The sequence below is a fragment of the Streptomyces sp. MJM8645 genome (genome assembly GCF_001625365.1).
Classification (GTDB): Bacteria; Actinomycetota; Actinomycetes; order Streptomycetales; family Streptomycetaceae; genus Kitasatospora.
On record NZ_LJJF01000001.1, the window covers coordinates 5,010,001 to 5,067,671 of the forward strand.

Sequence of the window (57,671 nt, forward strand, 5' to 3'; positions counted from 1 at the left end):
GAGTGCGTAATAGCTCACTGGTCAAGTGATTCCGCGCCGACAATGTAGCGGGGCTCAAGCACATCACCGAAGTCGTGTCATTGCAGCATATAGGGCCAACGCCTGCTGTGATGGGTAGGGGAGCGTCGTGTGCCGGGTGAAGCGGCGGTGGAAACCAGTCGTGGACGGTATACGAGTGAGAATGCAGGCATGAGTAGCGATACAAGAGTGGGAAACTCTTGCGCCGATTGACCAAGGGTTCCTGGGTCAAGCTGATCTGCCCAGGGTAAGTCGGGACCTAAGGCGAGGCCGACAGGCGTAGTCGATGGACAACGGGTTGATATTCCCGTACCCGCTTTGAAGCGCCAACGCTGAACCAGGTGATGCTAAGGCCGTGAAGCCGGCCCGGAGTCTTCGGACAAAGGGACGTGGTGGAGCCGCTGAACCAAGTCTGTAGTAGGTGAGCGATGGGGTGACGCAGGAAGGTAGTCCAGCCCGGGCGGTGGTTGTCCCGGGGTAAGGGTGTAGGCCGAGTGATAGGCAAATCCGTCACTCATTAAGGCTGAGACCTGATGCCGAGCCGATTGTGGTGAAGTGGATGATCCTATGCTGTCGAGAAAAGCCTCTAGCGAGTTTCATGGCGGCCCGTACCCCAAACCGACTCAGGTGGTCAGGTAGAGAATACCGAGGCGTTCGGGTGAACTATGGTTAAGGAACTCGGCAAAATGCCCCCGTAACTTCGGGAGAAGGGGGGCCATTCCTGGTGACGGCACTTGCTGTCAGAGCTGGGGGTGGCCGCAGAGACCAGCGAGAAGCGACTGTTTACTAAAAACACAGGTCCGTGCGAAGCCGTAAGGCGATGTATACGGACTGACGCCTGCCCGGTGCTGGAACGTTAAGGGGACCGGTTAGCTTGGATTCGTCCAGGCGAAGCTGAGAACTTAAGCGCCAGTAAACGGCGGTGGTAACTATAACCATCCTAAGGTAGCGAAATTCCTTGTCGGGTAAGTTCCGACCTGCACGAATGGCGTAACGACTTCTCGACTGTCTCAACCATAGGCCCGGTGAAATTGCATTACGAGTAAAGATGCTCGTTTCGCGCAGCAGGACGGAAAGACCCCGGGACCTTTACTATAGCTTGATATTGGTGTTCGGTTCGGCTTGTGTAGGATAGGTGGGAGACTTTGAAGCAGCAACGCCAGTTGTTGTGGAGTCGTCGTTGAAATACCACTCTGGTCGTGCTGGATGTCTAACCTGGGTCCGTGATCCGGATCAGGGACAGTGTCTGGTGGGTAGTTTAACTGGGGCGGTTGCCTCCTAAAGAGTAACGGAGGCGCCCAAAGGTTCCCTCAGCCTGGTTGGCAATCAGGTGTTGAGTGTAAGTGCACAAGGGAGCTTGACTGTGAGACTGACGGGTCGAGCAGGTACGAAAGTAGGGACTAGTGATCCGGCGGTGGCTTGTGGAAGCGCCGTCGCTCAACGGATAAAAGGTACCCCGGGGATAACAGGCTGATCTTCCCCAAGAGTCCATATCGACGGGATGGTTTGGCACCTCGATGTCGGCTCGTCGCATCCTGGGGCTGGAGTAGGTCCCAAGGGTTGGGCTGTTCGCCCATTAAAGCGGTACGCGAGCTGGGTTTAGAACGTCGTGAGACAGTTCGGTCCCTATCCGCTGTGCGCGTAGGAGTGTTGAGAAGGGCTGTCCCTAGTACGAGAGGACCGGGACGGACGAACCTCTGGTGTGCCAGTTGTCCTGCCAAGGGCATGGCTGGTTGGCTACGTTCGGGAGGGATAACCGCTGAAAGCATCTAAGCGGGAAGCCTGCTTCGAGATGAGCACTCCCACCTCCTTGAGAGGGTAAGGCTCCCAGTAGACGACTGGGTTGATAGGCCGGATATGGAAGCCCTGTGAGGGGTGGAGTTGACCGGTACTAATAGGCCGAGGGCTTGTCCTCAGTTGCTCGCGTCCACTGTGTTGTTCTGAAACAACGACCCCAACCCGTTTGGCTACGGGGTTGGTGCGGTTGACAGTTTCATAGTGTTTCGGTGGTCATAGCGTGAGGGAAACGCCCGGTTACATTCCGAACCCGGAAGCTAAGCCTTACAGCGCCGATGGTACTGCAGGGGGGACCCTGTGGGAGAGTAGGACGCCGCCGAACAATCATTCCAAAAAGACCCCCTCCCGTCCGGGAGGGGGTCTTTTTGCGTTAACCTCTGCCGACACACGAACCAGAGTTTGTCGGAGAGGCGCGATCCGTTGCAGAACCTGACCCTTACCTGGCAGTCCGCCGGGGGCGCCGCGGTCGCTCTCTACGGCGGGGCGTACGCCGCCGCCAGGGTCCGGAAGCCGTCCTTGTCGGCGCTGCTGCGGGAGGCTGGCACGCTGCTGGCGCTGTTCGCGCTCTGGCAGCTGGTGGGCCACCTCTCGGTGATGAGCGGAGACCACGCGCTGGACCGGGCGGATTGGATCCACCGCACCGAGTCGGCGATCGGTCTACCGGACGAGGCGTCCTGGCAGGCGGCCGTCACGCCGTACCCGGTGCTGGTGAGGCTCGCGAACTACTACTACGCGGCGATGCACTTCGCGGTGATGCTGGCGGTGCTGCTCTGGGTGTTCGTGCGGCACCGGGAGCGGTACGCGTGGGTGCGGAACACGGTGGTGATCACCACGGCGGTCTGTCTGCTGGTGCAGTTCATCCCGGTGGCGCCGCCCCGGATGCTGCCGCAGCACGGGTTCGTCGACGTGGCCGCCGAGTACGGGCAGTCGGTGTACGGGGGCGCGATGGGCGGTGTGGTGGTGGCCGACCAGCTGTCGGCGATGCCGTCGGTGCACGTCGCGTGGTGCGTGCTGGCGGCGGTCGCGGTGGTGCGGGTCTCGCGGAGTCCGCTGCGGTGGGTGATGGTGCTGCACCCGGTGCTGACCGTCGCGGTGGTCGTGGTGACCGCGAACCACTTCTGGGCGGACGGCATCGTCGCCGTCGTGATCCTGCTGCTCGCGTACGCCGCCCAGGCCCTGGTGGCACGTCGCCGGGGTCGGGCCTCTGTCGACACGGAGGTCCGACCCCGGTACGCCGCGGCGGATCAGCCGCAGCGGGTCATTTGACCGGCAGGGCGATCCTGCCCCAGGAGCCGTTGCTGAGCGCGGAGGTGGCCCAGTACCAGGCGGTGAGCCCGGAGACGGCCGCGACCCAGCCGGCGAACTTGGCGAGGCCGCTGTAGCCGCCGAAGACGGCGATGGCGTTCAGCAGCAGGGACAGCGTGAGCAGGCCGTAGACGGCGCGGCTGAACAGGCCCGCGCCCCAGCTGGCGGCGGTCAGGGTGAGGGCGAGCAGGGCCCAGAGCAGGAGGAACAGGCCGGCGGCGTTCTTGCCCGCCCCGCCGGCCGTCGACCAGGTCGCCCAGAAGGCGCCGAGGCTGGTGAAGGCCGTTCCGGTGAAGCCCTCGCCGCCGCGGAGCTGCCACAGGCCCGCGATGAAGAGGGTGACTCCGCCGACCAGATGGGCGAGGTGTGCCGCGTCCCCGACCCCGGTGCCGCTGAAGACGCCGGTGGAGAGCAGGCCGTAGGCGAGCAGTGTGAGGCCGAGTGCGAGGTAGCCGAGGTTACCCGCGTCGGCTCCGGTGGAGCGGGCGTTCGTTGCCCCGGTAGCTTCGTTGCTCACCGGAGGCTCCTTTCACTTTGGGCGCGCGCAGGGCGCAGTCAACGCAGTGGTGTGGTCCGATGAGGTGGATGCGCGCGACCGCGCCGAGGGCGCACGGCTGGAGCGTGCGCGGGCTGCGGTCAGAAGTGATGGGTCGGCGGGAGAGCCGCCGGTCCTGTCCCCGCCGGGGGATTCCCCGGTGAGATCGGTGTACCCGGACGTACTCGCTTGTACCCTTGTGAATATAACAATTTGTGACGATGTCAGCTGTGGAACGCTCAGGGCCGACCGGGGAGCCAGGGGCTGACCGAGAGGCGGTGTCGGCTCACGAGGCGCGCTGGGTCGGCACCCGCAGGGTCAGGATGGCCATGTCGTCGGACGGCGGTTCCGGGGCGAAGCGCTCGACGGCGCGCTGCACCCGCATCGCGACCGCCCCGGCGGTCAGGCCGGTACAGCCCGTGAGCACCTCGGCGAGGCCGTCGTCGCCCAGCATCCGGCTGCCCTCGCGGCGTTCGGTGACGCCGTCGGTGACGCACAGCAGGACCTCGCCGGGGGAGAGCACCAGGCGCTCGGCGGTGAGGTCGAGGTCCTCCATGACGCCGAGCAGCGGCTGCGGGGTGGCGGCCCGGTCGACCTGGCCGTCGGTGCTCAGCCGGAGCGGCAGCGGGTGGCCGGCGCAGACCAGGGACAGTTCGATGCTGCCGTCCGGGCGGGGCGTCAGTTCGCCGTAGAGCAGGGTGAGGAAGCGGCTGCGCGAACCCTCGTCCAGGATGGCCGCGTTGAGGCGGCGGAGCACCTGCGGTGCGTCCAGGCCCTCGCGGGCGAGCAGGCGCAGCGAGTGCCGGGCGAGGCCGGTGACCGAGGCGGCCTCGGGGCCGGTGCCGCAGACGTCGCCGATGGCGAAGCCGTAGGTGCCCTCGCGGATGGTGAACAGGTCGTAGAAGTCGCCGCCGACCTCGTTGCCCTCGCCGGCGGCCTGGTAGTAGACGTCGACCTCGACGCCCGGGATCTCGGGCAGGTCCGGCGGCAGCAGGCTGCGTTGCAGGGCCTGGCTGGTGGCGGTGCGCTCGGAGTAGAGGCGGGAGTTGTCGAGCGCGAGGGCGGCCCGGCGGGAGAGGTCCTCGGCGAGTTCGAGGATCTCCTGGCGGAACCGGACGCCGGCCGGGACGCCGAGCGCGAGCAGGCCGATGACCCGGTTGCGGGCGGTCAGCGGCAGGACGACGGTCTCGCCGAGCAGTCCGGCGAGTTCGGGGCTGTCGGTGAGGCCGCCGGCGGCGGCGGTCTCGGCGGGCGCCGACCAGAAGCGGACGCCGTGGGTCGGGCCGGCGTCGGGGGCCGGGGTCTTGTCGAGCAGGTCGCGCAGCGGGTCGATCCGGTCCTCGTCCTCGTGCAGGACGAAGGCGAGGCCGGCCGCGGCGCCGTGGTCGCCCTTGGTGTAGACGGCGCACCAGGAGGCGAGGGTGGGGACGGCCATCTGGGCCATCAGGGCGAGGGTCTGCTCGTGTTCGAGGGTGCCGGCGAGCAGGTCGGAGGCCTCGACGAGGAAGGACAGCGAGCCCCGGCGGAGTCGTTCGAGCTCGGTCAGCCGGGTGCTCTCGACGGCGAGGGCGACCCGGTCGGCGGCGAACTGCAGCCGCAGGGCGTCCTCGTTGTCGTAGCGGCCGGGCGCGGCGGTGGCGATGCCGAGCGAGCCGATCAGCCGGCCCTCGACCTTGAGCGGGACGGTGACCAGGGAGCGCATGCCGCTGCCGGTGAGCAGGGGCAGGCCGGTCGGGCGGGAGGTGAGGTCCTCGTGGACGGAGGGCAGCCGGGCGGAGTCGTAGCGGCTGCCGGTGTCGACCGGGAAGCGGGTGTGCCGGCGGTGCCCGGAGGTGAAGCCGGTGGCGGCGCGGACCTCGAACTCGGTCTCGTCGTCGGTGGTCAGCAGCAGGTACGCGGCGTCGGCGTCGAGCAGGTCGCGGGCGCGTTCGACGGTGCGCTGGAGCAGGGTGTCGAGGTCGTCGGTGGCGACCGGGCCGGCCAGCAGGTCGAGCCGGGGGCCGGTCGGGTCGGAACGCTCGCCGGGCAGGGCGCGGGCGGGGGAGCGGAGCACCGCGCGGTCGGGTTCGAGGACGAGCAGGCAGAGGGTGGAGGGGACGCCCTCGGTGTCGCGTACGCGGACCTGGACGCCGTACACCTCGACCTCGTGGCCGTCCGCGCGGCGGACGCCGTAGCCGCCCTCCCAGCGGGCCAGCCGCAGGGTGTCGGCGAGGCCGAGGCCGCGGCCGGCGGACTGCGGCCAGACGGCGAGGTCGGCCCAGGGGCGGCCGAGGACGGTCGTGGCGGGGTACTGGAAGAGCGCCTCGGCGTCCGGGTTCCAGGCGAGGACGCGGCCGTCCTCGTCGAGCTGGACGACGGCGACGTGCACCGGGCCGGGGCCGCTGGGCAGGTCGCTGCCGGGGGTCGCGGGGACGGCGTAGCGGGTGCCGGCCACGGGGGCGGGCAGGGCGAGCCGGAACCAGACGGTCTTGCGCCCGGCCGCGTACTCGACGCCCCAGCGTTCGGCGAGGGCGGAGCACATCAGCAGGCCGCGGCCGCCCTCGCCGTCGGGGTCGGCGTAGCGGTCGGAGGCGGTGACGGGGCCGTCGCCGAGGGAGGGCAGGCCGCGTTCGGGGTGGTGGTCGGTGACTTCGATCCGGACGGTGCCCTCCTCCCGCAGGCAGCACACCTCGGCGGCGGTGCCGGCGTGGACGACGGCGTTGGTGACCAGTTCGCTGACCAGGACGACGGCGTCGTCGACGACCTCGGGCAGACCCCAGCCGAGCAGCGCGTCCCGTACGAAGCCCCGGGCGGCGGCTGCGGACCGGCCGTCGGGGTCGAAGGTGGCGGCTGCGCGCGCGGTGACCACGTTGCCACTTCTCCTCTGCTGCTCTGGCCTTGACTGTCCGGGGCGTGGCGCCGACTCCCGGTGCGTGCCGCCGGGGTGGCGGCGCTGGGTCGGGTCATGGCCCGGTGCAGCGCTCCACCCTACTTTCCGCTTGGTTCCCCGTGGGGACGGGGCGTTGAAACAGGCACCTGAGAGTGATTCTGCCCACCTGTTTCGGACGGTCGGCTACCAACCGGGCGCAACCGGCCGTATACCCGGCGCCGGTGCTGCCAGACTGGGGGGTCCGCGACGGCCGGTCGGAGCAGTACGGTCGATGCGGGTGCCGGTGTGCCGTGTGGGGCGCCGGTACGCAGCCCGACCGGGCCGGTGCCCCGGTGCGTGCCGTACCGGCACGGACGGTCACCGGGAAAGTTCACGATGTGGGAGGGGCCCGTTGAGTTCGGCCACCAAGGACGCAACCGGTACGACGCCGCCCGTTCCGCGCGGTGGGCGGTCCGGGACCGCGCCGCGGAACGCGGCCGGCCGGCGAGTGAGCCACAACCGGGGGGCGGAGCCGGCCGAACTGCGGAAGCTGTTGGCCGCGCTGACCGCGATGCGGGACGGCAACTTCCGCCGCCGGCTGACGGTTCCGGGGGACGGTCCGCTGGCGGAGATCGCCGCGGTGTTCAACGAGGTCGCCGAGCGCAATCAGCACCTGACCGGCGAACTGGCCCGGGTGCGGCGGGCGGTGGGCCGCGAGGGCCGGCTGAACGAGCGGCTGGAGACCGGCGCGGGCGAGGGCGCCTGGATGGCGGCCGTCGACAACTGCAACGCGCTGATCGACGATCTGGCCCGTCCGATGGCCGAGGTGGGCCGGGTGCTCTCCTCGATCGCCGAGGGCGACCTGGACCAGAAGATGGAGCTGCGCTCGCTGCACAGCAACGGGGTGAGCCACCCGCTGCGCGGCGAGTACCTGAAGATCGGCCGGACCGTCAACGGGCTGGTGGACCAGCTCTCGGAGTTCACCGACGAGGTGACCCGGGTGGCCCGCGAGGTGGGCACCGAGGGCAAGCTGGGCGGCCAGGCCAAGGTCCGCAGTGTGTCCGGCAGTTGGAAGGACCTGGCGGATTCGGTCAACACCATGGCCGGCCGGCTGACCGCGCAGGTGCGCAACATCGCCCAGGTGACCACCGCGGTGGCCAAGGGCGACCTGTCCCGCAAGGTCACCGTCGAGGTGGCCGGCGAGATGCTGGAGCTGAAGAACACCGTCAACACGATGGTGGACCAGCTGAACGGGTTCGCCGCCCAGGTCACCGGGGTGGCCAGGGACGTGGGCACCGAGGGCCGGCTCGGCGGTCAGGCGCAGGTGCCGGGCGTGGCCGGGGTCTGGCGGGACCTGACGGACTCGGTGAACTTCATGGCCGACAACCTGACCGGCCAGGTGCGCAACATCGCCCAGGTGACCACGGCGGTGGCGCGCGGGGACCTCTCGCAGAAGATCGAGGTGGACGCGCGCGGCGAGATGCTGGAGCTGAAGAACACCATCAACACGATGGTCGACCAGCTCTCCGGCTTCGCCGAACAGGTGACCAGGGTGGCCCGCCAGGTGGGCACCGAGGGGCGGCTCGGCGGTCAGGCGCAGGTGCCCGGGGCGGCCGGGGTGTGGCGCGACCTGACCGACAACGTCAACTTCATGGCGAACAACCTCACCGATCAGGTGCGCAATATCGCGCAGGTGACGACCGCGGTCGCCAAGGGCGACCTGTCGCAGAAGATCCAGGTGGACGCGCGCGGGGAGATCCTGGAGCTGAAGAACACCATCAACACGATGGTGGACCAGCTGGGCGCCTTCGCCGACGAGGTCACCAGGGTGGCCCGGGACGTCGGCACCGAGGGCATCCTCGGCGGTCAGGCGAGCGTGCCCGGGGTGTCCGGGACGTGGAAGGACCTGACCAACAGCGTCAACCTGATGGCCAACAACCTGACCAGCCAGGTCCGCAACATCGCCGAGGTGACCACGGCGGTGGCGCGCGGCGACGTGTCGAAGAAGATCACCGTCGACGCCCGGGGCGAGATCCTGGAGCTGGTGACGACCGTCAACACCATGGTCGACCAGCTGTCGGCGTTCGCCGACGAGGTGACCCGGGTCGCCCGCGAGGTGGGCACCGAGGGGATCCTGGGCGGCCAGGCGCGGGTGCGCGGGGTGTCGGGGATCTGGAAGGACCTGACCGACAACGTCAACTTCATGGCGTCCAACCTGACCGGGCAGGTCCGCAACATCGCCGAGGTCGCCACCGCGGTGGCCCGCGGCGACCTGTCCAAGAAGATCACCATCGAGGCGCAGGGCGAGGTCGCCGCCCTCGCCGGGACCTTGAACACCATGGTCGACCAGCTCTCCTCCTTCGCGGTGGAGGTGACCAGGGTGGCCCGCGAGGTCGGCACCGACGGCACCCTGGGCGGTCAGGCGAGCGTGCCGGGCGTGGCCGGCATCTGGAAGGACCTGACCGACAACGTCAACCTGATGGCCAACAACCTCACCGGCCAGGTCCGCAACATCGCGCTGGTGATCACGGCGGTGGCCCGCGGCGACCTCTCGCAGAAGATCGACGTCGACGCGCGCGGCGAGATCCTCCAGCTCAAGACCAGCATCAACACCATGGTCGACCAGCTGTCGGCGTTCGCCGACGAGGTCACCCGGGTCGCCCGCGAGGTGGGCACCGACGGGCGGCTCGGCGGCCAGGCCCGGGTGCCCGGCGTGGACGGCACCTGGCAGGACCTCACCGAATCGGTGAACGAACTGGCCAACAACCTGACCCGGCAGGTGCGCGCGATCGCCCAGGTCGCCACCGCCGTGACCAGGGGTGACCTGAGCCTGCGGATCGACGTGGACGCCGCGGGGGAGCTCGACGAGCTCAAGGACAACATCAACCAGATGATCGCCAACCTGCGCGAGACCACCCGCACCAACCAGGAGCAGGACTGGCTCAAGACCAACCTGGCCCGGATCTCCGGCCTGCTCCAGGGCCGCCGGGACCTGGAGGCCGTCGCCTCGCTGATCATGACCGAGCTGACCCCGGTGGTCTCCGCCCAGCACGGCGCCTTCTTCCTCGCCCAGCCGGCCGGCCGCACCGCCGAGCTGATCACCGAGGACGACGACGAGAACGACACCGTCCTGCGGCTGATCGGTAGTTACGGCTACCAGCGGCGCGCGATGCCGACCACCTTCCGGCCCGGCGAGTCGCTGATCGGGCAGGCCGCGGTGGAGAAGCGGGCGATCATCCTCAAGGAGGCGCCGCCCGGATACCTCAAGATCGCCTCCGGCCTCGGCGAGGCCTCGCCGGCCCACATCGTGGTGCTGCCGGTGCTGTTCGAGGGCCGGCTGCTGGGCGTGATCGAGCTGGCCACCTTCAGCTCCTTCACCACCGTCGCGCTGGACTTCCTCAACCAGATCGCCGACCTGATCGGCGTCACCGTCAACACCATCAGCGTCAACACCAAGACCGAGGGCCTGCTGCTGGAGTCCCAGCGGCTCACCGCCGAACTCTCGATGCGATCCGCCGAGTTGGAGGCGCGCCAGGAGGAACTGGAGCGCACCAACGAGGAGTTGCAGGAGAAGGCCGAGCAACTCGCCCAGCAGAACCGCGACATCGAGATCAAGAACAGCGAGATCGAGGAGGCCCGGCAGGTCCTGGAGGAGCGCGCCGAGCAGCTCGCCCTGGCCTCCCGGTACAAGAGCGAATTCCTCGCCAACATGTCGCACGAGCTGCGCACCCCGCTCAACTCGCTGCTGATCCTGGCCAAGCTGCTCTCCGACAACAACGAGGGCAACCTCTCGCCCAAGCAGGTCGAGTTCGCCGACACCATCCACGGCGCCGGCTCCGACCTGCTCCAGCTGATCAACGACATCCTCGACCTCTCCAAGGTCGAGGCCGGCAAGATGGACGTCCGCCCGGCCCGGATCGCCCTGGTCCAGCTGGTCGACTACGTCGAGGCCACCTTCCAGCCGGTCGCGCTGGACAAGAACCTGGACTTCGCCGTCCGGGTCTCGCCCGCCCTGCCGGTCACCCTGCACACCGACGAGCAGCGGCTCCAGCAGGTGCTGCGCAACCTGATCTCCAACGCCGTCAAGTTCACCGACGCCGGCGCGGTCGACTTCTCGATCTCCCCGGCCGGCGCGGAGGTCCCGCAGCACGTGCGCGAGCGGCTGCTGGAGTCCGGCTCGATCAAGGACCCGGACGACGAGCTGATCGCCTTCGCGGTCTCCGACACCGGCATCGGCATCCCCGGCAACAAGCTGCGGGAGATCTTCGAGGCGTTCAAGCAGGCCGACGGCACCACCAGCCGCAAGTACGGCGGCACCGGGCTCGGCCTGTCGATCAGCCGCGAGATCGCGCGGCTGCTGGGCGGCGAGATCCACGCCGAGAGCGAGCTGGGCAAGGGCTCCACGTTCACGCTCTACCTGCCGCTGCGCACCGAGGCCCCGGGCGCGACCCAGGTCGAGCGCCCGGTCGTGTCGAGCGTCCCGACGCTGCGCGCCTCCGTCGGCGTGACCCCGATCGGGGTGCCCGTGCCGGTCGGTGAGAACCCGGCCGACCACTGGGCCCAGGAGGTCCGCGAGCTGGCCGAGGAGCGCCGCCGCGGAGCGGTGGAGCGACGGCGCAGCGCCGCCCTGGACGCCGCCGCCGGGGCCCGCCCGGTGGAGCCCGCCCCGCCCCGCCCCAGCCGCAGCGACGTGCGCTTCGACGGCCAGCAGGTGCTGATCGTGGACGACGACGTCCGCAACGTGTTCGCCCTCACCAGCGTGCTGGAGCAGCACGGCCTGACCGTCCTGTACGCCGAGAACGGGCGCGAGGGCATCGAGATGCTGGAGCAGCACGAGAACGTGGCGCTGGTCCTGATGGACATCATGATGCCGGAGATGGACGGCTACGCGACCACCGAGGCGATCCGCCGGATGCCCCAGTTCGCGGGCCTGCCGATCATCGCGCTGACCGCGAAGGCGATGAAGGGCGACCGGGAGAAGTCGCTGGAGGCGGGCGCCACCGACCACATCACCAAGCCGGTGGAGACCGACCACCTGCTGGCGGTGATGCGCGAGTGGCTGCGGGCGGACCGCGCGTAGCGCCGGGGGAGGGCGCGAACTCCGGGGCGGGCTCCGGGGTTCGCGCCGTCCGGTGGGCCGGTTTGCTGGCGGTCGGGCCCGGGAACCCGGTAGGGTCACCGATCGTTGCGAACAGTGACCGGACGGCGACACGCTGCTGAGCGTGCGCCGGAGCACTGGCCGCGCGCCGCTCCGGATCGGGTCACGACGGAGCGATGTGCCGGGCGAGGGGGTGCGGCTAGCATGACCGGGGTAGCGGTGGGCAGGACGCGAGTGCCATCACCGGGCGGCAGGCAGGCGACAGGAGGGCGAGCCCTGATGCAGAAGGCGAAGATCCTCCTGGTCGACGACCGACCGGAGAACCTGCTGGCGCTGGAGGCGATCCTCTCCGCGCTGGACCAGACGCTGGTGCGCGCCGTCTCCGGCGAGGAGGCGCTCAAGGCGCTGCTCACCGACGACTTCGCGGTGATCCTGCTGGACGTCCAGATGCCCGGGATGGACGGCTTCGAGACGGCCGCCCACATCAAGCGCCGCGAGCGCACCCGGGACATCCCGATCATCTTCCTGACCGCGATCAACCACGGCCCGCACCACACCTTCCGCGGCTACGCGGCCGGGGCCGTGGACTACATCTCCAAGCCCTTCGACCCGTGGGTGCTGCGCGCCAAGGTCTCGGTCTTCGTCGACCTGTACGTGAAGAACTGCCAGCTGAAGGAGCAGGCCGCGCTGCTGCGGCTGCAACTGGAGGCGGGCGGCGGCGAGCCGCCCCTGGGCGGGGCGCTGCTGGGCGAGCTGTCCGCGCGGCTGGCGGCGGTCGAGGAGCAGGCGGAGGCGCTGGGCAAGCAGCTGGACGGCGTCGAGGACGCCGGGGTGGCGGCCACCGCGGCGCACCTGGAGCGCAAGCTGGCAGGGCTGCGCCGGGCCCTGGACGCGCTCCGGCCGGGAACCGCGTAACCGGTCGGCGGGGTTCACTCCTGCGGGTGAATTTCTGGCGCGGCCGGGTGAAACCGGGTCAGCGTGACGGTGTGTCTGCGACACGTCCCTGAGCCCCGGCTCGGGCACATGTGCACTGGTGGCCCACCCCGGTAGGCTGCTGACCCATGGCCACTCGTACGCCCGGAAGCGCGGCACGCAACCCGAGTCCGGGACCGTCCAAGAAGGCCGCGGCGAAGGCCCCGGGCAAGCCGCCCGCGAAGAAGGCGGCGGCCAAGAAGGCGGCCCCGGCGAAGAAGGCGGCGGCCAAACCGGCCCCGCCGTCCCCGCCGCCGCCCAAGCCGATACTCTTCCGGGCCGTCCGGGCCGTCTGGCTCGGCGTGGCGAACAGCATCGCCGCGATCTTCCGGGGCTTCGGCGACGGGGCCAAGAACCTCCACCCGGCCCACCGCAAGGACGGGCTGGGCCTGCTGCTGTTCGCACTCGCGCTGGTGACCGCCGCCGGCACCTGGTTCAGCCCGCAGGGCTGGCTGGGCGAGGCGGCCACCGCCGTGGTGTCCGGGCTGTTCGGGCGGCTCGACGTGCTGGTGCCGTTCCTGCTGGCCGGGATCGCGGTCCGGCTCTGGCGCCACCCGGAGCTGCCGGAGGCCAACGGCCGGATCATGATCGGCCTGAGCGCGCTGCTGGTCGGCGTCCTCGGCCTGGTGCACATCGGCTGTGGCGCGCCCATGATGGGCAGCGGCGCCTCGCGGATAAGGGCGGCCGGCGGGATCATCGGCTGGGCCGTGTCCACCCCGATGATGGCCGCCGCCGGGCCGGCGCTGGCCGTGCCGCTGCTCCTGCTGCTGTCCTTCTTCGGCCTGCTGGTGGTCACCGCCACCCCGGTCAACCGCATTCCCGAGCGGCTGCGGTCGGCCGGCGTGCGGCTCGGCGTGGTGGAGCCCGGGCCGGAGGACGAGCTGCGCGAGGGGCGTACGCCGGAGCGCGACCTGTCCACCGAGCCGCCCGAGGACGCGGACCCCGCCGCGCTGCCGTTCACCGTGGGCAGCGAGGACCCGGGCGACGAGGTGGCCGCTCGCCGTCGGCGCCGCCGCCGCAAGCCGGCGGACGACGAGGACCAGCCCGACGCCGTCCGGGTGTCCCTGGACAAGGAGCCGCTGGACCCGTACGCCACCCGCGACCTCGCCGCCGGCGCCGCCGCCGACCTGGACGGGGCACTGGTCTACGGCGTGCCCGCCTCCTCGGCGGTGGCGAACATGATGCACCAGGTGCAGGACCGCACCGCCCCGCCGGAGGAGGCCGCCGTCCCGGCTGCCCGCAGCGCGGGCCCGGGCGCGCCCGAGGAGCACGGCCCGGCCCCGGTGCGGATGGAGCAGCTCCAGCTGGCCGGCGACGTCACCTACGCGCTGCCCCCGCTCGACCTGCTGGAGCGCGGCGGCCCGGCCAAGGCCCGCAGCGCCCTCAACGACGAGGTGGTGGCCCAGCTCAGCAGTACCTTCGCCGAGTTCAAGGTGGACGCCAGGGTCACCGGCTTCACCCGGGGCCCGACGGTGACCCGCTACGAGGTCGAGCTCGGCCCGGCCGTCAAGGTGGAGCGGATCACCGCGCTCGCCAAGAACATCGCGTACGCGGTGGCCAGCGCCGACGTGCGGATCATCAGCCCGATCCCGGGCAAGTCCGCGGTCGGCATCGAGATCCCCAACCGGGACCGCGAGATGGTCAACCTCGGCGACCTGCTGCGCTCGCGCACGGCCGCCGAGGACACCCACCCGATGGTCGTCGGCATGGGCAAGGACGTCGAGGGCCAGACCGTGATGGCCAACCTCGCCAAGATGCCGCACATCCTGGTGGCCGGCGCGACCGGCGCGGGCAAGTCGTCCTGCATCAACTGCCTGATCACCTCGATCCTGGCCCGGGCCACCCCGGACGAGGTCCGGATGGTGCTGGTCGACCCCAAGCGGGTCGAACTGACCGCGTACGAGGGCATCCCGCACCTGATCACGCCGATCATCACCAACCCGAAGAAGGCCGCCGAGGCCCTCCAGTGGGTGGTCCGCGAGATGGACCTGCGCTACGACGACCTCGCGGCGTTCGGCTTCCGGCACGTGGACGACTTCAACGCGGCGGTGAAGGCCGGCACGGTCACCCCGCCGCTCGGCAGCGAGCGCGAGCTGACCCCGTACCCGTACCTGCTGGTGATCGTCGACGAGCTGGCCGACCTGATGATGGTGGCGCCGCGCGACGTCGAGGACTCGGTGGTCCGGATCACCCAGCTGGCCCGCGCGGCCGGCATCCACCTGGTGCTGGCCACCCAGCGGCCCTCGGTGGACGTGGTCACCGGCCTGATCAAGGCCAACGTGCCGTCCCGGCTGGCCTTCGCGACCTCCGCGATGGCCGACTCCCGGGTCATCCTGGACCAGCCCGGCGCGGAGAAGCTGATCGGCAAGGGCGACGCGCTGTTCCTGCCGATGGGCGCCGGCAAGCCGATCCGCCTCCAGGGCGCGTTCGTCACCGAGGCGGAGATCGCCGCGGTGGTGCAGCACTGCAAGGACCAGCTGACCGCCGTCTACCGGGACGACGTGACGGTCGGCGGCGGGGCCAAGAAGGAGATCGACGAGGAGATCGGCGACGACCTGGACCTGCTGATCCAGGCGGCCGAGCTGGTGGTCTCCACCCAGTTCGGCTCGACCTCGATGCTCCAGCGCAAGCTCCGGGTCGGCTTCGCCAAGGCGGGGCGGCTGATGGACCTGATGGAGTCGCGCGGGATCGTCGGGCCGAGCGAGGGCTCCAAGGCCCGCGACGTCCTGGTGAAGCCGGACGAGCTGGACGGGGTGCTGGTCGCCCTGCGCGGCTGACGACCCGCGCCTGCGACGAGTGTTCACCCGTTCGGAGGAGGGTAGGCGCGTGAAGGGGAACCGAACGCCCGTACGCCGCGTCACAGGCCGGAAAGCGAACCCCCCGGGTTCCCCGCGCGGGCCCGCTGACGGCCGTTCAGCGGGGTGCCGGGCACCCGTCGGGGCGGGCGCGCGCATTCGGGCCTGTTCCGCTTGAGAAACGATCCGCCCGCGCCCCTAGACTGTTCCCCAGCAGGTGGCCATCCGCTCGAAAGGCGTGCCCCGTGACCATCGGCAAGTCCCCCGACCGCGAGAACGCCCCGTCGTCCGTCGAGCCGACCGACGACGCGGTGCAGGCGGCCGATGCCCCGAGCATCGGCCGGGTGCTGTCCACCGCCCGGATCGAGGCCGGGCTCACGGTGGACCAGGTGAGTACGGCGACCCGGGTCCGGGTGCCGATCGTCCACGCCATCGAGGAGGACGACTTCGGCCGCTGCGGCGGCGACTTCTACGCCCGCGGGCACATCCGCGCGATCGCCCGCGAGGTCGGCGTCGACGGCGAGGCCCTGATCGCCCGGTACGACGCCGCGCACGGCGGCTCGCCCGCCTCCAAGCGGCCGACCCAGCTGATCGACAGCGGCCCGATCAAGGTGCCCGGCCGCAGCCGGCCGAACTGGGCGGCGGCCATGGTCTCCGCGATCGTCGTGGTGGTCGTCCTGATCGGCTTCAACCTGGTCAGTGGCAAGGACGGCCACATCGGCACCGGCTCCGCCAGCGCGCCGCTGCCCAGCGGCTCCGGCACCGGCTCGGTCGCCTCCGTGCCCTCGCCCACCGTGCAGCCGCCGGCGCCCGTGCCGAGTGCGGCCGCGATCGCCGCCGTCCCGGCCGACAAGGTCACCGTGAAACTGGTCGCCGAGGGCAGCACCAGCTGGGTGTCCGCGGTGGACGGCAGCGGGAAGTCGCTGTTCCAGAACAACATCAGCGACGGCCAGGACCAGACCTTCACCGACCCCAAGCAGATCAAGCTGGTGCTCGGAAACGGCGGGGCCGTGCACGCGTACGTCAACGGCAAGGATCTCGGCCTCCTCGGCAAGGACGGCCAGGTGGTGCACGTCACGTACACCCCCGGCGATCCGCAGGCGGGCTGACCACAGGCCTGCGGAGGCCCTGGAGAGCGGCCCTGCGGCCTGGCGAAGATCTGGTAATCCGAGGCGCGCGGCCTCCGGGGCGAACGGCACCGGAGGCCGCGCGTTAATCTTGGCCCTATGCCTGAACGCCGTACTGTCGCCCTTGTCACGCTCGGATGCGCCCGCAACGAGGTGGACTCCGAGGAACTCGCCGGGCGACTGGAAGCCGACGGCTGGTTGCTCGTCGACGACGCCGCCGAAGCGGACGTCGCCGTCGTCAACACCTGCGGCTTCGTCGAGGCCGCCAAGAAGGACTCCGTGGACGCCCTGCTGGAGGCCAACGACCTCAAGGGGCACGGCCGCACCCAGGCCGTCGTCGCCGTCGGCTGCATGGCCGAGCGCTACGGCAAGGAGCTCGCCGACGCCCTGCCCGAGGCCGACGGCGTGCTCGGCTTCGACGACTACTCCGACATCTCCGACCGCCTCCAGACCATCCTCTCCGGCGGCCACCACGCCCCGCACCTCCCGCGCGACCGCCGCAAGCTGCTGCCGATCAGCCCGGCCGAGCGGCAGTCCGCCGCCGAGGCCGTCGCGCTGCCCGGCCACGGCGCCGCCGAGACCCCGGCCGAGCCGATCACCGACCTGCCCGAGGGCCTCGCCCCGGCCTCCGGCCCGCGCACCCTGCGCAAGCGGCTCGACGACAACCCGGTCGCCTCGGTCAAGCTCGCCTCCGGCTGCGACCGGCGGTGCTCCTTCTGCGCCATCCCGGCGTTCCGCGGCTCCTTCATCTCCCGCCGCCCCTCCGACGTGCTGCACGAGGCCCAGTGGCTGGCCGAGCAGGGCGTGCGCGAGGTCGTCCTGGTGAGCGAGAACAACACCTCGTACGGCAAGGACCTCGGCGACATCCGGCTGCTGGAGACGCTGCTCGGCGAGATCTCCGCGATCGAGGGCGTCGAGCGGGTCCGGGTCTCCTACCTGCAGCCCGCCGAGATGCGCCCCGGCCTGATCGACGCGATGACCGGGACCACGGACGTGGTGCCCTACTTCGACCTGTCCTTCCAGCACTCGGCGCCCGCCGTGCTGCGCCGGATGCGCCGCTTCGGCTCCACCGACCAGTTCCTGGACCTGCTGAAGACCATCCGCGACCGGGCCCCGCAGGCCGGCGCCCGGTCCAACTTCATCGTCGGCTTCCCCGGCGAGACCGAGGCGGACTTCGCCGAGCTGGAGCGCTTCGTCACGCACGCCGGGCTGGACGCGATCGGCGTCTTCGGCTACTCCGACGAGGACGGCACCGAGGCCGCGACCTACGACGGCAAGCTGTCCGAGGACGTGATCGCCGACCGCCTGAACCGGCTCAGCCGGCTGGCCGAGGAGATGACCGCCCAGCGGGCCGAGCAGCGCGTCGGCACCGAGGTCGAGGTCCTGATCGAGTCCATCGAGGACGGCGTGGTCGAGGGCCGGGCCGCCCACCAGGCCCCCGAGACCGACGGCCTGACCACCCTCACCGGCGTCGAGGACCCGCAGATCGGCCAGTTCCACCGGGCCAAGGTGGTCGCCAGCGAAGGCGTCGACCTGATCGCCGAGGCGCTGGAGCCGGTCCGGGTCCGTCAGGCCCCGGGAGCCGGGGAATGACCAAGGGGCCCGGCGCCCCGGCCGCGGCCCATCCGGGCAGACCGCCGGCCGCGGTGCCGCCGGTGCCGGCTGTCTGGAACATCGCCAACATGCTCACGATGCTCCGGCTGCTGCTGGTGCCGGTCTTCGTGTCGCTGCTGTTCGCCGACGGCGGGCACGACCCCAAGTGGCGCTCGGTCGCCTGGGCGTCGTTCGCCATCGCGATGATCACCGACCTGTTCGACGGCGAGCTGGCCCGGCGCAAGGGCCTGGTCACCGACTTCGGGAAGATCGCCGACCCGATCGCCGACAAGGCGATCATGGGCTCGGCGCTGATCGGCCTCTCGCTGCTCGGAGACCTGCCCTGGTGGGTCACCGCGGTGATCCTGGCCCGCGAACTCGGCATCACCCTGATGCGCTTCTGGGTGATCCGCTACGGCGTCATCCCGGCCAGCCGCGGCGGCAAGATCAAGACGCTGACCCAGGGCATCGCGGTCGGCATGTACGTCCTGGAGCTGACCGGCTGGCTGGCCACCGCCCGGGCCGTGCTGATGGCCCTGGCGGTACTGCTGACCATCGGCACCGCGCTGGACTACGTCGGACAGGCGCTGCGCATGCGCCGCGAGGGACTGGCCGCGGAGCGCGCGGGCCGGTGAGCGACGGGGGAGACCGGGTGACGGAGCACGAGCTGGCGGTACGGGCGCACGAGGCGCTGCGCGCCAGGGGCGGCACGCTGGCCGTCGCCGAGTCGCTGACCGGAGGGCTGCTCGCGGCCGCCCTGGTCGACGTCCCCGGGGCGTCCGCGACCTTCCGGGGCTCGGTCACCGCGTACGCCACCGAGCTGAAGGCCTCGGTGCTCGGCGTGGACGAGGGGCTCCTGGCGGTGTACGGGCCGGTCCACCCGGTGGTGGCGGGGCAGATGGCCGAGGGCGTGCGCCGGCTGCTGGGGGCCACGTACGGGATCGCGACGACCGGGGTGGCCGGGCCGGACCCGCAGGACGGGCAGTCGGTGGGCACCGTACACCTGGCGGTCGCCGGTCCGGAGGGAACTCTGGTCAGTTCGCCCCGGCTGTCGGGCGGGCGTGCCAGAATCCGTCACGGGGCGGTGACCGCCGCTCTGGAGCTGTTCGTCGGGCGGCTCCGGGCCGGTACGCCCACGACCTGAACCCCGCGGGGCCCGCACCCGGGCGTCCCGCAGCCCGTTGGAGGCGCCGCGGAGGCGTGGTGGAGCCCCGATCGCGGTGATCTCCACCGAACCGAGATCCGCCGATCCGGTCCGCGGGCATGGCACAGCTGGAGGATCGTGTTACATCCAAGGGCCTGGTTGGGCAGAAACCAGGTGGCGAACGAGTTGCGTGACGGTGGCCGGGCGGTCCGCGAGGGGTACCACGAGGGGCCCGCGGACCCGGAAACGACACCGGAACGAGGAGGGGGACAGCCTTGCAGCCCAGAGTGAACACGACCAGGGTCCCCGCACGCGAAGCGGGCAAGGCGGTACGGTGGGGTCGTGACATCTCGATCCGCAGTCCGAGGAGGGAGGCACCGATGATCCTGCTTCGTCGCCTACTGGGCGATGTACTGCGTCGGCAGCGCCAGCGCCAGGGCCGCACACTCCGCGAGGTGTCGGCGGCAGCCAGGGTTTCGCTCGGTTACCTCTCCGAGGTCGAGCGGGGACAGAAGGAGGCCTCCTCGGAGCTGCTCTCCGCCATCTGCGACGCGCTCGACGTCCGGATGTCCGAGGTCATGCGCGAGGTCAGCGACGAACTGTCGCTCGCTGAACTTGCGGCGATGGCCACCCTCTCCGAAGGTGATCTGCTGAGGCCGGTACTCGAACCGGTTCCGCTGCCCGCCCCCGGCACCGACCGGGCGAACATGTCGCCCAAGGCCGCCGCGATGGACGTGGTCGCCGCCTGAACCCGGCCTCGACTCCCGGGCTCCTGGTGCCCGGGGCGAGCGAAGGAGGGCGGTCGTGCGGAGATCCGCGACGGCGTGCACGGAGGCTCGAATACGGCTGCGGCGACTGATACCGTGGCCGGCCCGCCGGGTCCTGGTGATCCTGACGGCAGGGCTGGTCTGGTGGCTGCCGGCGGTCCGGGGACAGTTGGCCGACGGCGCCGTGCTGGGACTGCTCGCGGCCGGCGGCTGGGGACTCGGCCTGATCCCGGTCCACGCCGACCGGAACGCGACCGGGCCGCAGCGGCGCCCGTCAAAGGAGGCCGTGGCCCGGGTGGCGGCGCAACCGCCGACAGTCGGCTGAGCCACTCGAACGGGTGATACGAGCGAACGAAGGCCGCGGGGCACCGGATGCCCCGCGGCCTTCGGCGTCGGCGGACCTCAGGAGGACCGCAGGCGCAGGCCGCGCGGGGTGGCGTGGAAGCCGGCCTCCTCCAACGCGGCGCCCAGCGCCGAGCCGAGGGCCGGCTCGCCGTTCGCCCGCTCGACCGTGACGCTGCCGAGTGCACCCTCGCGGACCGCGGCCGCCAGCGCGCCCACCGCCAGCGCCCGGATGGCGCCGTCCTCCGGCCAGGCCAGCAGCGACTTGCCGCCCCGTTCGACGTACAGCGCCAACTCGCCGTCCACCAGCACCACCAGGGCGCCCGCCTTGCGGCCCGGGCGGTGCGCCCGGGCCTCCTTGGCTCCGGGGGCCGTCGGCGGCTCCGGCCAAGGCAGTGCGGAGCCGTAGGCATTCGCCGGATCGGCGGCGGCCAGCACCAGCACCTGCGGCGGCTCGGTGGCCGGGGCGGCCGGCCACTCGGCGGCCCGGGCCCGCTCCAGCCGGCCGTTGACCGAGCGCAGCCGGTCGGCCGCGCCCTCCATGGCGAACTGGGCGCCGCCCAGCCCCTCGACGAAGTAGCCCCGGCGGGCCCGGCCGCGCTCCTCCATCGCGGCGAGCACCCGGTACACCCCGGCGAAGCCGCCCGGCACCCGCTCGGCCGCCACCGCGCCCCGGGTGACCAGGCCGTGCCGGTCCAGCAGGCTCTGTGCCTGGGTGGTGGCCCGGACCGTCGGGTCGGTGGTGAAGGCGGGCAGCAGCGACCAGCGCCCGGCCACCGTCGGCGGGCCGCCGCGCAGCGCGCCGCCGACCCGGCCGAAGGCGCGGCCGGCGCCGCCGTAGCGGCCGCGCGGGGTCGCCCGGGGCGCGCGGTGGGCGGTGGCACCGGCCGTCCGGCCGGAGCCGAGCAGGGCGCGCAGCGGGGCGAGGGTGTCGTTGGTGACGTACCCGGCCCAGACGAGGTCCCAGAGTGCCTCGACGATCTCCGGCTCCGGGGTCTCCTCCGGCAACTGCTGGACCAACTGGCGGAAGAACAGGCCGTAGCCGCCGGCCAGCGCCGCCATCAGCGCGCTGTGCACGGGGGTGAGCGCGGGCGGGACGGGCTCGGGGCGCAGCAGGTGGGCGTGCTCGGCCAGGTGCAGGCTGAGCCAGCCGTCCTTGCCGGGCAGCGCGCCGGCCCCGCACCAGCCGATCTCGCCGGCCGCCGTCAACTCGTCCAGCAGGCCGGGGGAGTAGCCGGTGAGCCGGGCCGGGAGGATCAGCTTCTCCAGGGCGGAGGCGGGCAGGGCGGTGCCCTGGAGCTGTTCGACCACCCGGAGCAGGCCGTCCGGGCCGCTCAGTCGGTGGCCGGCCAGGTGCTGCCACTGCGGGAGGAACGCGGCCAGGGCGCGCGGCGGGACGGGTTCGACCTCCTGGCGCAGGGCGGCCAGCGAGCGGCGGCGCAGTCGGCGCAGGACCTCGGCGTCGCACCACTCGGTGGTGGTGTGGTCGGGAGGGGTGGCGCCTAGCGCCTCCGGCGAAGGGGGCCGGCGGGCGACGGGTGGGCGGAACTGGCCCTGGACCAGGCGGCCGGCGGCGGTGAGCCGGTGCAGGGTGCCGGTGACGACGGCAGTGCCGAGGCCGAAGCGGGCGGCCGCCTCGGCGGCGGCGAACGGGCCGTGGGTGCGGGCGTAGCGGGCGAGCAGGTCGCCCAGCGGATCCTTGACCGGCTCGGTGAAGGCCTCCGGGACGCCGACCGGCAGCGGGGTGCCGAGCGCGTCGCGCAGCCGCCCGGCGTCCTCGACGGCGGACCAGCGCCGCTCGCCGGCGATCCGGACCTGGATCACCCGGCGGGCGGCCTCCAACTCCAGGGCCCAGAGCGGCTCGGCGCCGCGGGCCGCCAGCTCGGCCTCGGTGAGCGGGCCGAGCAGGCGCAGCGCGTCGGCGACGCCCTCGGCGTCCTTGATCCGGCGCTCGGGGGTGAGGCGCTGGAGCTCGGCCTCCAATTCGGCGAGCACCTGCGGGTCGAGCAGTTCGCTCAGCTCGGCCTGGCCGAGGAGTTCGGACAGCAGCCGGGAGTCGAGCGAGAGGGCGGCGGCGCGGCGCTCGGCGAGCGGGGAGTCCCCCTCGTAGAGGAACTGGGCGACGTAGCCGAACAGGAGGGAGCGGGCGAAGGGCGAGGGCTCGGGGGTGGTGACCTCGACCAGGCGGACGGCGCGGGATTCGAGGTCGCCCATCAGCTCGACCAGGCCCGGCACGTCGAAGACGTCCTGGAGGCACTCGCGGACGGCCTCCAGGACGATCGGGAACGAGCCGTACTCGGAGGCGACTTCGAGCAGTTGGGCGGCGCGTTGGCGCTGCTGCCAGAGCGGGGTGCGGCGGCCGGGGCTGCGGCGCGGGAGCAGCAGGGCACGGCCGGCGCACTCGCGGAAGCGGGAGGCGAACAGGGCGGAGCCGCCGACCTGGTCGGTGACCAGCTGCTCGATCTCGGCGGCGTCGAACAGGGCGGCGTCGGCGCCGACCGGGGCCTCGTCCGAACCGGACCGCTCCGGGGGGCTGGTGAAGTCGAAGTCGGTGGCGAGGAGGTCGGCGTCCGGCAGGCGCAGCACGATGCCGTCGTCGGCGTGCATGACCTGGGGGTCGAGGCCGTGCTTCTCGCGCAGCCGGGCGCCGAGCGCGAGCGCCCAGGGGGCGTGCACCTGGGCGCCGAAGGGGGAGTGGATGACGATCCGCCAGTCGCCGAGCTCGTCCCGGAAGCGCTCGACGACGATGGTGCGGTCGTCCGGGAGGTGGCCGGTGGCGGCGCGCTGTTGGGCGAGGTAGTCGAGCAGGTTGGCGGCGGCCCAGTCGTCCAGGCCGGCCCGGTGCAGCCGGGCGGTGGCGGCCGCGGGCTGCAGGGCGCTCAGCTCGCGGGTGAACGCGCCGAGGGCGCGGCCGAGTTCGAGCGGGCGGCCGAGGGTGTCGCCCTTCCAGAACGGGAGCCGGCCGGGCACGCCGGGGGCGGGGGTGACCAGCACCTTGTCGTGGGTGATCTCCTGGATCCGCCAGGAGGTGGTGCCGAGGGTGAACACGTCGCCGACGCGGGACTCGTAGACCATCTCCTCGTCGAGCTCTCCGACCCGGCCGCCGCCTTTTTTAGGGTCGGCGCCGGCGATGAAGACGCCGAACAGGCCGCGGTCGGGGATGGTGCCGCCGGAGGTGACGGCGAGCCGCTGGGCGCCGGGGCGGCCGGTCACGGTGCCGGCCACCCGGTCCCAGACCACCCGGGGGCGCAACTCGGCGAAGGCGTCGGAGGGGTAGCGGCCGGCCAGCATGTCGAGCACGGCCTCGAAGGCGGACTGCGGGAGGGTGGCGAAGGGCGCGGCGCGGCGGACCACGGTGAGCAGGTCGTCCACCGGCCAGGCGTCCAGCGCCGTCATCGCGACCAGTTGCTGGGCGAGCACGTCCAGCGGGTTGCGCGGGACGCGCAGCGCTTCGATCCGGCCGGCCCGCATCCGCTCGGTGACCACGGCGGACTGCACCAGGTCCCCGCGGTACTTGGGGAAGAAGACGCCGGTGGAGACGGCGCCGACCTGGTGGCCGGCCCGGCCGACCCGTTGCAGGCCGGAGGCGACCGAGGGCGGGGACTCGACCTGGACGACCAGCTCGACGGCGCCCATGTCGATGCCCAGTTCCAGGCTGGAGGTGGCGACCACGGCGGGCAGCCGGCCGGCCTTCAACTCCTCCTCGACCAGCGCCCGCTGCTCCTTGGAGACCGAGCCGTGGTGGGCGCGCGCGATGACCGGCGGGGCGCCCTTGGCGACGCCGGACTCGGCCATCAGCTGGGCGGGGGAGTGCGCCTCGGGCAGCGGCTCACCGGTGGCCCGTTCGAGGGCGATCTCGTTCAGCCGGTTGCACAGGCGCTCGGCGAGGCGGCGGGAGTTGGCGAAGACGATGGTCGAGCGGTGCGCCTGCACCAGGTCGACGATCCGCTCCTCGACGTGCGGCCAGATCGACGCCTGCCGCTGCGGGTCGGCGTCGGAGGAGGCGCCGGTGGCCGGGGCCGCGGGCAGGTCGTCCAGGTCGGGGACGGGGACGACCACCGACAGGTCGAACTCCTTGGCGGCGGCGGGCTGGACGACGACGGCGCCGCGCTGCGGGCTGAGGTAGCGGGCCACCTCCTCGACCGGGCGGACGGTCGCGGATAGGCCGATCCGGCGGGCCGGGCGCTCCAGCAGTTCGTCCAGCCGCTCCAGGCTGAGCGCGAGGTGGGCGCCGCGCTTGGTGCCGGCGACGGCGTGCACCTCGTCGAGGATCACCGTGTCGACGCCGCGCAGCGCCTCCCGGGAGGCGGAGGTGAGCAGCAGGAACAGCGACTCGGGGGTGGTGATCAGGATGTCCGGCGGATGGGTGGCGAAGCGGCGGCGGTCGGCGGCGGGGGTGTCGCCGGAGCGGGTGGCGACCTGGACCTCGGGCTCGGGCAGGCCGAGCCGGACGGCGGCCTGGCGCAGGCCGGTCAGCGGGGCGCGCAGGTTGCGCTCGACGTCCACCGCGAGGGCCTTGAGCGGTGACACGTACAGGACCCGGCAGCGGCGCTTGGGGTCCGCCGGGGGCGGGGTGCTGCTCAGCCGGTCCAGGGCGGAGAGGAAGGCGGCGAGCGTCTTGCCGGAGCCGGTGGGGGCGACCACCAGGACGTCGGTGTCCTGCCGGATGGCGCGCCAGGCCTCGGCCTGGGCGGTGGTGGGGGCGGAGAAGGCGCCGGTGAACCAGGCCCGGGTGGTCGGGGCGAATCCGGCCAGGGGGTCGTCGTTCGGCGGGGTCGGGTGCGGGGGCGCCATGCCCCCATGGTGCCGGGTGGCACCGACAACCGGGGTGGGGGAGCGGAGGTCGCACGGGTGTGGTGAGCATGGGTGTAGTTAAAGGAGCAAAAAGGCAAATCCGCTCATATGGTGATGAATCAGGCCAGTGACCCACCCCCGACCCACCGGACCGACGAGCGGAGACCGTGCGATGGCGCAGGTGAACCCGTCCGGCGGTCCCGCCCGTGCCGCCCGCCGCCGCGTCCGCGGGCCCGCCCGGGCGCTGCTCGCGATGCTGCTCACCGCACTCGTGGTCGGCGGCGCCGTCCCGTACGTCTCCGGATCCGGCCGGCCCTACCTCAGCTACCTGGTGCTCGCCGAGCAGGAGGACGCCGCCGGGGCCGCCCTGGCCGGGGCCGAGAGCCGGGCGGCGGGCGGGCAGGTGGTCCAGGAGTACCCGCAGATCGGGGCCGTCCTGGCGTACGCCACCGGCGGCTTCGCGGGCACGCTGCGGGCCCGGCCCGGGATCGCCGCCGTCGGCACCACCCGGACCGAACCGGTGGTCGCCCCGCCCCGCCTGCTGGACGGCGCCGGGGACTTCGCCGCCGGTACCGACCGCGCCGACCGCGCCGGCCGCAGCAGCACCGATCACGCCCGTCGCGACAGCGATCACGCCCGGCGCAGCAGCACCGACAGCGCCCGGCGCGACAGCACCGACCGGCAGGACGGCGGCACCGTCACGGTGCCCGACCCGAGCGAGGGCGACCCGTGGAACCTCGCCATGCTCGGCGGCGCCGGCTCCCGGGCCGGCGACACCTCCACCGGGATCCGCGGTCCCGCCGGCGCGCCGACCGCCGACGCACTGCACAAGGTGCTGGTCGCGGTGCTCGACTCCGGCGTCGACGACACCCACCCCGACCTGCGCGCCGCCGTCGACCCGAAGGCCTCCGTCTCCTGCGCCGACGGCCGGCCCGACGCCCGCTCCGGCTCCTGGCGGCCCGACCCCGGGGTCAGCGAGAGTGGCCACGGCACCCACGTCGCCGGGATCGTCGGCGCAACCCGGGACGGCCACGGCATCACCGGGGTCGCGCCGGGCGTGCGGATCGCCGCCGTCCGGCTGCTCGGACCGCTCGGCCAGTACTACGCCGAGAACATCGTCTGCGGCATGCTCTGGGCCGCCGACCACGGCGCCAAGGCGATCAACAACAGCTACTTCGCCGACCCGTGGAAGTACAACTGCCCGGAGGACCAGGACCAGGCCGCGCTGATCGCCGCCGTCGGCCGGGCCTCCGGCTACGCCCAGCGCAAGGGTGCCGTCGTGGTCGCCTCGGCGGGCAACGACGGGCAGGACCTCGGCGCCGCCCGGACGGACGAGCGCAGCCCCAACGACCGGGTCTCCGGCCCGGCCCGCTCCCGCTACCTGGGCACCGAGTGCATCCGGCTGCCCGGCGAACTGCCCGGCGTCGTCACCGTCACCGCCGTCAACCGGGACGGCCGCCCGTCCGGCTATTCGAACTACGGCCGCGGCCGGGTCTCGCTGGCCGCCCCCGGCGGCGACCCGGACAGCGGGCCGCAGGGCGCGATCGTCTCCGACTGGCCGGGCGGGCAGTACGCGGCACTGGCCGGCACCTCGATGGCGGCGGCGCACGTCACCGGCGCGGTCGCGGTGGCCGCCGCCCTGCACCCGGACTACGGCTCCGGCCCGCTCGCCGCCCTGCTCGCCGGCACCGCGGCGGCCGCCTGCCCGCCCGGGCCGTACGCCTGCGGGGCCCGGCAGTACTTCGGTGCCGGGCTGCTCGCGCTGCCGCGCTGAGGCGGGCGGAAAACCGGGTGGCGCCGTCCGGGCGGGTCGGTGAGGATCGGGGCGTGACCGTCTTCCTCACCGCCGAGCGGCTGGTGCTGCGCCGCTTCACCGCAGCGGACGTCGACCACCTGGTCGAACTGGACGGCGACCCGGAGGTGATGCGCCACCTCACCGGCGGGCGGCCGACCGCGCGGGAGCGGGTCGAGGGCGAACTGCTGCCGCTGTATCTCGCGCACTACCGGCGGTACGGCGACCTCGGCTGGTGGGCGGCCGAGGAGCGGGCCGGCGGGGCCTTCCTGGGCTGGTTCGAGTTCCGGCCGACGCGGGAGGGCGACCGCTCCGAGGTCGAGCTGGGGTACCGGCTGCGCCGGGCCGCCTGGGGGCTCGGGTACGCGACGGAGGGGGCGCGGGCGCTGGTCCGCCGCGGCTTCACCGAACTGGGCGTGCGGCGGGTGGTGGCGTACACGATGACGGTCAACGCGGGCTCGCGGCGGGTCATGGAGAAGACCGGGCTGTCGTTCGTCCGCACCTTCCACGAGGACTACCCGGAGGCGATCCCCGGCAGCGAGCACGGCGAGGTCGAGTACGCGCTGACGGCCGGGCAGTGGCGGGCCCCGGACGGCGCCGCGCGGTCCGGGATACTGGAGCCATGAGGCTGACGGAGTTCTGGCGACGGATGCACGCGCACTTCGGGGAGACGTACGCGGAGTCCTTCGCCTCCGACCATGTGATGAGCGAACTCGGCGGGCGGACGGTGCGGCAGGCACTGGAGTCGGGCTGGGAGGCCAAGGACGTCTGGCGGGTGGTCTGCGAGACCCAGGGCGTCTCCGGCGTGCTGCGTTGACCACCGCCCGCCCGCGGGACCGACCCCGCCCCGGCGGGGTGCCCGGTGCTCGGGCGGCTCCGGGGGATGGGTGAGACTGTCGGAGTGACAAGCAGCGCAGAAGCACAGAATTCGGACAGGACGGCGCGGGTCGCCGACGAGGCTCCGGGCCCGCCGCCCGAACCGCGGCTGCCGGAGGGCGAGGCCGGCGGCCTCTGGGGTGGCGGGATGCCGCGCTGGCTGCCCCGGGCGATGGTGCTGGCCCTGGTGCTGGTCGGGCTGTTCCAGCTCGCCGACTGGGCCTTCCACCAGCTGATCGACCTCTTCGTGATGCTGCTGGTGGCCTTCTTCCTCTCGTTGGCGCTGGAGCCGGCCGTCGACCGGATGGCGGCGCGCGGGGTGCGTCGCGGGATCGGCACCTTCCTGGTGTTCGTCGCGGTGGGGATCGCGGTGATCGGGTTCCTCGCGGCGCTCGGCACGCTGTTGGTCGATCAGGTCGCGAAGATCGCCGGGGACCTGCCGCACCTGGTCGACAACCTGATCAACTGGGTGAACCGGACGTTCCATCAGGACCTGTCGCTGGGCGAGCTGCAGAAGAAGCTGCTCAAGGACTCCGGCGCGATCGAGAGCTACGCCCAGCAGGCCGCCGACAACGTCTGGGGCCTCTCCTCCACCGTGATCGGCGGGCTCTTCCAGGCCTTCACGGTCGGGCTGTTCACCTTCTACTTCACCGCCGAGGGCCCGCGGGTCCGCCGGACGGTCTGCTCGATGCTGCCGCCCGCCAAGCAGGGCGAGGTGCTGCGGGCCTGGGAGATCGCCCTCGCCAAGACCGGCGGCTACCTGTACTCCCGGGCGCTGCTCGCGGTGGTCTCCGCGGCCGGGCACTGGGTGATGTTCGCGCTGCTCGACCTGCCGTACGCGGCCGCGCTGGCGGTCTGGGTCGGCGTCATGTCGCAGTTCGTGCCGACCATCGGGACGTACCTGGCCGGCGCGCTGCCGGTGCTGGTGGCGCTCACCGTGCAGCCGGTGGACGCGCTCTGGGTGCTGATCTTCGTGGTGGTCTACCAGCAGGTCGAGAACTACCTGCTGCACCCGAGGATCACCGCGCGGACGGTGGACGTGCACCCGGCGGTCGCGTTCGGCGCGGTGATCGCGGGCGCGGCGCTGCTCGGCGCGGTGGGCGCGCTGATCGCCATCCCGGCGGCGGCCACCTTGCAGGGCTTCGTCGGGACGTACGTGCGGCGGTACGAGGTGGCCACCGACCCGCGGATCGACCGGGGCGAGCAGCGGCGGGCCCGGCGGGAGCTGCGCCGGGAGGCGGCGCGGCGGCTGCGGCGGATGGTCGGCGGCGACGGGAGGTGACCCGGCCGGTGGTGGTGGCACCGTTCGGACGTGCGAAGCTTGAATCGAACATTTGTTCTCTGTACTCTCCGGCGAGGAGTTTTCCACAGGCGGAGCCGGGTCGGGCTCGTTTGTCAGTGGGACGCGCTAGCGTCGAGGACGATGAAGCGCACAGCACAGAACCCGAGGGTGGAAGCCATGGCAGGTACGGACCGCGAGAAGGCCCTTGAGAACGCACTCGCTCAGATCGAGCGGCAGTTCGGCAAGGGCTCGGTGATGCGCCTGGGCGAGAAGGCCAACGAGCCGATCGACGTGATCCCCACCGGGTCCACCGCCCTGGACGTCGCCCTCGGTGTCGGCGGTATCCCGCGCGGCCGGGTGGTCGAGATCTACGGCCCCGAGTCCTCCGGCAAGACCACCCTGACCCTGCACCTGGCGGCCAACGCCCAGCGGGCCGGCGGCACGGTCGCCTTCGTCGACGCGGAGCACGCGCTCGATCCCGAGTACGCCAAGAAGCTCGGCGTGGACACCGACGCCCTGCTGGTCAGCCAGCCGGACACCGGTGAGCAGGCGCTGGAGATCACGGACATGCTGATCCGCTCCGGCGCTGTCGACCTGATCATCATCGACTCGGTCGCGGCGCTCGTCCCGCGTGCGGAGATCGAGGGCGAGATGGGTGACTCGCACGTCGGTCTGCAGGCCCGGCTGATGAGCCAGGCGCTGCGCAAGATCGCCGGTGCGCTGAACCAGTCGGGCACCACGGCGGTGTTCATCAACCAGCTGCGCGAGAAGATCGGCGTCATGTTCGGCTCGCCGGAGACCACGACCGGTGGCCGGGCGCTGAAGTTCTACGCCTCGGTCCGGCTGGACATCCGCCGGATCGAGACCCTGAAGGACGGCACCGAGGCGGTCGGCAACCGCACCCGCGTCAAGGTGGTCAAGAACAAGGTCGCCGCGCCGTTCAAGCAGGCCGAGTTCGACATCCTCTACGGCATCGGCATCAGCCGCGAGGGCGGCCTGATCGACATGGGCGTCGAGCACGGCTTCATCCGCAAGTCCGGTGCCTGGTACACCTACGAGGGCGACCAGCTCGGCCAGGGCAAGGAGAACGCCCGCAACTTCCTGCGGGACAACCCGCAGCTCGCCGACGAGATCGAGCGGAAGATCAAGGGCAAGCTCGGCATCGGCCCGAAGACCGAGGAGCCGGCCGAGGGCGAGGCGGCGGCTGCTGCCGCCGACGGCGCCGCGAAGCCGATCACCGCGACCGCCGCCAAGACGGCCGCGGCGAAGAAGACGGCGGCGGCCGCCAAGGCCTGAACCGTTGACGCAGCACGACGCAGTGGGTGAGGGCGGCCCGGCGGGTCCGGACGGCGACGACTACGGGCCGCCGGACTGGTTCGCCGCCGTGGAGGGGGAGCCGGAGCCGCCGTTCGAGGCGACGCCCCGGGCGCGGTCGCAGTCCCGGAAGGGGCGGCGGCGGGAGCGGTCCTCTGCCGCACAGTGGGCATCCGGTTCGGAGCCGGAGTTCGACCGGGAGCCGGCCCGGGCGGTGCGCGGCGCGGCGCCCGGGCCGGCACCGGCGGAGCCGTCGGTCGGCGAGCTCGGGCTGGTCTCCGCCTCAGAACTGCCCACCGGCCGCCGCAGGCGGCGCTCGGCACTGGCGGCCGAGGAGTTCGACGAGGCCGGCTCCCCGGCGGCGGGCGAGGGCCGGAGCGAGGCCGGGGCGGTCGGTCACGGGGGTGTGACCGCCCCGGCCCCGCACACCGGTCTCGGCGCGCGTCGTGGGCGGCGCGCTGCGGCCGGGCGCTCCGCCGGGCACGCCTCGGACGAGACAGGCGCTCCGGGCGACGCGCACGACCCCTCCGCCCGTACCGGCCGAACCGGGCGGAAGCGGGCCGGGGCCGAGGAGACGGCCGATCCCGAGACCCGCGCCCGCGACATCTGCCTGCGGCTGCTCACCGGCGCCGCCAAGAGCCGCAAACAGCTCGCCGACGCCCTGCGCAAGCGGGAGATCCCGGACGACGTCGCCGACGAGGTGCTCACCCGGCTCGAAGAGGTCGGGCTGATCGACGACGCGGCCTTCGCCGCGGCCTGGGTGGAGTCCCGGCACGCCGTCCGGGGCCTGTCCCGGCGGGCGCTGGCCCAGGAACTGCGCACCAAGGGCGTGGCCGCGGACCTGGTCGAACAGGCCGTCGCCCAGCTCGACCACGACGACGAGACCGAGGCCGCCCGGGCGCTGGTCGACCGCAAGCTGCGGTCCACCCGAGGGCTGGACCCGCAGGTCCGGATGCGGCGGCTGGTCGGCGTGCTGGCCCGGCGCGGCTACTCCGAGGGGCTGGCGTTCCGGGTGGTGCGGAGCGCGCTGGACGAGGAGGAGCCGGGCGAACCGTCAGGAACCGGGAGGGACTAGTGGCCGTCCGGTAGCCATTGCGTACGCTTCTTGGTCCAGTCCAGGTCGAGTCTTGACCGTTTCGTGACCCGCACCTAGCCTCGCACTCAGTGCGGGGGCGCTTCCGGACGGCGGTCCACGCCGGGCGGCGGACAGCGGTGACGGGGAGTGGGCGGCATGAGGATCTCTGCGGGCACCGGACCGGACACCTCCCTGCTGCCACTCGCCGGGTCGGCCGGCGCCGTCCTGCTGCTCCTCGCCGTCCTGGTCGGGCTGCTGGCCAAGCGGCTCCGGGCCGCCCAGCGGCGCGCCGGCGTCGAGGCCGAGCGCGTCCGCGGCTGGGCCGAGCAGCAGACCTCCCGGCAGCGGGCCGAACTCGCCCGGCGCGAGGAGCAGTTGGCCGAGGAGCTGCGCCGGGTCCGGACCAGGGAGGACGAACTCGCCGCGCGCTCCGCCGAACTGGAGCGCACCCGGGGCGAGGCCGAGGCGCTGGTGACCCGCCGGGTTGCGGTGCTGGAGCGGGCCGGCGGACTCTCCGCCGAGCAGGCCCGCGCCGAACTCCTGCGCGAGGCCGCGACCACGGCCCGGCGGGAGGCCGCGGTCACGGTCCGGGAGATCGAGCGCGAGGCCAGGGAGGAGGGCGAGCGCCGGGCCCGGGGCATCCTCGCCGGGGTGATCCAGCGGCTGGCGTCGGTGCAGACCGCCGAGACGGCGGTCACCGTCTTCCGGCTGCCGAGCGAAGACATGAAGGGCCGGATCATCGGCCGCGAAGGCCGCAACATTCGTGCCTTCGAGGCGGTCACCGGCGTCAACCTGATCATCGACGACACCCCCGCGACGGTGCAGCTCTCCTGCTTCGACCCGGTCCGCCGGGAGACCGCCCGGCTCACCCTGGAACAACTGGTCGAGGACGGCCGGATCCACCCGACCCGGATCGAACACGTCCACGAGCGCAGCCGCGAGGAGGTCGAGCAGTGCTGCGTCCGGGCCGGTGAGGACGCCCTGCTGGACGCCCGGGTCGGCGGGATGCACCCCGAGCTCGTCCGCACCCTGGGCAGTCTGCGCTACCGGGTCTCGTACGGGCAGAACGTGCTCGGGCACCTGCTGGAGTCCGCGCACCTGGCCGGGATGATGGCCGCCGAGCTCGGGGTGGCCCCGGAGCCGGTGCGGCGGTCGGCGCTGCTGCACGACATCGGCAAGGCGCTCACCCACGAGGTCGAGGGCAGCCACGCGGCGGTCGGCGCGGACTTCGCCCGCCGGCACGGGGAGTCCCCGGAGGTGGTGCACGCGATCGCCGCGCACCACGGCGAGGTGGAGCCGCGCACCGTGGAGGCCGTGCTCACGCAGGCCGCGGACGCCTGTTCGGGCGGGCGGCCCGGGGCGCGCAAGGAGTCGCTGGAGGTGTACGTGCGGCGGCTGGCGCGGCTGGAGGAGATCGCCCGCGCGCACGAGGGCGTGGCCGAGGTGTACGCGATGCAGGCGGGGCGCGAGGTGCGGGTGATGGTGCGGCCGGAGGAGGTGGACGACCTCGGGGCGCAGCTGATCGCCCGGGAGGTCGCCCGGCAGGTCTCCGAGGAGCTGACCTATCCGGGTCAGATCCGGGTGACGGTGGTCCGGGAGAGTCGGGCCATCGCGGTGGCGAGTTAGGCCAAGAGTTAGGCCCTGTCCGGCGCACGTCCGGGGCGCGCGCAGGGGTGCACGCCCGGGGCTCGCGCCAGGGCCCTACGCGCTGGGGGAGTCCACCTGCTGGGGCGCCTGGCGGGCGGCGGGCTCCGGCGCTGGGCTCTGGTCGGGCTCGGGTTCGGGTGCGCCGGCGAGCGGGGCCGGCCCGCCCCGGGCGCGGTCGGCGAGCGCCAGCAGGTCCTCGGCGGCGGCGCCCTGGGTGGCGCCGACCAGGTGCCCGTCCGGCCGGATCAGCAGCACGGTGTGCGGCCCGGCCTCCGGGTACTCCTCGGTGACCAGCACTTCGGCGGGCACCGGCAGCGCGGCGGCGACCTCGGCGAGCCGGGGCATCAGGCCGGCGCCCAGCCAGTGCTCGGCGGACCAGACGGCGGTGCCGGGGGCGACCAGCAGCAGCAGGAAGGTGACGCCGAGCCGGGCGTGCAGGTGGTCCGGGGTGCCGTCGGCGGCGAGCACCGGCAGGTCCGGGACGAGCACGCCGGGGGCGGTGGCCGGCAGCAGTTCGCTGAGCGAGGTGGTGCCGCGGGCGCCGCGCTGGACCGGCACCCGGCCGGGGACGCCCGAGGGCGCGGCCGGGTAGGCGGGCGCGCCGCCGAAGCGGCCGGTGCCGAGCTGTCCGTCGGCGAGCAGCGGTGCGTGCTTGCGGAAGCCGCCGACCAGCAGCGAGCGCCGGGTCTGCTGCCAGCCGCGCAGCGGGCGCAGCAGCGGCATGGACTGGTCGACGGCGCGCAGCCGGGCGCCGACCGCGCCGCGCCGTTCGGCCTCGTAGCCGTCCAGCAGGGAGCCGCCGGGTTGCGGGCCGCCGGAGTGGAGGTGCCAGGCGAGGGAGAGCCGCCAGGCGAGGTTGTCGGCGTCGCGCAGCCCGTCGGCCAGGTTCTGCATGCCGAGCGCGCCGTGCAGGTGGGCGGCGTCGCCGGCGAGGAAGCAGCGGCCGCTGCGGAACCGGGCGGCGAGGCGCTGCTGGGCGGTGTGGTCGGCGGCGGCGAGCAGGTCGAAGCGGGGGAGTTCGCCGCACCAGCCGGTGAGGGTGGCGGTGACCCGGGTGAGCAGGGTGTCGCCGGTGACGACGCCGGGCCAGGTGGCGTGCGGGTCGACGGTTTCGGTGGGGGCGGGCCGCCCGGGGGGCAGCCGCCAGTCGAGCCGCCAGACGCCGTCCGGCAGCGGGCGGGCGGAGGCCTCGCGGTCGCCGCGCCACGGGGGCTCGCGGTGCAGCCGGGCCTCGTGGAAGGGCAGGTCGACCCGGACGGTGGCGATGGCGTTGCGGTCGACGGCGGGGCGGCCGGGGAAGCGGATCTTCAGGAGCTTGCGGACGGCGGATCTGGCGCCGTCGCAGCCGACCAGGTGGCTGCCGCGCCACCAGGTGCTGGAGCCGTCCTGGGTGCCGTGGGTGCGGACGCTGACGCCGTCGCGGTCCTGTTCGAGTTCGACGACCCGGCTCAGCGGGACCAGCCGGACCAGCGGGGTGCCGGTGAGGGCGTCGCGCAGGCCGCGCTGGAGGCGGTGCTGGGGCAGGTGGAACGCGGGGGAGTCGGTGAGGTCGATCCGCAGGACCTCCTGGCGGCGGCGCCAGACGGTGAAGGAGTCCCAGAGGGCGGAGTCGGAGACGGCCCGCGGGTAGCCGATCCGGGTGAGGAAGGCGGCGGTGTCGGCCCCGAGGACGACGCTGCGCGGGCCCTCGGGGCAGAGCCCGGAGCCCTCGTCCAGGACGATGGTCGGCACTTCGTGCCGGGCGAGGGCGAGGGCCAGGGCCAGACCGACCGGTCCGGCCCCGACCACGATCACCGGGTCCATGCGGTGACCTCCGGGCACGAACCGGCCGATGGGCCGGCGTCAGTTACCGCTGCCGCATATGCCGCGTGGATGCTCCCGGGAGGTGTCACGAAGAGCAATGCAACAGTTCACCTGCGTGTGCGTCAAGCAGCAGCTGAAGTGCGCCGGTTCGCGCCGCGACGGCCGCGCGCTTCGATCCACCGGGCGAGGGCGGTCAGCAGCAGGCACATGGCGATGTAGATCGGACCGATCACCAGTACCACGGGGATGTACGGGAAGCCCGCGGCGTTGATCGGCTGGCTGGCGATCGCCTTGCCGACGAACAGCAGCTCGTTGAAGGTGATGACGAAGCCGAGCGAGGTGTCCTTCAGGGTGACGACCAGCTGGCCGATCATCGAGGGCAGCATCGAGCGGATCGCCTGCGGCACCAGGATGCCGGCCATCACCTGGGTCTTGCGCATGCCGAGCGCGTAGGCCGCCTCGGCCTGGCCGCGCGGGACGGCGTTGACGCCGCTGCGGATGATCTCGGCCTGCACCGAGCCGTTGTAGAGGGTGAGGCCGATGACAAGCGCCCACATCGGCTCCTTCGCGAAGAACGCGTAGTAGAGCGCGACGATCAGGATCAGCAGCGGCATCGCCCGGAAGAACTGGACGAAGCCGACGGCCGCCCAGCGGACCGGCTTGTGGTCGGAGAGCTGTCCGGCGGCGAGCAGGCCGCCCAGGGTGAGCGAGAACAGTGCGGCCAGGCCGAAGGCCTCCAGGGTGGAGACCAGGCCGTCCACGATGCGTTGCTGGACGGTGTTGTACTGGAACGCGTCCCACAGATGAGGGTCGAACTGGCCGTTGTCGGAGAGCGCGGTGAAGACGTACTGGAGCAGGGCGGCGACGCCGATCAGCGCCAGCACCCCGAACAGCTGGTACCGGGTGCGGGCCCGCGGGCCGGGGGCGTCGTAGAGGACGTTGGCCGTGGGGGTGCGGGTGAAGAGGTTGCTCATCGGGCCACCGCCAGTCGGGATTCCAGGACGCGGAACAGCGTGGCGACCGTGGCACTGATCACCAGGTAGGCGCAGGCCACCCAGAAGAAGATCCCGAAGATCGCGTAGCCGCGCTCGGAGAGGGTCTGCTGCACGCTGTACAGCTCGCTGACGCTGAAGGCGCCGGCGATCGCCGAGTTCCTCGGCAGCGCGATGAACACACTGCTCAGCGGGGCCAGGACGGTCCGGGTGGCCTGCGGCAGGATGATCAGGGTGAGGGTCTGGCCGAAGCTCATGCCGAGGCTGCGGGCCGCCTCGGCCTGGCCGAGCGGCACGGTGTTGATGCCCGAGCGGATCACCTCGCAGACGAACGAGGCGGTGTAGCCGCCGAGCGCCAGCACCGCGAAGGTGAGGTGGCTGAAGTGCACCCCGAGCGGCGGCAGGCCGAAGGTGACGGCGAAGAACAGCAGGGTCAGCGGCGTGTTGCGGAACAGCGTGACCCAGGTGGTGCCGAAGGCACGCAGGACCGGCACCGGGGAGACCCGGAAGGCCGCCAGCAGGGTGCCCAGCAGCAGGGCGAGCAGGGCGCTGAGCGCGCTCAGCTCGATCGTCTGCAGGAAGCCGTCGCGGAACAACGCGAAGTTGTCCTGCTCGAACAGGAACCCCATCCGGCGGCCCTCCTCTCATCAGATGGTCAGGACGGATGGTCGGGCGTGGACCGGATCAGTAGCGTTCGAGGGCCGGCACGGCCGGCGCGGCGGAGCCGGACGCGCCCAGGGTCGCGTCGTAGGCCTTCTTCCAGTCGCCGTTGTCCTCGTGGGCCTTGAGCGCGTCGCTGATGGCGTTGCGCAGGACCGCGTCGTCCTTGTTGAGACCGACGCCGTAGTTCTCCTTGGTGAACGGCTTGCCGACCACCTTGAGCTTGGGGGCGTACTTGGAGGCGTAGCCCTTGAGGATCGCGTCGTCGGTGGTGACCGCGTCGACCTCGCCGGACAGCAGCTTCTCGACGCAGGCCGAGTAGGTGTCGAACTGCGTGATCTTCGGGTTGTACTGCTGGATGTTCTTGATCGAGGTGGAGCCGGTGGCGGTGCAGACGTTCTTGCCGCCGACGCTCTCCGGGCCGGTGATCGAGGTGTTGTCGGCCTTCACCAGGAAGTCCTGACCGGCGATGTAGTACGGGCCGGCGAAGGAGACCGTCTTCTTGCGCTCGTCGTTGATGCTGTAGGTGCCGACGTAGAAGTCGATCTGGCCCTTGGCGATGGCCGGCTCGCGCTGCGAGGAGACCAGCGTCTGCCACTTGATCTGCTGCGGGCTGAAGCCGAGGTCGGCGGCGACCATCTTGGCGATCTCGATGTCGAAGCCGCTGCGGTCGCCGCTGGCGACGTCCTCGAAGCCCAGTCCCGGCTGGTCGGCCTTGGCGCCGATGATCAGCTGGCCGCGCTTCTTCGCCTCGGCGAGGATCGCCGAGTCGATCTTGACGTCGGTCTTGACCGTGTAGGTGGGCAGCGCCGGGGCGTTGCCGCTGCTCGCGGCGGTGGCGCCGGGGGAGCCGTCCTTGCCGCAGGCGGCGGTGGCGGTGAGCACGACGGCACAGAGCGCGACGGCGAGGGTGCGACGAGTCCTCATGAGGGTTGTTCTCCTGGGAGCTGGGCCACGGCTAACCGGGCTCTGGCGTCTGGAAGGTGCGTGCACGGGCAGGGCCGCCCGGCGTCCTTGCCGGCGGCGGCCCCGCGTGGTCTCGAAGCGTCAGTGGTGGAGGATCTTCGAGAGGAAGTCCTTGGCACGGTCGGAACGCGGCGCGGTGAAGAAGGCGTCCGGGGTGTTCTGCTCGACGATCCGGCCGTCGGCCATGAACAGCACGCGGTTGGCGGCGGAGCGGGCGAAACCCATCTCGTGGGTGACCACGACCATCGTCATGCCGTCGGCGGCCAGCTGGCGCATGACCTCCAGCACCTCGTTGACCATCTCCGGGTCGAGGGCCGAGGTGGGCTCGTCGAAGAGCATCACCTTGGGCTTCATCGCCAGCGCCCGGGCGATCGCCACGCGCTGCTGCTGGCCGCCGGAGAGCTGGGCGGGGAACTTGTCCGCCTGCGCGCCGACGCCGACCCGCTCCAGCAGCCCGCGGGCGGTCTTCTCGGCCTGCGCCCGGGCGATCCCGCGCACCTTGACCTGGCCGATGACGACGTTCTCCAGCACCGTCTTGTGCGCGAACAGGTTGAAGCTCTGGAACACCATGCCGACCTCGGCGCGCAGCCGGGCCAGCTCCTTGCCCTCGTCGGGCAGCGGGCGGCCGTCGATGGTGATCGTGCCGGAGTCGATGGTCTCCAGCCGGTTGATCGTTCGGCAGAGCGTCGACTTGCCGGAGCCGGACGGCCCGATCAGGACCACGACCTCGCCCTGGACGATCTTCAGGTCGATGTCCTGGAGGACGTGCAGCGCGCCGTAGTGCTTGTTCACGCTGCTCAGCACGACCAGGGGGGCGGCTGCAGGGGTGGAGTCCTCGACCGGATTCTCGGCCATCGCGCCTGCTCCCTCGTGTCGGCCCGTGAAAGTCTGAACTCCCTTGGGCGGCAATGGTGGTACGAAATCCGGGAGCCGCGACCGGCGGAGCCGCAGCCCCCGGTGGGCCGACCATAGGAGTGATGACGACGTGCCGTCAGCCGATCTGAGCGGAACTTGAGGATCACGAAACGGCCACACGCTGCTCGCGGGCTGTTCGCCGGGGCGCCAACGGGGCATGTGACAGCCGGCGTCCGCGCCGGCGCGCCCCGCCCCGTGGCAGCCGTCGGGCGACCGAGCCTGGCGCCGGGCCGCCCACTGGCTCATACTGCGCAGGACCGGGGCCCGACCAGGCGGTCCCGGCGATCAGGTGGGGGAAGGAGGAGAACAGGATGCGATTGCTGCTCGTCGAGGACGACGAACGCGTGGCCGCCGCGCTGGTCGCGGTACTGGGCCGGCACGGCTTCCAGGTCCGGCACGCCCGCAGCGGGCACGAGGCGCTGGACGCCCTGGTGCCGGACGGAAACGACCCGTACCGGGTGGTGCTGCTCGACCTCGGGCTGCCCGACCGCGACGGCTTCGAGGTGTGCAGCCGGATCAGGGCCGGCAGCGGCGTCCCGGTGATCATGGTCACCGCCCGCGCCGACATCCGCTCCCGGATCCACGGCCTCAACCTGGGCGCCGACGACTACGTCACCAAGCCCTACGACATGGGCGAGCTGCTCGCCCGCATCCACGCGGTGGCCCGCCGCGGCGCCGCCCCCGCCTCGGTGGCGGCGCCCGCGCCCGACGCCGTCCCGCAGCAGCGCGGCCCGCTGGAGTCCCGCGGCATCCGGATCGACCGGGAGCGCCGCCGGGTCAGCGTGGACGGCCGGGACGTGCCGCTCACCCGCAAGGAGTTCGACCTGCTCGCCCTGCTCGCCCAGAGCCCCGGCGTGGTCTACCGGCGCGAGCAGATCTTCAGCGAGGTCTGGCGCAGCGGCTGGGAGGGCAACGGGCGCACCCTGGAGGTGCACATCGGCTCGCTGCGCAACAAGCTCGCGCTGCCCGGCCTGGTCGAGGCCGTCCGCGGCGTCGGCTACCGCCTGATCCCGGAGTCCCCGGCGCCCGCCGCGGACCCGGCCCCGCCCGCCCCCGCGGAGCGCTGACCGCACGTGCGCACCCGCCTGCTCGGCATCCTGATCGCCCTCATGCTCTGCGTCCTGGCCGCCCTGGGGCTGCCGCTCGCGGCGGCGGTCGCGGCGGCCGAGCAGAGCAGGGTGGTCGTCGACCGGCTCGACGACGCCGCCCGCTTCGCCCAGGACCTGCCGACCTCCGGCCCCTCGGCGGTGGAGTCCGCGCTCAAGGGCGACCCGGAGCCCGCCCCCGGCGACGTCAGCCGCCGGCGCGCGATCGACGCCGAGGTCCGCCGCTACCACGACCTGTACGGCGTGCGGCTGGGCATCTTCCAGCGCGACGGCGTGCCGATCGCCGCCGCCCCCGCCGACTGGCGGGTGCCCCGCGGCTGGGGCGCGCAGGCCTTTCAGGAGGCGCTGGACGGGCGGCGCAGCCACAACCCGCCCCAGGTCTGGCCGTGGACCGACGACCGCACCCTGACCGTCGCCACCCCGGTGGTGCGCGACGGCGACGTGGTCGCGGTGGTGCTCAGCGAGTCCCCCACCGGGGCGCTGCGCACCCGGATCCTGCACAGCTGGCTGGTGATCGGCGCCGGCGAGGCCGCCGCGATGATCGTCGCGGTGCTGCTGGCCGGCCGGCTCACCGAGTGGGTGCTGCGCCCGGTCCGCACCCTCGACCGGGCCACCCACGACATCGCCACCGGCCGGATGGCCGCCCGGGTCGCGCCCGGCGGCGGCCCGCCCGAGCTGCAGCGGCTGGCCCGCTCGTTCAACGAGATGGCCGACCACGTGGTGCTCGCCATGGACCAGCAGAAGGCCTTCGTCGCGGACGCCTCGCACCAGCTGCGCAACCCGCTGGCGGCCCTGCTGTTGCGGGTCGAGGTGCTCGGGCTGGAACTGCCCGAGGGGCACGAGGAGGAGCTCGGCGGCGTCCGGGAGGAGGGCGTCCGGCTGGCCCGGGTGCTGGACGACCTGCTCGGCCTGGCCACCGCCGAGCACGCCCGCCCCGAACCCGAGCAGACCGACCTCGCCGCGCTCACCCTGGCCCGGGTCGACGCCTGGCGGCCGGTCGCCGAGCAGCGCGGGATCGAGCTGAGCTGGGAGGGCCCGGCGCTCGCCGTCGGCATGGCGGACCCGATCGGCTTCGGCTCCGCCCTGGACGCCGTGCTGGACAACGCGCTCAAGTTCGGCCCGGCCGGCAGCGGGGTGCGGCTGAAGGTCTCGGTGCGCCGGGACGAGGTCGCGGTGACCGTCACGGACGCCGGGCCCGGCCTCGCCGAGGACGAGCTGCCCCGCGCCGGGGACCGCTTCTGGCGCAGCCCGCGGCACCAGAACGTGGACGGCTCCGGGCTCGGCCTGTCGATCGCCCGCACCCTGCTGGCGGCGGGCGGCGGTTCGCTCGCCTTCGCCCCGGTCGAGCCGACCGGGCTCGCGGTGACGCTGACGGTGCCGCGGCCGGAGAAGCGGTAGCCCGTACGGGCCCGCAGCGCCCGTACGGTTTCCGGGCTTCCGGGCTTCACCGAGCGGTGGATCTCAGGGCTCCGCCTTCAGGGCTTCACCGAGCGGTAGTAGCGGGCCGCGCCCTCGTGCAGCGGGAGCGGGTCGGTGTAGACGGCGGTGCGCAGGTCGACCAGCTGGGCGGCGTGCACCTGGGAGCCGATCTGGTCGCGGCTGTCGATCACCGCCCGGGTCATGCCCTCGACCAGGCCCGGGTCCACGTCGTCCCGGGTGATCAGCAGGTTGGGCACGGCCACGGTGGCGACGGCGTCCTTGGGGTCGGCGTTCGGGTAGGTGCCCTTGGGCATGGTGGCTGCCCGGTAGGCGTCGGTGCCGCCGCCCTCCATCTTGTGGATGGCCCCGGCGAGGTCCCCCAGCGGCACGACCCGCATCCGCATGTGGTCGGACAGGTCGGTGAGGGCGCTGGTCGGCAGGCCGCCGGACCAGAAGAAGGCGTCGAGCTTGTTCTCGCGCAGCTGGTCGGCGGCGTCGCCGACGCCCGCCGACACCGGGACGATGTCGTGGTCCGGGTCCAGGCCGGCCGCGGCCAGCAGCCGCCTGGTCACCAGGTTCACCCCGGACTGCGGCAGGCCCACGCCGACCCGCAGCCCCTTGAGGTCGGCCGTGCGGTGCACCGTCGAGGAGGACGGGACGATCAGCTGGAGGTAGTCGTCGTACAGCCGTGCGATCGCCCGCAGCCGGTCCTTGCCCGGGCCCTGGTAGTCGGCGACGGCGTCGGCGGTGGCGATCGCGAAGTCGTCCTGGCCGCTGGTCACCCGGGCCAGGTTGTCGATCGAGCCCTCGGTGTTGTCCAGGGCCAGCCGCACCCCCGGCATGGCCTTGGCGACGTGGGCCTCCAGCAACTGCCCGTACCGGTCGTAGACGCCGCGTTGCACGCCGGTCGCGAAACGCGTCTCGCCGCGCGGGTAGCCGGGCGAGCGGCCCGCCGACAGCCACCAGCCGCCCAGCCCCGCGACCAGCAGCACCAGCACCAGCACCGTCCGCCACAGCGGGCTGCGGGCCGCGGTGCGGACGGCGGCGCCGAGACGGGACGGGGTGGTGGGGGTCATGCAGGGATACTGCCAGGCGCTCCGCCGGAACGGGAGGGGAAACGGTGGGGGAAAAGCGCTTCGCGGCTGCCCGTACCCTGGTCTGGTGAGCGGTGAGAGCGGATTGAAGAGCTACAAGGTCGTCACGTACGGCTGCCAGATGAACGTCCACGACTCCGAGCGGCTGTCCGGCCTGCTGGAGGACGCGGGTTACGTCAAGGCCGGGCAGGAGGGCGACCCGGACCTGGTCGTGTTCAACACCTGCGCGGTGCGGGAGAACGCCGACAACAAGCTGTACGGCAACCTCGGGCAGCTGGCGCCGGTCAAGACCCGCCACAAGGGCATGCAGATCGCCGTCGGCGGCTGCCTCGCCCAGAAGGACCGCGACACCATCGTCCGCAAGGCCCCCTGGGTCGACGTGGTGTTCGGCACCCACAACATCGGCCACCTGCCGGCGCTGCTGGAGCGGGCCGCGGTCGAGCGCAAGGCCCAGGTCGAGATCCTGGAGTCGCTGGAGACCTTCCCCTCCACCCTGCCGACCCGCCGCGAGTCCGCGTACGCCGCGTGGGTCGCCATCTCCGTCGGCTGCAACAACACCTGCACCTTCTGCATCGTCCCCGCGCTGCGCGGCAAGGAGGAGGACCGCCGCCCCGGCGACGTCCTCGCCGAGATCGAGGCGCTGGTGGACGAGGGCGTCATCGAGGTGACCCTGCTCGGCCAGAACGTCAACGCCTACGGCTCCGACCTGGGCGACCGCGAGGCCTTCTCCAAGCTGCTGCGCGCCGCCGGCCAGATCGAGGGCCTGGAGCGGATCCGCTTCACCTCGCCGCACCCGCGCGACTTCACCGACGACGTGATCGCCGCGATGGCCGAGACGCCGAACGTGATGCACCAGCTGCACATGCCGCTGCAGTCCGGCTCCGACACCGTCCTCAAGGCGATGCGCCGCTCCTACCGCCAGGAGCGCTTCCTCGGGATCATCCGGAAGGTCCGCGAGGCCATGCCGGACGCGGCGATCTCCACCGACATCATCGTGGGCTTCCCCGGCGAGACCGAGGAGGACTTCGAGCAGACGATGCACGCCGTCCGCGAGGCCCGCTTCACCAACGCCTTCACCTTCCAGTACTCCAAGCGCCCCGGCACCCCGGCCGCCGAGATGGCGGACCAGGTGCCGAAGGCCGTCGTGCAGGCCCGCTACGACCGACTGATCGCCCTCCAGGAGGAGATCTCCTGGGAGGAGAACAAGAAGCAGGTCGGCCGCGTCCTGGAGATCCTGGTCGCCGAGGGCGAGGGCAAGAAGGACGACAAGACCGACCGGCTCTCCGGCCGCGCCCCCGACAACCGGCTGGTGCACTTCAGCAGGCCGACGGAGCCGGTGCGTCCGGGCGACGTGGTGACCGTCGAGATCACCTACGCGGCCCCGCACCACCTGCTCGCCGAGGGCCCGTCGCTCGCGGTGCGCCGCACCCGGGCCGGCGACGCCTGGGAGAAGCGCCAGGCCAAGCCCGCGGCCAAGCCGGCCGGGGTGATGCTCGGCCTGCCGGGCATCGGTGCCCCGGCCGCGCTGCCCCTGGCCGCTCCGGCGGGCGGGGCCTGCTGCGGCGACTGACGGCCCACTGCTCGAACGGGGCCTGCTTCTCGAACGGGGCCCGCTCCTCGAACGGGGCCCGCTCCTCGAACGGCGGCCCGGCGGGACTTCGAGTCCGGCCGGGCCGCCGTCGCCGTTTGGCTAGAGTGATCCGCATGCTGGTAGCCGCCGCCGTGTGCCCCTGTCCGCCGCTGCTCGTCCCGGAGGTCGCCGCCGGGGCGGCCGCCGAGTTGGACCCGCTGCGGGCCGCCTGCGACGAGGCCCTGGCGGCACTGGTCGCGGCCGGGCCGCAGCTGGTCGTGGTGGTCGGCGCCGGGCCGGAGGCCGAGGTGTGGACCGAGGGCGGGGCCGGCTCCTTCCACCGCTACGGGGTGCCGCTGGTCGCCAAGCTGCCCGGCGGCCGGGTCGAGGGGCCGGAGCTGGCACCGTCTCTGACGGTCGGCGCCTGGCTGCTGGAGCGCGCCGGGGTGACGCTGCCGACGCACGCCTGCGCGGTGCCCGCCGACGCGCCCGCCGACCGGATGCTCGGGCTCGGCCAGGGCTTGGCCCAGCTGGCCGACCGGGTCGGCCTGTTGGTGGTGGGCGACGGCAGCGCCTGTCGTTCGGTGAAGGCCCCCGGTTACCTGGACGAGCGTGCCGAGGGCTTCGACGCCGCCCTGGCCGCCGCCCTGGGCTCCGCCGACCTGCCCGCGCTCGCCGCCCTGGACGCCGGGCTGGCCGCCGAGCTCAAGGCCGAGGGCCGGGCGCCCTGGCAGGTGCTGGCCGGCGCCGCGGAGGGCGCCGGCCTCACCGCGCGGCTCGGCTACCAGGACGCCCCGTACGGGGTCGGCTACGTCGTGGCGTCCTGGAGCTGATCGAAGCGCGGGGCGTCAGGCCTGCGGCGCCTGGCCGTTGCCGCCGGCCGGCCCCTCCTCGCCCGGCTTCGGCTTGTGGGCGAAGTCGCCCACCGCGCCCTTGGCCTTGCTGGCGCCGTGCTCGATCTTCTCGCTGTACTTGCCCTTGGTCGCCTTGTCGATCGCGCCGCCGGCCTTGTCCACCGCGTGCTCGATCTGCTCGCTGTGCTTGCCGGCGAGCTCACTGGCCTTGCCCTTGAGCTCCTCGGCCTTGCCCTTGAGGTTGTCCATCAGACCCATGGCGATCTCACCCTTTCGTCCCTGTCTCCTGCCCAACGTCCGTCACCGCCGAACCGTTCGCAAACCGGCTCAACTGCGGAAACGGCTGGAGATGGCCGGACACAGTCACATCGTCGCGCAGTCGGGGCCGACGGGCAGCCCGGTCACCGGTGCGGCGGCGGTTTTGCGAGACTGGAGCGGTGAGCAGCTCCCGTACCGACCAGTCCCGCGTCGCCCAGCCCCGAGTGGTCTGCATCGTCGGCGCGACCGCCGCCGGCAAGTCCGACCTGGCCGTCGCCATCGCCCGCAGCCTCGGCGGCGAGGTGATCAACACCGACTCGATGCAGCTGTACCGGGGCATGGACATCGGCACCGCCAAGCTCACCCCCGCCGAGCGCGGCGGAGTGCCGCACCACCTGCTGGACGTCTGGGACGTCACCGAGGCCGCCAGCGTCGCCGAGTACCAGCGGCTGGCCCGGGCCGAGATCGACCGGCTGCTCGCGGTCGGGCGCACGCCCGTCCTGGTCGGCGGCTCCGGGCTGTACGTCCGGGCGGCGATCGACGAGATGGAGTTCCCCGGCACCGACCCGGCGGTCCGGGCCCGGCTGGAGGCCGAGCTGGAGGAGGCCGGCCCGCACGCGCTGCACCGGCGGCTGGCCGAGCTGGACCCGGCGGCCGCGGAGGCGATCCTGATCGGCAACGGGCGGCGGATCGTCCGCGCGCTGGAGGTCATCGAGATCACCGGGCAGCCGTTCACCGCGAACCTGCCCGGCAACACCGCCGTCTACGACGCGGTGCAGATCGGGGTCGCGCTGCCGCGCCCCGAACTGGACGAGCGGATCACGCTGCGGGTCGACCTGATGTGGCGGGCCGGACTGCTGGACGAGGTGCGCGCGCTGGAGCGGCTCGGGTTGCGGGAGGGGCGGACGGCCTCCCGGGCGCTCGGCTACCAGCAGGTGCTGGACCACTTCGCCGGCGAGTGCACCGAGGACGAGGCGCGGGCCGAGACCGTCCGGGCCACCAAGCGCTTCGCCCGCCGTCAGGAGTCCTGGTTCCGCCGCGACGGCCGGATCCACTGGCTGTCCCGGCCGGCCGGCACCGACCCCGTCGAGCTGCTGGAACGCTCCCTGGAGCTGATCGACCGTCAGGAGCGTCCGGCCGGGTAGGCGGGTTCCGGCCAATCCGGCGGTGCACCTGCGCGCGCAGGTGGCCGTGCAGGACGAACCGGCGGTCACGGCCCGATCACGTGATGGCCACGGATCACCCGTCGACGCCGGTCAGGCCCGGAACGCCCGTCTGGACATGCCATCATCGAAGGCGTAGGGGTCGGCCGCGCGGGCCGACCGTGCCCGACCGCGAGTCCGCTCGTGTCGAACTGTCAGGGGAGGCCGCGTGTCGACGGGTACCGGCCCCGAACCCGGCCAGAGCGGGAGTGTCACCGCACCGGCCGACGAGTCGACGAGGGGTGACCTCCCCGTGCTGACCGGCCTGGAGGCACCCACCTCCTACGCGGTCGCACTGCCGGCCCTGGACAACCGCACCCCGGCGGGCGCGGTGCACGAGCGGGAGATCCGACCGCTGCGCCGGCTCCGCTGGTGGCAGACCCTGCCGATCGCCCTGCTGGGCATCCTCGGCTCGCTGATGTTCGCCTTCCCGCTCGCCTTCGGCTCGGCCGGGGCGCGCGCCACCATGGTCGGCATGCTCGGGCTGCTGCTCACCGCCGCCTCGGTCGGCTGGGGCGCGATGGCCGCCCGGCACGCCGGGTACAAGTGGCCGGGCCTGCCGCGCCGCGGCTCCGGGCAGCGGGCCGGCTGGAAGGCGATCGCGCTGTACACCCTGATCGCGCTGGTGGCCTGTGCGCTGGCCGTCTGGCGGGTCGCCTACCTGCGCTGATCCGCCGGCCGCCCCTGCCGGCCCCTCGGCTGCCCGCGCCGATCCACCGGTCGGACCGCCCGGGTGGCCGGTGCGCCCGTTCAGTACCATCGGGAGGGTGAGCGCATCCTTCCCGCAGCCGGTCGGCGTCCCCTTCTTCAAGGGGCACGGCACCCAGAACGACTTCGTCATCGTCCCGGACCCGGACGGCGCGCTGGAGATCGGCCCCGCGGCCGTCGCCGCGCTGTGCGACCGGCGGGCCGGTATCGGCGGGGACGGGCTGCTGCGCGTGGTGCGCTCCGCCGCCGAGCCGGCCGCCGCGGACCAGGCCGACCGGGCCGAGTGGTTCATGGACTACCGCAACTCCGACGGCAGCATCGCCGAGATGTGCGGCAACGGCGTGCGGGTCTTCGCCCGGTACCTGGTCGAGGCCGGCCTGGCCGAGCCCGGCGAGTTCGCGGTCGCCACCCGCGCCGGGGTGCGGACGGTGCGGGTCGCCGAGGACGCCGGGGACGGGACGCCCGGCGAGGTCACCGTCGACATGGGCCGGGCCCGGCTGCCCGGGCCGGACGGCGTCGAGGTCACGGTCGGCGCGCGGCGCTGGCCCGCGCTGAACGTCAACATGGGCAACCCGCACGCGGTGGCCTTCGTGGACAGCCTCGACCATGCCGGGGACCTGCTGTCCGCGCCGCTGACCAGCCCCGAAGGGGCCTACCCGGAGGGCGTGAACGTCGAGTTCGTGGTGGACCGCGGGCCGCGGCACGTCGCCATGCGGGTGTACGAGCGCGGCTCCGGCGAGACCCGTTCCTGCGGGACCGGCACCTGCGCCGTCGCGGTGGCCGCCATCCGCCGGGACGGCGTCGACCCGGCGGTCACCGGCGAGCCGGCCACCTACACCGTGGACGTGCCGGGCGGCCGACTGGTCATCACCGAGCACCCGGACGGCCGGATCGAGAAGACCGGCCCGGCGGTCATCGTGGCCGCCGGTGAGATCGACGCCCGCTGGTGGGCCGAACTGGGGCGTGTCTGACACGTCTGGGGCGCGGCTCGGGCAGCTGACGGCCCGGTTTGCCCATTTCGCGCGCCGGTGAATCCGCCCGTTCGAGTGACGCGTGTCGCGGACGGGAAGCAAGGCATCGCGGAACGTGCTCTGCTCGGTAGCATGGACCACCGGGAAGGCGCCCCTCGGCGGGGTGGCGGCCGGTGATCGCTGCCGGAGGTGCGCCGATGACCATCGAAGCCGGGCAGTCCCTGACGGGGCAGCCGACGTCCGCACGGCAAGCCGGGGCCAGGCGGCCCCTGGGGGAGCTCGGCCGGGCCGCGCTCGGCCGGGCCGGGCGGGCCGCCCTGCTGGCCACCGGCCGGCCGCCCGTCCCGGACGCCCTCGAACCGCTCGTCCGAGTCCACCGCGAACACCATCCGCAGGCCGACCTCGGCCTGCTCGCCCGGGCCTACCGGCTCGCCGAGGCCAGCCACCGGGGCCAGAAGCGCAAGAGCGGCGGGCCGTACATCACCCACCCGCTCGCCGTCACCATGATCCTGGCCCAACTCGGCGCCGGGACAACCACCTTGGTCGCCTCGCTGCTCCACGACACCGTCGAGGACACCGAATTGACGCTCGATCAGGTGAGCGCCGGCTTCGGGCCCGAAGTCGCCTACCTGGTCGACGGGGTGACGAAACTGGAGAAGGTCGACTTCGGCGCCGCCGCCGAGGCCGAGACCTTCCGCAAGATGCTGGTCGCCACCGGCGACGACGTCCGGGTGATGGTGATCAAGCTCGCCGACCGGCTGCACAACATGCGCACCATCCGGCACATGAAGCCGGCCAGCCAGGTGCGGATCGCCAAGGTCACCCGGGACGTGCTGATCCCGCTGGCCGAACGGCTCGGCATCCAGGTGCTCAAGGCGGAGCTGGAGGACATCGTCTTCGCCACCCTGCACCCCGAGGAGCACGCCCGTACCCGGGCCCTGATGGCCGGTCACGAGGGCGAGCCGGACACCCAGCTGGCCCCCTTCGCCCGGCTGCTGGCCCGCCAGCTGTCCGAGACCGGGGTGGTTGCCGAGGTCACCGTCCGGCCCCGGCACTGCGTGTCGCTGCACCGGGTGCTGCTCAAGCGGGCCGCCGCGCCCGGCCCGGACGGGCGGCCGCAGCGGCCGCAGCCCGCCGACTTCGGGCGGCTGCTGGTGGTGGTCGAGGAGAACGCCGACTGCTACGCCGTGCTCGGCGAGCTGCACACCTGCTGGACGCCGCTGCCCGGCGAGTTCAAGGACTTCGTCGCCGCCCCCAAGTTCAACCTCTACCAGTCGCTGCACACCGCGGTGGCGCTCAGCGGCGGCACGGTCGTCGAGGTGCTGGTGCGCACCCGGCGGATGCACGAGGTCGCCGAGACCGGGGTGGTCGCGCTCGGCGACCCGGAGCCGGCCGGCGCCGTCCAGGACGCCGACGAACTCGATCGCACCGACCCGGCCCGGCCCGGCTGGCTCAGCCGGCTGCTGGAGTGGCAGCAGGAGACGCCCGACCCGGACGCCTTCTGGTCCGCGCTCACCGCCGACCTGGCCGGCGACCGCGAGATCACCGTCGTGACGGAGAGCGGCGAAACGCTTCAGCTGAGGGCCGGCGCCACCTGCGTGGACGCCGCCTACCTGCTCGGCGAGGAGACCGGCCACCGGTGCATCGGGGCCCGGGTCAACGGCCGGCTCACCGCGCTCTCCACCGTCCTGCAGGACGGCGACCTGCTCGCCGTGCTCACCGAGGCCGTGCCCACCGGGACCGTGCTCACCGAGGACGGGCCGCGCCCCGCCGAACCCTCCGGGCCCGCGCCCGAGTGGCTCGCGCACGCCCGGACGCCGGCCGCCCGGCTGGCCATCGAACGCTGGCTCGCCGACCACCCGGCCCGGCTCCCGCCGGTGCGCACCGGCCCCTCCAGCGGCCAGCCCGCCCCGCCCGCGCACCGCACCACCGAGCGCCGGCCGACCCCGGTCGCGGTGGCCGGCCGGCCCGGGGCGCCCGTCCGGCTGGCCCGCTGCTGCACGCCCGTGCCGCCGGACGAGGTGACCGGCTACCCGATCCGCGGCGGAGCCGTCGCCGTGCACCGCACCGGCTGCCCGGCCGGGGAGCGGATGCGCGCGGCCGGGCGCGCCGAGCTGGAGGTCCGCTGGCGGCCGGAGGGCACCCCGGCGGCCGGCCACCGGGCCACCCTGCGGGCCGAGGCGCTCAACCGGCCCCGGCTGCTCGCCGACCTCACGGCGGCCATCTCCGCCGAGGACGTCGGCATCGTCTCGGCCGAGGTCGAACCGCCGCAGGAGCTGCGGGTCCGGCACACCTACACCGTCGAACTGCCCGAGCCGGCCGCGCTGCCCGCGCTGATGCGGGCCATGCTCAAGGTCTCCGGGGTGTACGACGTCAGCCGGCCGCAGGCCCCGGACACCGGCGGGGCCCGCCACCCCGGGGAAAATGGGGATGACCGGTCCGCGCCGGGCGTGGGACCATCATGGGGAATTCACGGCCGGTCCACGGCGTTCTCAGGGCACAGGAGCCCCGACGGCACCCGAGGACCTGAGGGGTAGCTCACCTCGCCCGGCGGTAACCGGGGCGGCAGCTGGGCAGACTCCGGGTGGGACCGCACACGGCGGTCCCCACAGGCCATCCGCACCAGCGACCAAAGGACAGAATGACCTCCACGTCCGACACCCGCGACCACGCCGACGCCCCGCGCCGCCTGAACGGTCTGCGGGCGGAAGCCCTCATGGACGAGGACCTCGCGGCCATCGACGAGGACCGCGGCCACGGCCACCACCACTACGACGGCGACCAGTACGACCGCAGCGAGCGTGCCGCCCTGCGCCGCGTCGCCGGCCTCTCCACCGAACTCGAAGACGTCACCGAGGTCGAGTACCGCCAGCTCCGCCTGGAGCGCGTGGTGCTCGTCGGCGTCTGGACGGACGGCACCCTGGAGGAGGCGGAGAACTCGATGGCCGAGCTCGCCGCCCTCGCCGAGACGGCCGGCTCCCAGGTGCTGGACGGCGTCATCCAGCGCCGCGACAAGCCCGACGCGGCCACTTACATCGGCTCCGGCAAGGCGAAGGAACTGCGCGACATCGTCGCGGCCACCGGCGCCGACACCGTGGTCTGCGACGGTGAGCTCACCCCCGGCCAGCTGATCCACCTGGAGGACGTGGTCAAGGTCAAGGTCGTCGACCGGACGGCCCTGATCCTGGACATCTTCGCCCAGCACGCCAAGTCCCGGGAGGGCAAGGCGCAGGTCTCGCTCGCGCAGATGCAGTACATGCTGCCGCGCCTGCGCGGCTGGGGTCAGTCGCTGTCCCGGCAGATGGGTGGTGGCGGCGCCGGCTCGTCCGGCGGCGGCATGGCCACCCGTGGTCCCGGTGAGACCAAGATCGAGACCGACCGGCGCCGGATCCGCGAGAAGATGGCGAAGCTGCGCCGCGAGATCGCCGAGATGAAGAAGGGCCGCGACACCAAGCGCCAGGAGCGCAAGCGCCACCAGGTGCCGTCGGTGGCCATCGCCGGGTACACCAACGCCGGCAAGTCGTCCCTGCTCAACCGGCTCACCGGGGCGGGCGTCCTGGTGGAGAACTCCCTGTTCGCCACCCTGGACCCGACCGTGCGCCGGGCCCAGACCCCGAGCGGGCGGCTCTACACCCTGGCCGACACCGTCGGCTTCGTCCGGCACCTGCCGCACCACCTGGTCGAGGCCTTCCGCTCGACCATGGAGGAGGTCGCCGACGCGGACCTCATCCTGCACGTGGTCGACGGCTCGCACCCCGAGCCGGAGACGCAGCTGGCCGCCGTCCGCGAGGTCATCGTCTCGGTCGACGCGCAGAACGTGCCGGAGATCGTGGTGATCAACAAGGCGGACGCCGCCGACCCGCACGTGCTGCAGCGACTGCTGCGCCGCGAGCCGCACGCCATCGTGGTGTCGGCCCGCAGCGGCGAGGGCATCGAGGAGCTGCTGAAGCTCATCGACGACGAGCTGCCGCGCCCGGCGATCGAGGTGCGGGCCCTGGTGCCCTACACCCAGGGCGGGCTGGTCTCCCGGGTGCACGCCGAGGGCGAGCTGCTCGGCACCGAGCACACCGGCGAGGGCACGCTGCTGCACGCCAAGGTGCCGGCCGAGCTGGCCGCCGAGCTGGAGTGCTACGCGGTGGCGCTGCAGGTCTGAGGCGTCGGGCCGACGAAGGGCCCCCGGACGTGACCGTGATGCCGCTGGGCATCGCGCGAGCGTCCGGGGGCCCTTCGCGTGCCCGTCCGGGGTACCGGGGCGTCCGTTCCGGGGTCCGCCCGGGGGCTCGTCCGGGCGTGCGGCCGTGTGGGCGTGCGGGCTACTTCACGTTCTTGGCGAAGTAGTCGAAGGCCTGCTTCGCCTGGTCCTGCAGCGAGGGGCCGGCCAGGTACCCGGGCGGGTTGCGGCTGCCGATCGCGGTGACGCTGATCAGGTTGGGCTTGCCGTCCTTGGTGATGAACCAGCCGCCGCCGCTGGAGCCGCCGGTCACGGTGCAGCCGGTGACGTACATCGGCGGGCGGCTCCGGTCGGGGGAGAGCCTGGCCGGCGGGACCGGGGGCTCGCAGCGGGAGAGCTCCAGGCCGTCGAACGGCCGATCGGTCGGGTAGCCGTAGGCGGCCGCCGAGCCGATCTGCTCGCGCGGGGCGTTGAACCAGACCGGGACCGAGCCGCCGACCGCCTCCTCCAGCGACGCGCCGGAGCCGCCCTCGCCGCGCACCCGGATGATCCCGTAGTCGTACTGGTGGTGGGCGCCGACGCCGCCCTCCCCGAGCCAGGTCGGCGACACCAGTGCGCGCACCGCCGCCCACCGGCCGTACGGGGCGGCCTGCTGCTCGGTGAGCGGTTTGCCGCGGGCCGCCTGGCCGTCCCGGTTGAAACCGGGCACGAAGGTGATGTTCCGCAGCCAGCCGCCGCCCTTGCCGTCGTGCAGGCAGTGCGCGGCGGTGTAGACGAGGTTGCTGCGGCCCGGGTTGGCCGGGTCGGAGACCACCGTCGCGGAGCAGGCCGCGTCGCCCTGGGGCGTGGTGACGAAGAGCCGTCCGACCACGGCGGTGGCCGGGCCGTACGGGTGCGGCTGCGGCGTGGCCGCGACGGCTGCGGGCGGGGCGTCCGGCCGGCCGTCGTCCGGTGCGGCGGTGAGCGGGTACTCCGGGGTGGCCCGCCCCTTGGCGGCGGCCATCCGGGTGGTCGACCAGAAGCCCGGGGCCACCTCGTTGGCGAAGCCGCTGCCGGAGACGAACCGGGCCCAGTCCTCCACCTTCCAGCCCGTCAGGTCGCCCAGGCTGGTGGGGGCCGATGTGGGGAGGGCGGGCGGCGGTGCGGCCGCCGTGGCGCCGGAGTCGTCCGGCCCGCAGGCGGTCGCGGCGAGCGCGAGCACGGCGAGCACCGCGGCGCCGGTCGGTCCGGATCGGCGCCGCGGTCCGCGGCCGGTGTGCTTCGGCATGCTGCATCGTCCCCCGGGGGCGGCCTCCGCCGCCCGTACGGCTTGGTCCGGTCCGACCGGAAAGGGCCTACGGCTTCTTGGAGATCCAGTCCAGCGCCTGCTTGGCGACCGTCTCCAGGTACGGGCCGCTCAGCGAGGTGTGGTCCTCGGTGCCGATGGACGTGTTGCTGACCAGGGCGGTCTTCCCGTCCGGCATGGTGGCGAACCAGCCGCCGCCGCTGGAGCCCTGGGTCATGTTGCAGCCGATGGTGAGCATCGACGGGCGCTTGGCGTCGAACGACAGCCGGGTCGGCTTGCCGCCGTCGCACTTGTACAGCTCCTGGCCGTCGAACGGCTTGTAGAGCGGGTAGCCGACCGCCGCGACGGACATCTTGTCGCGCGGGGCGTCGAACCAGACCGGGACGGCCGAACCGACCGTCTCCTCCAGCGACTTGCCGGAGTCGTTCTGGTTGTGCACCCGCATGACGGCGAAGTCGTACTGGTTCGCGGCGTCACCGGTGCCGCCGCCCTCGACCATCCACTGCGGCGAGGTGGTGACCAGGTCGGCCCACCAGGTGCCCAGCGGGGCCAGTTCGGACAGCGGGGCCTTCTTGCCGCCGCTGGAGGCGCCCGAGTTGTTGTAGGCGGGCACGAAGACCAGGTCCTTGAAGAAGTCGCCGCCCTTGCCCGCGTGCACGCAGTGGCCGGCCGTCCAGACCAGATTGCTCTTGCCCGGGTGCTGCGGGTCGGTGATCACCGTCGCCGAGCAGTTGCCCCGGCCGCCCTGGGCGCTGAAGAACACCTTCCCGGACGGCTGCTTGGTGTACGGGCGGGGCACCGGCACGGCCTTGACCACCGGCGGGTCCGGGTCCGTCACGCCGTTGTCGGCGGCCGGCTTGGCGGTGGGCGGGGCCGGATCGGCGGGCTTGGAGTCGCCCATCTTGTCCGGGTTCCAGAAGTCCTTCACCACCGGGTTGTTGAAGACGTGCTTGGACGCCCACGAGTCCCAGTCCTCGAACTTCCACTTCTTCAGGTCGTCCCAGGACTTCGGCAGGCCCTCCAGCAGGCTGGTCGGGATGCCCGACGGGAGGGTGATCCCGCCGATCACGCCGCCCCCCGGGGCGGCGGTGCTGGACGCGGGCGGCGGCGCGGCGCTGCCGCCCCCGTCGCCCGCCGGACCGTCCGGCCCGCAGGCGCTCGCCGCGAGCAGCGTCCCCGTGACGAGGGCGACGGCCATGGCTGACCGGTGGATCGATGGCATGTGTGCGCTTCCCCCTGTGCTCGATCGGGCTGTCGTGCGGCGACTCGCCGCTGTGGAGTCTTCCACCGGTCACCAGGACGGCGGCGGCCGCCCCCCGGGTTGCGGCCCTGACCGGAGGTCACCGATCCGTGACGTGGCCACGATCGGCCCGGCGACCCAGCAGGGCCCCGCGCGCCGGACGCGGACAATCCCCGATCTTCACCCGGACGAGTGAGCCGACCTTGTGATCACCCGTCAGGGATAGGTAACCCTTACCTGACGCGACGGTGCGAGCGCCCGCCGATCCTCTCCACCACCCGCGCGCGTCCGCACCCCCACGCGCCCCAAGGAGCAGCCTTGAGCACCGCCCTCACCGGAGCCCCGCCCGCCCCGCTGCTGCACGCGGACCGGCCGGCCGAGCCCGATCCGCTGCTGCACCCGGACCCCGCCGTCGCCGCCGAACAGGCCGCCCTGGAAGCCCTGCTGCGCTGCTGGACGCGCGAGACCGGCGCCCGCCCCGGCCCCGACGGCCGGCTGCGGATCGCCGTCCTCGGCGGCGCCGCCCGGCTCTCCGCCCCCGTCCGCTACTGGTCGCCCGGCGGCTGGCACCGGTTCGGCCCCGCCGTCCTCTCCGCCGGGGAGGGCACCGCCGACGCCCCCGTGGACGCCGTCACCACCGCCGCGCTGCTCGCCGCCGCGGCCGCCGACCGCCCCGACCCCGGGCAGGTCGCCGACCTCGCCGCCCGGGTCGCCGACTCGGTCGTCCGCACCGCCGACATCCTCGCCCACCGCCGCACCACCGCCCCCGCCGGCGGCCCCGAACGCTCGCACTTCCTCGCCGCCGAACAGTCCCTGCTGCTCGGCCACCCGCTGCACCCCACCCCGAAGAGCCGCGACGGCCTCGGCCCGGCCCAGAGCGCCGCCTACTCGCCCGAACTGCACGGCTCCTTCCAACTCCACTGGTACGCGGTCCACCGCGACCTGCTCGCCGCCGGCTCCGCCCTCACCGACAGCGCCGACCGGATCACCGCGGACCTGCTCGGCGACCACGCCGCCCTGCCGCCCGGCACCGCCGCCCTGCCGCTGCACCCCTGGCAGGCCCGCGAACTCGCCCACCGCCCGGCCGTCGCCGCCCTGCTCGCCGACGGGCTGCTGCACGACCTCGGCCCGGCCGGCGAACCCTGGTACCCCACCTCCTCGGTGCGCACCGTCTACCGCCCCGGCACCCCCTGGATGCTCAAGCTCTCGCTCGGCCTGCGGATCACCAACTCCCGCCGGGAGAACCTGCGCAAGGAACTCCACCGCGGCCTGGAGGTGCACCGGCTGCTGGAGAGCGGCCTGGCCGCCGAATGGCACCGCGCCCACCCCGGCTTCGACATCGTCCGCGACCCGGCCTGGATCGGCGTCGACCACCCCGCCCTCGGCGACCCGGGCGGCCTGGACACCGTGCTGCGCGCCCAGCCCTTCGCCCCCGCCGACCGCGCGCTGTGCGTCGCCGGGCTGGTCGCCGAACAGCCGCTCGGCACCGGCGACACCGTGCCGTCCCGGCTCGGCGACACCCTGCGGGCGCTCGCCGTCCGCTGCGGCCGCCCGCTGCGGACCGTCGCCGCCGAATGGTTCCTGCGCTACCTGGACGCCGTCGTACTGCCCGTCCTCTGGCTGGACGGCACGGCCGGCATCGCCCTGGAGGCGCACCAGCAGAACAGCCTCGTCCTGCTCGACGCCGACGGCTGGCCCAGCGGCGGCCGCTACCGCGACAACCAGGGCTACTACTACCGGGAGAGCGCCGCCGACCGGCTCACCGCGCGGCTGCCCGGGCTCGGCGAGCACAGCGACACCTTCCTGCCCGACGAGGTGATCGACCACCACTTCGCCTACTACCTCGGCATCAACCACGTCCTCGGCCTGGTCGGCGCCTTCGGCAGCCAGGGGCTCGCCGACGAGACCGTGCTGCTGGCCGGGCTGCGCCGCTTCCTGGCCGGCCCGCGGGCCGCCGCCACCGGCTCGGCGCTGCCCGGGCTGCTGCTCGACGCGCCCACCCTGCCCTGCAAGGCCAACCTGCTCACCCGGATCAACGGTCTGGACGAACTGGTCGGCCCGGTCGCCACCCAGTCCGTCTACGTGGACATCCCCAACCCGCTGGCGGGCGCATGAGCCTGCTCGACGACCCGCCGGGATGGGGCGCGATCCCCACCCCGGCCGGCGAGTTCCAGCTCAGCCCGGTCCGACTGCCCACCGACCTGGACCTGCTCGCCGGGTGGATGAACGACCCCGAGATCGCCGCGTTCTGGCAGCTCGCCGGGCCGCCCGACGCCACCGAACGGCACCTCCGGGCCCAACTCGACGGCGACGGCCGCAGCGTGCCCTGCCTCGGCCTGCTCGACGGCGCCCCGACGAGCTACTGGGAGGTCTACCGCGCCGACCTCGACCCGCTCGCCCGGCACTACCCGGCCCGGCCGCACGACACCGGCGTCCACCTCCTGATCGGCCCCGCCGAGAGCCGCGGCCGGGGCCTCGGCGCCGTCCTGCTGGCCGCCCTCGCCGAGCGGATCCTGCGGCGACGGCCCCGCTGCGAACGGGTCGTCGCCGAGCCGGACGTCCGCAACCGGCGCTCCGTCCGGGCCTTCGAACGGGCCGGATTCCGGCTGGACACCGAACTCGACCTGCCCGACAAGCGCGCCGCCCTGATGGTCCGTGCCCGCGTCCCCTTCGTCGCCTAGGACACCCCCGTGGACACCCCAGCACCCCAGCCGCCGTACGACCTGCTCGGCGTCGGCATCGGCCCCTTCAACCTCTCGCTCGCCGCGCTCGCCGCGCCCGTCCCCGGCCTGCGCACGCTCTTCTGCGACCAGCGCCCGGAGTTCCGCTGGCACCCCGGCATGCTGGTGGACGGGGCCCGGATGCAGGTGCCGTTCCTCGCCGACCTGGTCTCCCTCGTCGACCCGACCAACCCCTGGTCCTTCCTCAACTACCTGCGCGACCAGGACCGGCTCTTCCCGTTCTACTTCGCCGAGCGCTTCCAACTGCCCCGCCGCGAGTACGACCACTACTGCCGGTGGGCCGCCGAACGGCTCGCCAACTGCCGCTTCGGCACCGAGGTCACCGCCCTGCACTGGGAAGCCCCGCACTTCCGGGCCGAGCTGACCGACACCGCGACCGGGCGGCGGACCGAGGTGCACGCCCGCAACCTCGCCCTCGGCGTCGGCACCCGGCCCGTCCTGCCCGAGGCCTTCACCGCCCTCGACGGCCACCCGCGCGCCTTCCACTCCGCCGACTACCTGGACCGCCGCGGCGACCTCGCCGGCGCCCGGGACATCACCGTGGTCGGCAGCGGGCAGTCCGGCGCCGAGGTCTTCCTCGACCTGCTCCGGCGCC

At 73.1% G+C, this 57,671-nt stretch carries 41 protein-coding genes and 2 rRNA genes (2 of these 43 only partly in view); 31 read left to right on the forward strand and 12 right to left on the reverse strand.

Going from position 1 to position 57,671, the window contains the following annotated elements; translation table 11 throughout:
- From A6F73_RS21645 to A6F73_RS21655, 3 genes are all read left to right on the forward strand, one after another.
- Positions 1-1,933, forward strand: a 23S ribosomal RNA gene (locus A6F73_RS21645) (it extends 1,188 nt beyond the left edge of the window).
- An 87-nt stretch (positions 1,934-2,020) separates the two neighbouring features.
- Positions 2,021-2,137, forward strand: a 5S ribosomal RNA gene (gene rrf / locus A6F73_RS21650).
- Between the two features lie 98 nt (positions 2,138-2,235).
- Positions 2,236-3,081: a phosphatase PAP2 family protein gene (locus tag A6F73_RS21655; RefSeq protein ID WP_079135872.1), complete on the forward strand. Its 846-nt coding sequence runs from the start codon at positions 2,236-2,238 to the stop codon at positions 3,079-3,081.
- Here A6F73_RS21655 and A6F73_RS21660 read toward each other — a convergent pair.
- Both A6F73_RS21660 and A6F73_RS21665 read right to left on the reverse strand, forming a co-directional pair.
- The gene (locus tag A6F73_RS21660; RefSeq protein WP_063349313.1) at positions 3,074-3,637 is read right to left on the reverse strand and encodes a GPR1/FUN34/YaaH family transporter; all 564 of its coding nucleotides are present in this window, start codon (positions 3,635-3,637) and stop codon (positions 3,074-3,076) included. The two genes, A6F73_RS21655 and A6F73_RS21660, sit on opposite strands and share 8 nt — an antisense overlap.
- A 304-nt stretch (positions 3,638-3,941) precedes the next feature.
- Positions 3,942-6,503 carry a SpoIIE family protein phosphatase gene (locus tag A6F73_RS21665; RefSeq protein ID WP_063349314.1) on the reverse strand — a complete coding sequence of 854 codons (2,562 nt, stop codon included), beginning with the start codon at positions 6,501-6,503 and terminating at the stop codon, positions 3,942-3,944.
- Positions 6,504-7,011: 508 nt separating this feature from the next.
- On the opposite strand from A6F73_RS21665, the gene A6F73_RS21670 reads away from it, so the two are divergent.
- From A6F73_RS21670 to A6F73_RS21710, 9 genes are all read left to right on the forward strand, one after another.
- The gene (locus A6F73_RS21670; RefSeq protein ID WP_279634925.1) at positions 7,012-11,583 is read left to right on the forward strand and encodes a HAMP domain-containing protein; all 4,572 of its coding nucleotides are present in this window, start codon (positions 7,012-7,014) and stop codon (positions 11,581-11,583) included.
- Between the two features lie 294 nt (positions 11,584-11,877).
- A complete protein-coding gene (locus A6F73_RS21675) occupies positions 11,878-12,516 on the forward strand; it encodes a response regulator (protein ID WP_063351395.1) in 639 nt (212 codons plus the stop codon).
- A 146-nt stretch (positions 12,517-12,662) separates the two neighbouring features.
- Positions 12,663-15,350, forward strand: a complete 2,688-nt coding sequence (locus A6F73_RS21680; RefSeq protein ID WP_063349315.1) for a DNA translocase FtsK — start codon at positions 12,663-12,665, stop codon at positions 15,348-15,350.
- Between the two features lie 263 nt (positions 15,351-15,613).
- A complete protein-coding gene (locus tag A6F73_RS21685; RefSeq protein WP_079135873.1) occupies positions 15,614-16,477 on the forward strand; it encodes a helix-turn-helix domain-containing protein in 864 nt (287 codons plus the stop codon).
- A gap of 117 nt (positions 16,478-16,594) precedes the next feature.
- Entirely contained in the window at positions 16,595-18,088 is a 1,494-nt protein-coding gene (gene rimO / locus A6F73_RS21690) for a 30S ribosomal protein S12 methylthiotransferase RimO (protein ID WP_063349316.1), read from the forward strand.
- A complete protein-coding gene (pgsA, locus tag A6F73_RS21695) occupies positions 18,085-18,723 on the forward strand; it encodes a CDP-diacylglycerol--glycerol-3-phosphate 3-phosphatidyltransferase (protein ID WP_063349317.1) in 639 nt (212 codons plus the stop codon). Before rimO ends, pgsA begins: the two co-directional genes overlap by 4 nt.
- 17 nt (positions 18,724-18,740) lie before the next feature.
- Complete coding sequence (locus A6F73_RS21700) at positions 18,741-19,232, forward strand: CinA family protein (protein WP_244293456.1); 492 nt, start codon at positions 18,741-18,743, stop codon at positions 19,230-19,232.
- Between the two features lie 380 nt (positions 19,233-19,612).
- A complete protein-coding gene (locus A6F73_RS21705; RefSeq protein ID WP_049660741.1) occupies positions 19,613-19,981 on the forward strand; it encodes a helix-turn-helix transcriptional regulator in 369 nt (122 codons plus the stop codon).
- A 55-nt stretch (positions 19,982-20,036) separates the two neighbouring features.
- Positions 20,037-20,324: a hypothetical protein gene (locus A6F73_RS21710; RefSeq protein ID WP_159398505.1), complete on the forward strand. Its 288-nt coding sequence runs from the start codon at positions 20,037-20,039 to the stop codon at positions 20,322-20,324.
- Positions 20,325-20,401: 77 nt separating this feature from the next.
- On the opposite strand, the gene A6F73_RS21715 is transcribed toward A6F73_RS21710, so the two are convergent.
- Positions 20,402-25,135: an ATP-dependent helicase gene (locus A6F73_RS21715; RefSeq protein WP_063349319.1), complete on the reverse strand. Its 4,734-nt coding sequence runs from the start codon at positions 25,133-25,135 to the stop codon at positions 20,402-20,404.
- A gap of 172 nt (positions 25,136-25,307) precedes the next feature.
- Between A6F73_RS21715 and A6F73_RS21720 the strand changes: the two genes are divergently transcribed.
- From A6F73_RS21720 to rny, 7 genes are all read left to right on the forward strand, one after another.
- A complete protein-coding gene (locus A6F73_RS21720) occupies positions 25,308-26,909 on the forward strand; it encodes a S8 family serine peptidase (protein ID WP_063349320.1) in 1,602 nt (533 codons plus the stop codon).
- 53 nt (positions 26,910-26,962) lie between these two features.
- On the forward strand, positions 26,963-27,553 hold the full coding sequence (locus A6F73_RS21725; protein ID WP_063349321.1) for a GNAT family N-acetyltransferase: 591 nt from the start codon (positions 26,963-26,965) through the stop codon (positions 27,551-27,553).
- On the forward strand, positions 27,550-27,744 hold the full coding sequence (locus A6F73_RS21730) for a DUF3046 domain-containing protein (RefSeq protein WP_063349322.1): 195 nt from the start codon (positions 27,550-27,552) through the stop codon (positions 27,742-27,744). Before A6F73_RS21725 ends, A6F73_RS21730 begins: the two co-directional genes overlap by 4 nt.
- 207 nt (positions 27,745-27,951) lie before the next feature.
- Positions 27,952-29,085, forward strand: a complete 1,134-nt coding sequence (locus tag A6F73_RS21735) for an AI-2E family transporter (protein ID WP_079135874.1) — start codon at positions 27,952-27,954, stop codon at positions 29,083-29,085.
- A 177-nt stretch (positions 29,086-29,262) separates the two neighbouring features.
- Positions 29,263-30,381 carry a recombinase RecA gene (gene recA, locus A6F73_RS21740; protein WP_063349323.1) on the forward strand — a complete coding sequence of 373 codons (1,119 nt, stop codon included), beginning with the start codon at positions 29,263-29,265 and terminating at the stop codon, positions 30,379-30,381.
- Between the two features lie 232 nt (positions 30,382-30,613).
- Positions 30,614-31,474 carry a recombination regulator RecX gene (gene recX, locus A6F73_RS21745; protein WP_107453076.1) on the forward strand — a complete coding sequence of 287 codons (861 nt, stop codon included), beginning with the start codon at positions 30,614-30,616 and terminating at the stop codon, positions 31,472-31,474.
- A 156-nt stretch (positions 31,475-31,630) separates the two neighbouring features.
- A complete protein-coding gene (gene rny, locus A6F73_RS21750; protein ID WP_063349324.1) occupies positions 31,631-33,100 on the forward strand; it encodes a ribonuclease Y in 1,470 nt (489 codons plus the stop codon).
- Positions 33,101-33,175: 75 nt separating this feature from the next.
- Here the strand turns inward: rny and A6F73_RS21755 are convergent, their stop codons facing one another.
- The 5 genes from A6F73_RS21755 to A6F73_RS21775 form a co-directional block, all read right to left on the reverse strand.
- Positions 33,176-34,924 (reverse strand): FAD-dependent monooxygenase, encoded by a 1,749-nt coding sequence (locus A6F73_RS21755; protein ID WP_063349325.1) that lies wholly within the window; start codon positions 34,922-34,924, stop codon positions 33,176-33,178.
- A 122-nt stretch (positions 34,925-35,046) separates the two neighbouring features.
- The gene (locus A6F73_RS21760) at positions 35,047-35,898 is read right to left on the reverse strand and encodes an amino acid ABC transporter permease (protein WP_063349326.1); all 852 of its coding nucleotides are present in this window, start codon (positions 35,896-35,898) and stop codon (positions 35,047-35,049) included.
- Positions 35,895-36,545 (reverse strand): amino acid ABC transporter permease, encoded by a 651-nt coding sequence (locus A6F73_RS21765; protein WP_063349327.1) that lies wholly within the window; start codon positions 36,543-36,545, stop codon positions 35,895-35,897. Before A6F73_RS21765 ends, A6F73_RS21760 begins: the two co-directional genes overlap by 4 nt.
- Positions 36,546-36,600: 55 nt before the next feature.
- Positions 36,601-37,503, reverse strand: a complete 903-nt coding sequence (locus tag A6F73_RS21770) for a glutamate ABC transporter substrate-binding protein (RefSeq protein WP_063349328.1) — start codon at positions 37,501-37,503, stop codon at positions 36,601-36,603.
- 120 nt (positions 37,504-37,623) lie between these two features.
- Positions 37,624-38,397, reverse strand: coding sequence for an amino acid ABC transporter ATP-binding protein (locus A6F73_RS21775; protein ID WP_063349329.1), 774 nt, complete (start codon positions 38,395-38,397; stop codon positions 37,624-37,626).
- A 371-nt stretch (positions 38,398-38,768) separates the two neighbouring features.
- Between A6F73_RS21775 and A6F73_RS21780 the strand changes: the two genes are divergently transcribed.
- Entirely contained in the window at positions 38,769-39,524 is a 756-nt protein-coding gene (locus A6F73_RS21780; protein ID WP_063349330.1) for a response regulator transcription factor, read from the forward strand.
- 6 nt (positions 39,525-39,530) lie between these two features.
- Entirely contained in the window at positions 39,531-40,961 is a 1,431-nt protein-coding gene (locus A6F73_RS21785) for a HAMP domain-containing sensor histidine kinase (RefSeq protein WP_063349331.1), read from the forward strand.
- 77 nt (positions 40,962-41,038) lie between these two features.
- Here A6F73_RS21785 and A6F73_RS21790 read toward each other — a convergent pair whose 3' ends face one another.
- Complete coding sequence (locus A6F73_RS21790; RefSeq protein WP_079135875.1) at positions 41,039-42,058, reverse strand: TAXI family TRAP transporter solute-binding subunit; 1,020 nt, start codon at positions 42,056-42,058, stop codon at positions 41,039-41,041.
- Positions 42,059-42,143: 85 nt separating this feature from the next.
- Here A6F73_RS21790 and miaB point away from each other — a divergent pair, with 85 nt between their 5' ends.
- Complete coding sequence (gene miaB / locus A6F73_RS21795) at positions 42,144-43,646, forward strand: tRNA (N6-isopentenyl adenosine(37)-C2)-methylthiotransferase MiaB (RefSeq protein ID WP_279634927.1); 1,503 nt, start codon at positions 42,144-42,146, stop codon at positions 43,644-43,646.
- 134 nt (positions 43,647-43,780) lie between these two features.
- A complete protein-coding gene (locus A6F73_RS21800) occupies positions 43,781-44,479 on the forward strand; it encodes a class III extradiol dioxygenase subunit B-like domain-containing protein (protein WP_063349332.1) in 699 nt (232 codons plus the stop codon).
- 15 nt (positions 44,480-44,494) lie between these two features.
- On the opposite strand, the gene A6F73_RS21805 is transcribed toward A6F73_RS21800, so the two are convergent.
- Positions 44,495-44,758: an antitoxin gene (locus A6F73_RS21805; RefSeq protein WP_063349333.1), complete on the reverse strand. Its 264-nt coding sequence runs from the start codon at positions 44,756-44,758 to the stop codon at positions 44,495-44,497.
- A 179-nt stretch (positions 44,759-44,937) separates the two neighbouring features.
- Between A6F73_RS21805 and miaA the strand changes: the two genes are divergently transcribed.
- The 5 genes from miaA (at position 44,938) to hflX (ending at position 51,792) form a co-directional block, all read left to right on the forward strand.
- Positions 44,938-45,903 carry a tRNA (adenosine(37)-N6)-dimethylallyltransferase MiaA gene (gene miaA / locus A6F73_RS21810; protein ID WP_063349334.1) on the forward strand — a complete coding sequence of 322 codons (966 nt, stop codon included), beginning with the start codon at positions 44,938-44,940 and terminating at the stop codon, positions 45,901-45,903.
- Between the two features lie 226 nt (positions 45,904-46,129).
- A complete protein-coding gene (locus tag A6F73_RS21815) occupies positions 46,130-46,630 on the forward strand; it encodes a hypothetical protein (protein ID WP_063349335.1) in 501 nt (166 codons plus the stop codon).
- Positions 46,631-46,727: 97 nt separating this feature from the next.
- A complete protein-coding gene (dapF, locus tag A6F73_RS21820; RefSeq protein WP_063349336.1) occupies positions 46,728-47,639 on the forward strand; it encodes a diaminopimelate epimerase in 912 nt (303 codons plus the stop codon).
- Positions 47,640-47,836: 197 nt separating this feature from the next.
- A complete protein-coding gene (locus A6F73_RS21825) occupies positions 47,837-50,176 on the forward strand; it encodes an HD domain-containing protein (RefSeq protein ID WP_063349337.1) in 2,340 nt (779 codons plus the stop codon).
- Between the two features lie 104 nt (positions 50,177-50,280).
- Entirely contained in the window at positions 50,281-51,792 is a 1,512-nt protein-coding gene (gene hflX / locus A6F73_RS21830) for a GTPase HflX (RefSeq protein WP_063349338.1), read from the forward strand.
- Between the two features lie 160 nt (positions 51,793-51,952).
- On the opposite strand, the gene A6F73_RS21835 is transcribed toward hflX, so the two are convergent.
- Positions 51,953-53,077, reverse strand: coding sequence for a hypothetical protein (locus A6F73_RS21835; RefSeq protein WP_063349339.1), 1,125 nt, complete (start codon positions 53,075-53,077; stop codon positions 51,953-51,955).
- Positions 53,078-53,144: 67 nt separating this feature from the next.
- The gene (locus tag A6F73_RS21840; RefSeq protein ID WP_063349340.1) at positions 53,145-54,317 is read right to left on the reverse strand and encodes a trypsin-like peptidase domain-containing protein; all 1,173 of its coding nucleotides are present in this window, start codon (positions 54,315-54,317) and stop codon (positions 53,145-53,147) included.
- Between the two features lie 372 nt (positions 54,318-54,689).
- Between A6F73_RS21840 and A6F73_RS43275 the strand changes: the two genes are divergently transcribed.
- The 3 genes in view from A6F73_RS43275 to A6F73_RS21855 are tightly spaced (at most 9 nt apart) and all read left to right on the forward strand, a layout consistent with a single transcriptional unit that may run on beyond the window.
- A complete protein-coding gene (locus A6F73_RS43275) occupies positions 54,690-56,450 on the forward strand; it encodes an IucA/IucC family protein (RefSeq protein ID WP_244293669.1) in 1,761 nt (586 codons plus the stop codon).
- Positions 56,447-57,016, forward strand: a complete 570-nt coding sequence (locus A6F73_RS43280) for a GNAT family N-acetyltransferase (RefSeq protein WP_244293457.1) — start codon at positions 56,447-56,449, stop codon at positions 57,014-57,016. Before A6F73_RS43275 ends, A6F73_RS43280 begins: the two co-directional genes overlap by 4 nt.
- Before the next feature lie 9 nt (positions 57,017-57,025).
- On the forward strand, positions 57,026-57,671 hold the beginning of the coding sequence (locus tag A6F73_RS21855; protein WP_079135878.1) for a SidA/IucD/PvdA family monooxygenase. 818 nt of this gene lie beyond the right edge of the window; 646 of the gene's 1,464 nt are visible here — the first part of the coding sequence; it begins with the start codon at positions 57,026-57,028; the stop codon falls past the right edge of the window.

Excerpts from the sequence above, each read along its gene's own strand:
- A6F73_RS21835 (WP_063349339.1), bottom strand. The coding sequence starts at position 53,077 with ATGCCGAAGCACACCGGCCGCGGACCGCGGCGCCGATCCGGACCGACC.
- A6F73_RS21770 (WP_063349328.1), bottom strand. The coding sequence starts at position 37,503 with ATGAGGACTCGTCGCACCCTCGCCGTCGCGCTCTGTGCCGTCGTGCTC.
- A6F73_RS43280 (WP_244293457.1), top strand. The coding sequence starts at position 56,447 with ATGAGCCTGCTCGACGACCCGCCGGGATGGGGCGCGATCCCCACCCCG.
- A6F73_RS21775 (WP_063349329.1), bottom strand. The coding sequence starts at position 38,397 with ATGGCCGAGAATCCGGTCGAGGACTCCACCCCTGCAGCCGCCCCCCTG.
- A6F73_RS21840 (WP_063349340.1), bottom strand. The coding sequence starts at position 54,317 with ATGCCATCGATCCACCGGTCAGCCATGGCCGTCGCCCTCGTCACGGGG.
- A6F73_RS21765 (WP_063349327.1), bottom strand. The coding sequence starts at position 36,545 with ATGGGGTTCCTGTTCGAGCAGGACAACTTCGCGTTGTTCCGCGACGGC.
- hflX (WP_063349338.1), top strand. The coding sequence starts at position 50,281 with ATGACCTCCACGTCCGACACCCGCGACCACGCCGACGCCCCGCGCCGC.
- rny (WP_063349324.1), top strand. The coding sequence starts at position 31,631 with ATGAGGATCTCTGCGGGCACCGGACCGGACACCTCCCTGCTGCCACTC.
- pgsA (WP_063349317.1), top strand. The coding sequence starts at position 18,085 with ATGACCAAGGGGCCCGGCGCCCCGGCCGCGGCCCATCCGGGCAGACCG.
- A6F73_RS21755 (WP_063349325.1), bottom strand. The coding sequence starts at position 34,924 with ATGGACCCGGTGATCGTGGTCGGGGCCGGACCGGTCGGTCTGGCCCTG.
- A6F73_RS21825 (WP_063349337.1), top strand. The coding sequence starts at position 47,837 with ATGACCATCGAAGCCGGGCAGTCCCTGACGGGGCAGCCGACGTCCGCA.
- A6F73_RS21715 (WP_063349319.1), bottom strand. The coding sequence starts at position 25,135 with ATGGCGCCCCCGCACCCGACCCCGCCGAACGACGACCCCCTGGCCGGA.
- A6F73_RS21680 (WP_063349315.1), top strand. The coding sequence starts at position 12,663 with ATGGCCACTCGTACGCCCGGAAGCGCGGCACGCAACCCGAGTCCGGGA.
- A6F73_RS21720 (WP_063349320.1), top strand. The coding sequence starts at position 25,308 with ATGGCGCAGGTGAACCCGTCCGGCGGTCCCGCCCGTGCCGCCCGCCGC.
- A6F73_RS21790 (WP_079135875.1), bottom strand. The coding sequence starts at position 42,058 with ATGACCCCCACCACCCCGTCCCGTCTCGGCGCCGCCGTCCGCACCGCG.
- A6F73_RS21805 (WP_063349333.1), bottom strand. The coding sequence starts at position 44,758 with ATGGGTCTGATGGACAACCTCAAGGGCAAGGCCGAGGAGCTCAAGGGC.
- A6F73_RS21800 (WP_063349332.1), top strand. The coding sequence starts at position 43,781 with ATGCTGGTAGCCGCCGCCGTGTGCCCCTGTCCGCCGCTGCTCGTCCCG.
- recA (WP_063349323.1), top strand. The coding sequence starts at position 29,263 with ATGGCAGGTACGGACCGCGAGAAGGCCCTTGAGAACGCACTCGCTCAG.
- A6F73_RS21760 (WP_063349326.1), bottom strand. The coding sequence starts at position 35,898 with ATGAGCAACCTCTTCACCCGCACCCCCACGGCCAACGTCCTCTACGAC.
- A6F73_RS21735 (WP_079135874.1), top strand. The coding sequence starts at position 27,952 with ATGCCGCGCTGGCTGCCCCGGGCGATGGTGCTGGCCCTGGTGCTGGTC.
- A6F73_RS21730 (WP_063349322.1), top strand. The coding sequence starts at position 27,550 with ATGAGGCTGACGGAGTTCTGGCGACGGATGCACGCGCACTTCGGGGAG.
- rimO (WP_063349316.1), top strand. The coding sequence starts at position 16,595 with ATGCCTGAACGCCGTACTGTCGCCCTTGTCACGCTCGGATGCGCCCGC.
- A6F73_RS21780 (WP_063349330.1), top strand. The coding sequence starts at position 38,769 with ATGCGATTGCTGCTCGTCGAGGACGACGAACGCGTGGCCGCCGCGCTG.
- A6F73_RS21705 (WP_049660741.1), top strand. The coding sequence starts at position 19,613 with ATGATCCTGCTTCGTCGCCTACTGGGCGATGTACTGCGTCGGCAGCGC.